This is a genomic window from Haemophilus sp. CCUG 60358, from assembly GCF_001679485.1.
In the GTDB taxonomy this organism is placed as follows: domain Bacteria; phylum Pseudomonadota; class Gammaproteobacteria; order Enterobacterales; family Pasteurellaceae; genus Haemophilus_D.
In genome coordinates, this window is the sequence record NZ_LZOZ01000018.1 from 1 (window position 1) to 56,828 (window position 56,828).

63 protein-coding genes and 2 pseudogenes (1 of these 65 running past the window's edge) are annotated in these 56,828 nt (G+C 40.0%); 29 read left to right on the top strand and 36 right to left on the bottom strand.

Features of this window, described 5'->3' with window-relative positions:
• The 4 genes and pseudogenes from A9500_RS11005 to dapA all read right to left on the bottom strand — a co-directional run.
• Nucleotides 1–204: pseudogene (locus A9500_RS11005) on the bottom strand (IS3 family transposase); the annotation flags it as partial.
• A pseudogene (locus A9500_RS11010) lies at nt 199–327 on the bottom strand (transposase); the annotation flags it as partial. The pseudogenes A9500_RS11010 and A9500_RS11005, both read right to left, overlap by 6 nt.
• Nucleotides 328–420: 93 nt before the next feature.
• A complete protein-coding gene (gene bamC / locus A9500_RS08740; protein WP_065244629.1) occupies nt 421–1,422 on the bottom strand; it encodes an outer membrane protein assembly factor BamC in 1,002 nt (333 codons plus the stop codon).
• A 102-nt stretch (nt 1,423–1,524) separates the two neighbouring features.
• Nucleotides 1,525–2,421: a 4-hydroxy-tetrahydrodipicolinate synthase gene (gene dapA, locus A9500_RS08745; RefSeq protein ID WP_065244630.1), complete on the bottom strand. Its 897-nt coding sequence runs from the start codon at nt 2,419–2,421 to the stop codon at nt 1,525–1,527.
• 115 nt (nt 2,422–2,536) lie between these two features.
• Between dapA and bcp the strand changes: the two genes are divergently transcribed.
• The 4 genes from bcp to A9500_RS08765 all read left to right on the top strand — a co-directional run bounded on the left by bcp (nt 2,537) and on the right by A9500_RS08765 (nt 4,902).
• Nucleotides 2,537–3,004: a thioredoxin-dependent thiol peroxidase gene (gene bcp / locus A9500_RS08750; protein ID WP_065244631.1), complete on the top strand. Its 468-nt coding sequence runs from the start codon at nt 2,537–2,539 to the stop codon at nt 3,002–3,004.
• A 175-nt stretch (nt 3,005–3,179) separates the two neighbouring features.
• Nucleotides 3,180–3,632 (top strand): TonB-system energizer ExbB, encoded by a 453-nt coding sequence (exbB, locus tag A9500_RS08755; RefSeq protein ID WP_065244632.1) that lies wholly within the window; start codon nt 3,180–3,182, stop codon nt 3,630–3,632.
• A gap of 2 nt (nt 3,633–3,634) precedes the next feature.
• Nucleotides 3,635–4,111: a TonB system transport protein ExbD gene (exbD, locus tag A9500_RS08760; RefSeq protein WP_065244633.1), complete on the top strand. Its 477-nt coding sequence runs from the start codon at nt 3,635–3,637 to the stop codon at nt 4,109–4,111.
• Nucleotides 4,108–4,902, top strand: coding sequence for an energy transducer TonB (locus tag A9500_RS08765; protein ID WP_065244634.1), 795 nt, complete (start codon nt 4,108–4,110; stop codon nt 4,900–4,902). Before exbD ends, A9500_RS08765 begins: the two co-directional genes overlap by 4 nt.
• A gap of 46 nt (nt 4,903–4,948) precedes the next feature.
• On the opposite strand, the gene fis is transcribed toward A9500_RS08765, so the two are convergent.
• The 12 genes from fis to menB all read right to left on the bottom strand — a co-directional run bounded on the left by fis (nt 4,949) and on the right by menB (nt 15,250).
• Nucleotides 4,949–5,248 carry a DNA-binding transcriptional regulator Fis gene (fis, locus tag A9500_RS08770; RefSeq protein ID WP_005696908.1) on the bottom strand — a complete coding sequence of 100 codons (300 nt, stop codon included), beginning with the start codon at nt 5,246–5,248 and terminating at the stop codon, nt 4,949–4,951.
• Entirely contained in the window at nt 5,242–6,222 is a 981-nt protein-coding gene (gene dusB / locus A9500_RS08775; RefSeq protein ID WP_065244635.1) for a tRNA dihydrouridine synthase DusB, read from the bottom strand. Before dusB ends, fis begins: the two co-directional genes overlap by 7 nt.
• A 148-nt stretch (nt 6,223–6,370) precedes the next feature.
• Nucleotides 6,371–7,258: a 50S ribosomal protein L11 methyltransferase gene (prmA, locus tag A9500_RS08780; protein ID WP_065244636.1), complete on the bottom strand. Its 888-nt coding sequence runs from the start codon at nt 7,256–7,258 to the stop codon at nt 6,371–6,373.
• Nucleotides 7,259–7,270: 12 nt separating this feature from the next.
• The gene (locus tag A9500_RS08785; RefSeq protein ID WP_065244637.1) at nt 7,271–8,146 is read right to left on the bottom strand and encodes a DMT family transporter; all 876 of its coding nucleotides are present in this window, start codon (nt 8,144–8,146) and stop codon (nt 7,271–7,273) included.
• A gap of 19 nt (nt 8,147–8,165) precedes the next feature.
• Nucleotides 8,166–9,587 carry a sodium/pantothenate symporter gene (panF, locus tag A9500_RS08790; RefSeq protein ID WP_065244638.1) on the bottom strand — a complete coding sequence of 474 codons (1,422 nt, stop codon included), beginning with the start codon at nt 9,585–9,587 and terminating at the stop codon, nt 8,166–8,168.
• Nucleotides 9,587–9,841 carry a YhdT family protein gene (locus A9500_RS08795; protein ID WP_065244639.1) on the bottom strand — a complete coding sequence of 85 codons (255 nt, stop codon included), beginning with the start codon at nt 9,839–9,841 and terminating at the stop codon, nt 9,587–9,589. Before A9500_RS08795 ends, panF begins: the two co-directional genes overlap by 1 nt.
• Nucleotides 9,842–9,934: 93 nt before the next feature.
• Complete coding sequence (gene accC, locus A9500_RS08800) at nt 9,935–11,281, bottom strand: acetyl-CoA carboxylase biotin carboxylase subunit (RefSeq protein WP_065244640.1); 1,347 nt, start codon at nt 11,279–11,281, stop codon at nt 9,935–9,937.
• Between the two features lie 60 nt (nt 11,282–11,341).
• Nucleotides 11,342–11,806, bottom strand: coding sequence for an acetyl-CoA carboxylase biotin carboxyl carrier protein (accB, locus tag A9500_RS08805; RefSeq protein ID WP_065244641.1), 465 nt, complete (start codon nt 11,804–11,806; stop codon nt 11,342–11,344).
• 159 nt (nt 11,807–11,965) lie between these two features.
• Complete coding sequence (aroQ, locus tag A9500_RS08810) at nt 11,966–12,418, bottom strand: type II 3-dehydroquinate dehydratase (protein ID WP_065244642.1); 453 nt, start codon at nt 12,416–12,418, stop codon at nt 11,966–11,968.
• A 60-nt stretch (nt 12,419–12,478) separates the two neighbouring features.
• Nucleotides 12,479–13,468: an o-succinylbenzoate synthase gene (menC, locus tag A9500_RS08815; RefSeq protein WP_065244643.1), complete on the bottom strand. Its 990-nt coding sequence runs from the start codon at nt 13,466–13,468 to the stop codon at nt 12,479–12,481.
• 61 nt (nt 13,469–13,529) lie between these two features.
• Nucleotides 13,530–14,300, bottom strand: coding sequence for a glycosyltransferase family 25 protein (locus A9500_RS08820; protein WP_065244644.1), 771 nt, complete (start codon nt 14,298–14,300; stop codon nt 13,530–13,532).
• A 92-nt stretch (nt 14,301–14,392) separates the two neighbouring features.
• Nucleotides 14,393–15,250, bottom strand: a complete 858-nt coding sequence (gene menB, locus A9500_RS08825) for a 1,4-dihydroxy-2-naphthoyl-CoA synthase (protein ID WP_065244645.1) — start codon at nt 15,248–15,250, stop codon at nt 14,393–14,395.
• Nucleotides 15,251–15,394: 144 nt separating this feature from the next.
• Between menB and A9500_RS08830 the strand changes: the two genes are divergently transcribed.
• The 3 genes from A9500_RS08830 (at nt 15,395) to A9500_RS08840 (ending at nt 19,110) form a co-directional block, all read left to right on the top strand.
• Nucleotides 15,395–15,964, top strand: a complete 570-nt coding sequence (locus A9500_RS08830) for a DUF5358 domain-containing protein (protein WP_083180408.1) — start codon at nt 15,395–15,397, stop codon at nt 15,962–15,964.
• A gap of 160 nt (nt 15,965–16,124) precedes the next feature.
• Nucleotides 16,125–17,267, top strand: coding sequence for an FMN-dependent L-lactate dehydrogenase LldD (gene lldD / locus A9500_RS08835; RefSeq protein WP_065244646.1), 1,143 nt, complete (start codon nt 16,125–16,127; stop codon nt 17,265–17,267).
• A gap of 184 nt (nt 17,268–17,451) precedes the next feature.
• Nucleotides 17,452–19,110, top strand: a complete 1,659-nt coding sequence (locus A9500_RS08840; protein ID WP_065244647.1) for a phospho-sugar mutase — start codon at nt 17,452–17,454, stop codon at nt 19,108–19,110.
• A 60-nt stretch (nt 19,111–19,170) separates the two neighbouring features.
• Here A9500_RS08840 and murQ read toward each other — a convergent pair whose 3' ends face one another.
• The 8 genes from murQ to A9500_RS08880 form a co-directional block, all read right to left on the bottom strand.
• On the bottom strand, nt 19,171–20,079 hold the full coding sequence (gene murQ, locus A9500_RS08845) for an N-acetylmuramic acid 6-phosphate etherase (protein ID WP_065244648.1): 909 nt from the start codon (nt 20,077–20,079) through the stop codon (nt 19,171–19,173).
• A gap of 3 nt (nt 20,080–20,082) precedes the next feature.
• On the bottom strand, nt 20,083–21,201 hold the full coding sequence (locus A9500_RS08850; RefSeq protein ID WP_065244649.1) for an anhydro-N-acetylmuramic acid kinase: 1,119 nt from the start codon (nt 21,199–21,201) through the stop codon (nt 20,083–20,085).
• A 97-nt stretch (nt 21,202–21,298) separates the two neighbouring features.
• A complete protein-coding gene (locus A9500_RS08855; protein ID WP_065244650.1) occupies nt 21,299–21,997 on the bottom strand; it encodes a lactate utilization protein C in 699 nt (232 codons plus the stop codon).
• A gap of 5 nt (nt 21,998–22,002) precedes the next feature.
• Nucleotides 22,003–23,415 (bottom strand): LutB/LldF family L-lactate oxidation iron-sulfur protein, encoded by a 1,413-nt coding sequence (locus A9500_RS08860; RefSeq protein WP_065244651.1) that lies wholly within the window; start codon nt 23,413–23,415, stop codon nt 22,003–22,005.
• Nucleotide 23,416: 1 nt separating this feature from the next.
• Nucleotides 23,417–24,148: a (Fe-S)-binding protein gene (locus A9500_RS08865; protein ID WP_065244652.1), complete on the bottom strand. Its 732-nt coding sequence runs from the start codon at nt 24,146–24,148 to the stop codon at nt 23,417–23,419.
• A 96-nt stretch (nt 24,149–24,244) separates the two neighbouring features.
• Nucleotides 24,245–25,846: a lactate permease LctP family transporter gene (locus A9500_RS08870; RefSeq protein ID WP_065244653.1), complete on the bottom strand. Its 1,602-nt coding sequence runs from the start codon at nt 25,844–25,846 to the stop codon at nt 24,245–24,247.
• Nucleotides 25,847–26,135: 289 nt separating this feature from the next.
• Nucleotides 26,136–26,975: a folate-binding protein YgfZ gene (locus tag A9500_RS08875; RefSeq protein ID WP_049374754.1), complete on the bottom strand. Its 840-nt coding sequence runs from the start codon at nt 26,973–26,975 to the stop codon at nt 26,136–26,138.
• An 8-nt stretch (nt 26,976–26,983) separates the two neighbouring features.
• Nucleotides 26,984–27,847 carry a YicC/YloC family endoribonuclease gene (locus A9500_RS08880; protein WP_049374753.1) on the bottom strand — a complete coding sequence of 288 codons (864 nt, stop codon included), beginning with the start codon at nt 27,845–27,847 and terminating at the stop codon, nt 26,984–26,986.
• Between the two features lie 176 nt (nt 27,848–28,023).
• Between A9500_RS08880 and A9500_RS08885 the strand changes: the two genes are divergently transcribed.
• Nucleotides 28,024–29,238: an aromatic amino acid transporter gene (locus A9500_RS08885; RefSeq protein ID WP_054419035.1), complete on the top strand. Its 1,215-nt coding sequence runs from the start codon at nt 28,024–28,026 to the stop codon at nt 29,236–29,238.
• Between the two features lie 42 nt (nt 29,239–29,280).
• Here the strand turns inward: A9500_RS08885 and A9500_RS08890 are convergent, their stop codons facing one another.
• The gene (locus tag A9500_RS08890) at nt 29,281–29,916 is read right to left on the bottom strand and encodes a DUF421 domain-containing protein (protein ID WP_065244654.1); all 636 of its coding nucleotides are present in this window, start codon (nt 29,914–29,916) and stop codon (nt 29,281–29,283) included.
• A complete protein-coding gene (locus A9500_RS08895; protein WP_065244655.1) occupies nt 29,916–30,371 on the bottom strand; it encodes a DUF3290 family protein in 456 nt (151 codons plus the stop codon). The genes A9500_RS08890 and A9500_RS08895 overlap by 1 nt, the downstream gene beginning before the upstream one ends.
• 148 nt (nt 30,372–30,519) lie before the next feature.
• Here A9500_RS08895 and nudC point away from each other — a divergent pair, with 148 nt between their 5' ends.
• From nudC to glmS, 6 genes are all read left to right on the top strand, one after another.
• Nucleotides 30,520–31,314 carry an NAD(+) diphosphatase gene (gene nudC, locus A9500_RS08900; protein WP_065244656.1) on the top strand — a complete coding sequence of 265 codons (795 nt, stop codon included), beginning with the start codon at nt 30,520–30,522 and terminating at the stop codon, nt 31,312–31,314.
• A gap of 10 nt (nt 31,315–31,324) precedes the next feature.
• Complete coding sequence (gene hemE / locus A9500_RS08905; protein ID WP_065244657.1) at nt 31,325–32,389, top strand: uroporphyrinogen decarboxylase; 1,065 nt, start codon at nt 31,325–31,327, stop codon at nt 32,387–32,389.
• An 11-nt stretch (nt 32,390–32,400) separates the two neighbouring features.
• Complete coding sequence (locus A9500_RS08910; RefSeq protein WP_065244658.1) at nt 32,401–32,991, top strand: YjaG family protein; 591 nt, start codon at nt 32,401–32,403, stop codon at nt 32,989–32,991.
• A 138-nt stretch (nt 32,992–33,129) separates the two neighbouring features.
• Nucleotides 33,130–33,402: an HU family DNA-binding protein gene (locus tag A9500_RS08915; protein WP_049374749.1), complete on the top strand. Its 273-nt coding sequence runs from the start codon at nt 33,130–33,132 to the stop codon at nt 33,400–33,402.
• Nucleotides 33,403–33,528: 126 nt separating this feature from the next.
• Entirely contained in the window at nt 33,529–34,311 is a 783-nt protein-coding gene (locus A9500_RS08920) for a DeoR/GlpR family DNA-binding transcription regulator (protein ID WP_065244659.1), read from the top strand.
• A gap of 50 nt (nt 34,312–34,361) precedes the next feature.
• Complete coding sequence (glmS, locus tag A9500_RS08925) at nt 34,362–36,194, top strand: glutamine--fructose-6-phosphate transaminase (isomerizing) (RefSeq protein WP_065244660.1); 1,833 nt, start codon at nt 34,362–34,364, stop codon at nt 36,192–36,194.
• Between the two features lie 64 nt (nt 36,195–36,258).
• Here the strand turns inward: glmS and lpxH are convergent, their stop codons facing one another.
• A complete protein-coding gene (lpxH, locus tag A9500_RS08930; protein ID WP_065244661.1) occupies nt 36,259–36,963 on the bottom strand; it encodes a UDP-2,3-diacylglucosamine diphosphatase in 705 nt (234 codons plus the stop codon).
• An 87-nt stretch (nt 36,964–37,050) separates the two neighbouring features.
• On the opposite strand from lpxH, the gene A9500_RS08935 reads away from it, so the two are divergent.
• From A9500_RS08935 to A9500_RS08970, 8 genes are all read left to right on the top strand, one after another.
• Nucleotides 37,051–37,773, top strand: coding sequence for a 1-acylglycerol-3-phosphate O-acyltransferase (locus A9500_RS08935; protein ID WP_065244662.1), 723 nt, complete (start codon nt 37,051–37,053; stop codon nt 37,771–37,773).
• A gap of 1 nt (nt 37,774) precedes the next feature.
• A complete protein-coding gene (locus tag A9500_RS08940) occupies nt 37,775–39,184 on the top strand; it encodes a multicopper oxidase domain-containing protein (RefSeq protein ID WP_065244663.1) in 1,410 nt (469 codons plus the stop codon).
• Nucleotides 39,185–39,209: 25 nt separating this feature from the next.
• Nucleotides 39,210–39,695, top strand: a complete 486-nt coding sequence (locus A9500_RS08945) for a hypothetical protein (RefSeq protein ID WP_065244664.1) — start codon at nt 39,210–39,212, stop codon at nt 39,693–39,695.
• A 135-nt stretch (nt 39,696–39,830) separates the two neighbouring features.
• A complete protein-coding gene (locus A9500_RS08950) occupies nt 39,831–40,190 on the top strand; it encodes an MmcQ/YjbR family DNA-binding protein (protein WP_065244665.1) in 360 nt (119 codons plus the stop codon).
• A gap of 155 nt (nt 40,191–40,345) precedes the next feature.
• Complete coding sequence (locus A9500_RS08955; RefSeq protein WP_065244666.1) at nt 40,346–41,323, top strand: ABC transporter substrate-binding protein; 978 nt, start codon at nt 40,346–40,348, stop codon at nt 41,321–41,323.
• 21 nt (nt 41,324–41,344) lie between these two features.
• Nucleotides 41,345–42,142: an ABC transporter permease gene (locus tag A9500_RS08960; RefSeq protein WP_065244667.1), complete on the top strand. Its 798-nt coding sequence runs from the start codon at nt 41,345–41,347 to the stop codon at nt 42,140–42,142.
• Nucleotides 42,142–42,834 (top strand): ATP-binding cassette domain-containing protein, encoded by a 693-nt coding sequence (locus A9500_RS08965; RefSeq protein ID WP_179854570.1) that lies wholly within the window; start codon nt 42,142–42,144, stop codon nt 42,832–42,834. Before A9500_RS08960 ends, A9500_RS08965 begins: the two co-directional genes overlap by 1 nt.
• Entirely contained in the window at nt 42,827–43,924 is a 1,098-nt protein-coding gene (locus A9500_RS08970) for an NnrS family protein (RefSeq protein WP_065244668.1), read from the top strand. The genes A9500_RS08965 and A9500_RS08970 overlap by 8 nt, the downstream gene beginning before the upstream one ends.
• Before the next feature lie 51 nt (nt 43,925–43,975).
• Here A9500_RS08970 and A9500_RS08975 read toward each other — a convergent pair whose 3' ends face one another.
• A complete protein-coding gene (locus tag A9500_RS08975) occupies nt 43,976–44,359 on the bottom strand; it encodes a MerR family transcriptional regulator (protein WP_054419001.1) in 384 nt (127 codons plus the stop codon).
• Nucleotides 44,360–44,443: 84 nt separating this feature from the next.
• Here A9500_RS08975 and A9500_RS08980 point away from each other — a divergent pair, with 84 nt between their 5' ends.
• The gene (locus A9500_RS08980) at nt 44,444–45,055 is read left to right on the top strand and encodes a cation diffusion facilitator family transporter (RefSeq protein WP_065244669.1); all 612 of its coding nucleotides are present in this window, start codon (nt 44,444–44,446) and stop codon (nt 45,053–45,055) included.
• Nucleotides 45,056–45,109: 54 nt separating this feature from the next.
• On the opposite strand, the gene folB is transcribed toward A9500_RS08980, so the two are convergent.
• Nucleotides 45,110–45,466 (bottom strand): dihydroneopterin aldolase, encoded by a 357-nt coding sequence (gene folB, locus A9500_RS08985; RefSeq protein WP_065244670.1) that lies wholly within the window; start codon nt 45,464–45,466, stop codon nt 45,110–45,112.
• A 97-nt stretch (nt 45,467–45,563) separates the two neighbouring features.
• Here folB and plsY point away from each other — a divergent pair, with 97 nt between their 5' ends.
• Complete coding sequence (gene plsY, locus A9500_RS08990; protein WP_014064698.1) at nt 45,564–46,163, top strand: glycerol-3-phosphate 1-O-acyltransferase PlsY; 600 nt, start codon at nt 45,564–45,566, stop codon at nt 46,161–46,163.
• A 48-nt stretch (nt 46,164–46,211) separates the two neighbouring features.
• Here the strand turns inward: plsY and rpoH are convergent, their stop codons facing one another.
• The 7 genes from rpoH to A9500_RS09025 form a co-directional block, all read right to left on the bottom strand.
• On the bottom strand, nt 46,212–47,054 hold the full coding sequence (gene rpoH / locus A9500_RS08995; protein WP_065244671.1) for an RNA polymerase sigma factor RpoH: 843 nt from the start codon (nt 47,052–47,054) through the stop codon (nt 46,212–46,214).
• A 148-nt stretch (nt 47,055–47,202) separates the two neighbouring features.
• Complete coding sequence (locus A9500_RS09000; protein WP_065244672.1) at nt 47,203–47,514, bottom strand: DUF2322 family protein; 312 nt, start codon at nt 47,512–47,514, stop codon at nt 47,203–47,205.
• Between the two features lie 19 nt (nt 47,515–47,533).
• Nucleotides 47,534–48,559 carry a UDP-N-acetylmuramate dehydrogenase gene (gene murB, locus A9500_RS09005; RefSeq protein WP_065244673.1) on the bottom strand — a complete coding sequence of 342 codons (1,026 nt, stop codon included), beginning with the start codon at nt 48,557–48,559 and terminating at the stop codon, nt 47,534–47,536.
• 9 nt (nt 48,560–48,568) lie between these two features.
• Nucleotides 48,569–50,272 carry a nitrate/nitrite two-component system sensor histidine kinase NarQ gene (narQ, locus tag A9500_RS09010; RefSeq protein ID WP_065244674.1) on the bottom strand — a complete coding sequence of 568 codons (1,704 nt, stop codon included), beginning with the start codon at nt 50,270–50,272 and terminating at the stop codon, nt 48,569–48,571.
• Nucleotides 50,273–50,406: 134 nt separating this feature from the next.
• Complete coding sequence (locus tag A9500_RS09015; RefSeq protein ID WP_065244675.1) at nt 50,407–51,621, bottom strand: MFS transporter; 1,215 nt, start codon at nt 51,619–51,621, stop codon at nt 50,407–50,409.
• 142 nt (nt 51,622–51,763) lie between these two features.
• Nucleotides 51,764–51,916: a DUF1232 domain-containing protein gene (locus tag A9500_RS09020; RefSeq protein WP_005696968.1), complete on the bottom strand. Its 153-nt coding sequence runs from the start codon at nt 51,914–51,916 to the stop codon at nt 51,764–51,766.
• A gap of 35 nt (nt 51,917–51,951) precedes the next feature.
• Complete coding sequence (locus A9500_RS09025; protein ID WP_014064693.1) at nt 51,952–52,212, bottom strand: YfhL family 4Fe-4S dicluster ferredoxin; 261 nt, start codon at nt 52,210–52,212, stop codon at nt 51,952–51,954.
• Nucleotides 52,213–52,287: 75 nt separating this feature from the next.
• On the opposite strand from A9500_RS09025, the gene A9500_RS09030 reads away from it, so the two are divergent.
• From A9500_RS09030 to A9500_RS09050, 5 genes are all read left to right on the top strand, one after another.
• The gene (locus tag A9500_RS09030; RefSeq protein ID WP_065244676.1) at nt 52,288–53,001 is read left to right on the top strand and encodes a ribonuclease; all 714 of its coding nucleotides are present in this window, start codon (nt 52,288–52,290) and stop codon (nt 52,999–53,001) included.
• A gap of 98 nt (nt 53,002–53,099) precedes the next feature.
• Complete coding sequence (pgk, locus tag A9500_RS09035; RefSeq protein WP_005696971.1) at nt 53,100–54,260, top strand: phosphoglycerate kinase; 1,161 nt, start codon at nt 53,100–53,102, stop codon at nt 54,258–54,260.
• 92 nt (nt 54,261–54,352) lie between these two features.
• Nucleotides 54,353–55,432 carry a class II fructose-bisphosphate aldolase gene (gene fbaA / locus A9500_RS09040; protein ID WP_065244677.1) on the top strand — a complete coding sequence of 360 codons (1,080 nt, stop codon included), beginning with the start codon at nt 54,353–54,355 and terminating at the stop codon, nt 55,430–55,432.
• 339 nt (nt 55,433–55,771) lie between these two features.
• Complete coding sequence (locus A9500_RS09045) at nt 55,772–56,758, top strand: O-antigen ligase (RefSeq protein ID WP_257005713.1); 987 nt, start codon at nt 55,772–55,774, stop codon at nt 56,756–56,758.
• Nucleotides 56,755–56,828, top strand: partial view of a glycosyltransferase family 9 protein gene (locus A9500_RS09050; RefSeq protein ID WP_065244679.1) — the start only. It continues 958 nt past the right edge of the window; only the first 74 of its 1,032 coding nucleotides appear in the window; it begins with the start codon at nt 56,755–56,757; its stop codon lies off the right edge, out of view. The genes A9500_RS09045 and A9500_RS09050 overlap by 4 nt, the downstream gene beginning before the upstream one ends.

Below are 56,828 nucleotides of genomic sequence, written 5' to 3' on the forward strand. Positions count from 1 at the left end.
GGCTTCCTCCTGAAGTCTGAGCTTTCTCAACTCCTTTAGGTAAGCGACCTCCGCTTCAAGCTGTAAAATTCTCAGACGTAAGCGGTCTTCTTCTGTTTTAGGTGGAGGAGGCATTCTGGCATATTTAGGTTTCATTGGCGGTCGTCCTGATGGTTTATAAGGAATAAGTCCTTTTATGCCACTTTTTTCAAAGCGTTTCAACCAGGTTCCAACTAATGTGTCAGAGGGGATATTGTAAAAACGAGCGGCCTCTCTAATGCTCATTTTCCCTTTTAGGATAGGTTGAAGAACCTGTAATTTAAATTCTGTTGTGTAGTGTTTACCCATAAAAAAATCTGCACCTCAATTGTTGGTTGTTTAGTCCAACTTTTGGGGTGCAGATCAAATTGAACCGCACTTTTTATTTATCGACTTATTATATTATTGCGCAAGTAACACACCTAGCGCGGAATAGAGGGATTGAGCGGCTTCATTTGGTAATGCCTTGCCATCTTCATCAGTGATCACGACCGCACTTTGTTTACCTACTGCGGAGATTTGCATTTGGTAAACACCTTTTTCTAGATTAGGCGGATTCAGACCTAAACGTAGCCACTCTTGTTTATCCAATGGTTTATATTTTAACTCGCGATAACCACGTCCAGCAGATTCCGATGTGGCTTTAAAGCCTAATTTCGGTAAAACCGAACCTAAACGTTGCCATGCTTGACCAAAACTTGAATCCATACCTAATGCCATTCTACCGTTCGTATCAGTAATTAAACCTGATTGGAAAGGTCCTGCCGAGGCATTATTTAAATCTTGTTGTTGCTTGTTATAAGCGTTAGTAAGCGCAGCAACAAAACGATTTAAACGATCTGATGCATAACGCTGTTTATCTGCTTGATTTGGTGTGTAAATCACACCATCACGACGCATTTGTTCGACAGAAACAGCCAACGCACTCGCATCTTGCGCTGTAACTTGTTCAATTTTATAACGGATCTCTGTATTGGCTTTATCATCTGCACGATCTGTTGGCGCCCAGTCACTGATTAATTCTGCACCATTTAAAGTCGAATTTGTGCCTTCTTCTTTCAATAAGCGCTCAATTTGTTTGAGGTTATAAAGTTCTGCTTGTGCATCCGTATAAACAATCAATGCACGTTCGCCATCAAATTGTGTTAAAGAGTTTTTGATAATCGCTAATGGTGTTGAAGGCGGACGAATATCCACGCGTTCTTTTTTCGCATTAAGCTGAGGAAGTTCATAAGTCGGATCAGCTTGCGGCAATGTTACACCACCACTTGCTAAAGGAGAAAAGCTCGGTATTTCACGATCAGAATTTTGATAAGTGTCATTAGCCGTCTGCATTTTTTCCACGCTATTTGAACATGCCGATAACAATGTAGCTGCGACTAAACTCAGTACGATTTTTTTCATTCCTTAAATCCTTTCAATAAAAAATAATTAGAATAATGACCGCTCTTTGACAAATAAAAGAGCTGAAAGTTTAAAGGGCTGTAAAAACAACCCTTTAATTCATTAAATTAATCCTGCAACTTTTAATGCTTCTTCTACTTTGACTTGTGCACTTTCGCTTAACACAGTGAGTGGTAAACGTAAGTGTGGAGTCTTAATTAAACCTAAACGATACGCTGCCCATTTGACCGGGATTGGGTTTGATTCAATAAATAAATCTTGGTGTAAACGCATTAAGCGGGCATTAATTTCTTCCGCTTTTGCGAAATTACTCGCTAAAGCATAACGACACATTGCCGCCATATCTTTTGCTGCAAGGTTATTTGTTACAGAAATAACACCCTCTGCGCCTAATTTCATCGCTTCTAAACCTGTTGCATCATCACCACTTAATATAATGAAATCTTTACCAGCTAATTCTTTAATCGCAGTGATACGAGTTAAATCGCCTGTTGCCTCTTTAATCCCTACAATATTCTCAATTTGAGACAAGCGTGCTACGGTTTCAGGTTTCATATCACTACCGGTACGACCCGGTACGTTATAAAGAAGTTGAGGTAAATCTGTGCATTCTGCAATCGCTTTAAAATGTTGGTACATACCTTCTTGCGTCGGCTTATTGTAATAAGGCACAACAGATAAACAACCCGCCACACCACTATCACGCAATAATTTTGTCATCACGATAGCTTCGCTTGTTGCATTTGCACCAGTGCCTGCGATAATTGGGATGCGACCTTTCGCTAACTCAACTGTCTTTTCTATCACCTTCACATTTTCTTCAATGCTTAATGTCGCAGATTCTCCTGTTGTGCCTACAGATACAATCGAATCAGTACCAGCATCAATATGAAATTCAATGAGTTTTTTTAATGTTTCAAAATCAATGTTTCCGTGGTTATCCATCGGAGTTACTAAAGCAACAATACTGCCTGAAAATAAAGGGGTTTGCGTAGTCATAAGTTCTCCATTTACATCTATTCTGCATTTAACAATAATATTTGAAAATACTTGGTTATAATCGCTAAAATAGTTTGAATTTACAAATCATTTTTCACATTTTTAAGGATTTTTTATGAAAACATTACAAGTGGGTGATTTAGCACCACAATTCACACTTTTAAATCAAGACAATCAACCTGTTTCACTCAGCGATTTCAAAGGTAAAAAAGTACTCGTATATTTTTACCCAAAAGCATTAACGCCGGGCTGTACAACTCAAGCCTGTGGTTTGCGTGATGCTAAAAGTGAGTTAGAAAAATTAGGTGTAGTTATTTTAGGCATCAGTACAGATGCACCCAAAAAACTCACTCAATTTATAGAGAAAAAAGCACTCAACTTCACCTTACTTTCTGATGAAGATCACCAGGTTGCAGAACAATTTGGCGTATGGGGAGAAAAGAAATTCATGGGCCGTGTTTATGATGGTATTCATCGCATTACCTTTCTCATTGATGAACAAGGCAAAATTCAGCACGTTTTTGATAAATTCAAAACGAGCGAACATCATCGAGTTGTCTTAGATTACCTACAATCCCTTTAAAATACCTCTCAACACAACCGCGCTTTCTATGATTTATCTCAAAGTGCGGTCAAAAAATTGTTCATTTCTCTAATTTATATTTACGCTCTATTTTCCATTTGATAGAATTTGCAATCTAATTGAAATTCATTCTCAATTAATTTTACATTTTTATTACACATACAAGGACAATCAAATGCTACAACTTTTCGAGTTTTTACAACAATACAGTGATTACGTGATTATCGGGCTTCTACTTCTTATGAGTGTGATCATGCTCGCAGCCGTGATTGAACGTTTTCTCTTTTTAAAGCATGTGAATGTAGCAAAATATTCCAATATTCACGCACTTGAAATTGATTTAAATCGCAATATGACCGTGATATCCACTGTCGGTGCTAACGCACCTTATGTTGGTCTATTAGGTACGGTAATTGGAATTTTATTAACTTTCTTCCAAATTGGTCATGGTGATGGCGAAGTTGATGCTGGCGCCATTATGATGCATCTTTCCCTTGCATTAAAAGCAACCGCACTAGGTATTTTAGTTGCCATTCCTTCTATGATGTTCTATAACGGTTTAGGTCGTAAAGTGGAAGTTAACCGATTGAAATGGAAAGTATTAAACACTCAAAAAGATAAGGAATAATCGTGAAAAAATTTGATGAAATCAACATTATTCCTTTCATCGACATTATGTTGGTGTTATTAGCGATAGTGTTGGTCACTGCATCCTTTATTTCTCAAGGGAAAATTAAGGTGAATGTTCCCAAAGCGAGTTCAACGGTCGCATTCAAATCAGATGAATTAACAAAATTATTAACAGTTACGGCTGACAAGCAACTTTATTTTAATGATAAGCCCATTTCACAAGAAGCGCTTGAAAAAGAAATTATGGGTTGGAATAAATACCAAAAAGTAACGTTAAAAATTGATGCTGACGCCTCTTTCCAAGATTTCGTGACCATTACCGATATGTTATCGAAAAATGAAATCAAAAATGTCGTCATTGTTTCCATGAAAGATAAAGGCGCCCCAAGCAAAACGACTCAAGGAAATGAATCAAAAAATACGCCTGAAGTGGGTGGAGTTGCAAGCGGAGGCGTTGGAGTAGGACGTAGTCAATGAACAGCCAACAAACCAAACGATCATTATTAGGTTTGCTTATTTCTTTATTGGTTCATGGTAGCATCCTTGGAGCGTTATTTTGGAACTGGCATACGCCACATGAAGCGGCGAGTAATGCTCCAGGTGAAATATCCACGACGATTTCAATGGAAATGATTCAAGGGATGAGAGTGGAAGAACCCGCTCCTGAGCCGGAACCTGAATCTCAACAGGCAGAGCCAGAACCTGAAAAACAGGAAGTCGTCTCGGATCCAACAAAGAAACCAGAACCTGAGAAGAAAAAAGAACCTGAGAAAAAGCCAGAAAAACCAATAGAAAAACCGAAACCGAAAGAGAAGCCAAAGGAAAAACCTAAAAATGAGGTAAAAGCAGAGAAAGCGGTAGAAATACCGAAGAGCCTACCGATTGGCGATAAGAATATAAATTCAACGGCTACGGCAAATTCTAAAGCAACGACCACAGGTCAACCTGGTACAAATGGCGTTCAAGGTGGCTCAGGTACCAATACGGATGAGCTAAATGCTTATCGTGCAGCTATTCGACGTGAAATTGAACGACACAAGCGCTACCCTGCTCGAGCGAAGATGATGCGTAAACAAGGTGTTGTGAGCGTGAGTTTTAGTGTGGGTGCAGATGGCTCCTTATCAGGAGAACGTGTCACAAACTCCTCTGGTGATGAAAGCTTAGACAACGCAGCACTTGAAGCTGTGAGAAGTGCAAGACCTGTTGGTCCAAAACCAGCTGGATTTGCTTCTTCAGTAAGCGTACCAATTAGTTTCACCATTCAATAAATAAAAAGGCGAACATAATGTTCGCCTTTCTTTTTGCTAATTTTAATTAGCCCATACCGTATTTTTTCAATTTCTTACGCAATGTACCACGGTTAATGCCTAGCATATTCGCTGCGCGGGTTTGGTTACCGCGGGTGTATTGCATAATCATATCTAACATCGGGTGTTCAACTTCCGCTAATACTAATTCGTAAAGATCATTCACATCTTGACCATCTAATTGTGATAAGTAATTGCGTAAAGCTTGTTTTACAGAATCACGTAATGGTTTGTTTGTTACTTGTGATTGAGAGTTTAAAACTGAAACGGTTAACGCTTCAGACGGACTACGTTGTTGTTCTAACATTTTTCTTTATCCAAAATTGAATTTAAAAAATCTTCCAGCACAATTAACTGCTCTTTCGGTTCATTAATTGCGTTAAAAGTCTGTCTAAAAACGGAATCGGGTTGAATTCCCTGTAAATACCAAGCTACGTGCTTACGGGCTATTCGATAGCCTTTTTGCTCACCATAGAACTGATGAAGTTCCTGAATATGACGCAAAATATGACCGCACTTTTCACGCAAACTTGGAGTTTGAATTATCGAATCATGTTCCACTAAGGCCTCGACGGCTTGAAAAAGCCATGGGTTGCCTAGTGTGGCACGACCGATCATTATTGCATCGGCACCTGTGTACTCAAGTACCTTTTTCGCTTTCGAGGCAGAATCAATATCACCATTCGCAATGACTGGAATTGAAATTGATTGTTTGACTGCTCGAATATTGTCGTATTCCGCTTCCCCTTCAAATAAGCATTCTTTCGTCCGCCCATGAATGGTTAAAGCTTGAATACCAGATTGTTCTGCAATTTTGCCGATTTGCACACAGTTTCGGTTTGCCTTATCCCAACCTGTGCGAATTTTTAACGTCACAGGTACATCAACGGCATTCACGACTTCTTTTAAAATTTTCTCCACTAAATCGGGAAATTGAAGCAATGCAGAGCCCGCTAGCTTTCGATTTACTTTCTTTGCGGGACAGCCCATATTGATGTCGATAATTTCAGCGCCATAGGCTACATTAATTGCTGCAGCTTGGGCCATTTCTAAAGGATCAGAACCTGCGATTTGCACCGCATTTAATCCTAGCTCTTCACTATGTGCTAAACGAAGTTTCGATTTCTCTGTATGCCAAACTTGAGGATTGGTGGACATCATCTCTGAAAACGTTAATCCCGCACCGTAATAGGCACATAAACGTCGAAAAGGTTGATCCGTGATACCTGCCATGGGTGCCAATAAAATACGATTTTTTAATTCATAAGAACCAATTCGCATTTTATGTTATCCCCAATTACAAGTCCTAATCTCTAGCAAGTCAGGCAACTGCAGTCACCGACAAGGGGTGCTATATTACGCATTTTTCGTTTTTTTGCAAAGGGAAATTTGTTCAAAAAATGCACTTTTTTTAATTGACAAAAAGAAATTAAGCCAATTTTAATTTACCTGTAATACGGCACCATTCCTCTTTCACCGCCATAGGATCTAAATCAAAGGATTGTGTATAAGCATCACATACCGATTCTGCTTGAGTTTCTAAAATACCCGATAATCCAAGATCACCGCTCTCTTTCACTAGTTGAGAAATAATCGGATAAAGTTCTTTCAATGGCCCCGCAAGAATATTCGCCACAACGACATCCGCTTTTAAATCTGCAGGTTTATCATCGGATAAGAAAAGTTGAAGACGATCCGCCACCCCATTTTGTTCTGCATTATTTCGACTGGCGAGAATTGCTTGTGGATCGATATCAATACCGATTGCATTTTTAGCCCCTAATTTAAGAGCAGCAATGGCAAGAATTCCAGAGCCACAGCCAAAATCGATCACTGTTTTGCCTGTTAAATCTAAACCATCTAACCACTCTAAACAAAGTGCAGTTGTTGGGTGTGTACCTGTCCCAAAAGCTAAACCAGGATCAAGCATCACATTAACCGCATTTTGATCCGGCACTTCACGCCAGCTTGGGCAAATCCATAAACGTTGACCAAATTGCATTGGGTGGAAGTTATCCATCCATTCACGTTCCCAATCTTTATCCTCAATTTGCTCAATTTTGTAAGCGGTGTTTTCATCTAAATGATGTGCTTGTTTAAGCAAGCTCACAATTTCATTCATATCGGTTTCTGCATCAAACAATGCAATCACATCCGTATTTCCCCACAAACGTGTTTCGCCTGGAAGTGGTTCAAAAATCGGTGTATCTTGGCTATCCATAAATGTGACCGAAACTGAGCCGATTTCTTCTAAAAAATCGCTAATTTTCTCAGCTTTTTCATTTGTACTATTTAAGCGAATTTGAATCCACGCCATCTTCTTTTCCTTTTAATTAATTTCTTTATGTAACCATCTGGGTAATAAACTTACGCCTAGGGCTGAAACCACAATAATGATAATCCCAAGCGCTGAAACAAGTGAAACCTCTTCGTTGAGTAATAATACTGCCAAAAAGACACCAAAAATCGGCTCAAGTGCGGTCAAAATTCCCGAGATTTTTGCATCCACCGAATTTAAGCCTTTATTCCACAACCAAAAGGCAAACCAACTACATACTACACCGAGATAAATCAAACCGAAGAAACCAAGCCAGTTAAAATGGATATCCCAGTTTTCCGTCAGCAATAAAGTAAATGGCAGCATGGTGATGCTTGCTAACACAATCGAAATGGATGTATAGGCTTGTGCTGAAACCGTTGCCACCACTTTTTTCGTCCAACGCAAGCAACAAGCAAACACAATACTTGCCGCCACTACTAAGGAGCAACCCAATAAGCTAATTTCACTTGCGCCTTCATTGCCCTGCCCGCCTAGAATTAAAATGGCCACGCCTAAAAAGGCAAAAGCCCCACACAACCAATGATACCATTTCGCACGATCTTGAAAGAAAAAATGCCCAATGAAAATCACACATAATGGTTCTAATCCAATCATGGTCGTTGCACTCGCCGCGCTTGTATATTTTAAACCAATGAATCCCAGCAAAAAGGTCGCGGTATAATTGAAAAAACCTAGCCACCAAAGCTGTTTTCGCATCGGTTTAGACACGCCTTTCCAACGACGAAAAAAGAGTGGCATCACAATAATCGCCGCCATTAATAAACGGGCTTGGATCATCAAAATGGTGTCCATCATTGTAAAGGTGTATTTAGCGGCAACAAAGGAACTACTCCAAATAAACAATGCTAGGATCTGGTAAATCATAAAGTGCGGTCCATTTTTACTATTTTTTTGTGCCGAATTGGTTACCCAAGATGAAAGCAATCAAGCCAAATACAAGTGCAGGTACAATGGCATTAAAACCAAATAGTTTGATACCAAATTGAGTCAGTAGCACATAACTACTTAATCCCACCACCATTGAGCTTATTGCACCTGCTGCATTTGCTTTATCCCAATAAATGCCTAATACAATCACCCAAAGGAATGCTGCTTCTAATCCACCGAAAGCAAATAGATTCAACCAAATAATCATATCAGGTGGATTCAGTGCGGCAAGAATTAACAACGCCGATAAAATTAGTGTAATGACTGATGAAATACGGCTAATTCGTTTTTCATTCTTCGCGGCTTCAGGTTTGCTTGCAAGATATAAGTCTTTCACAAAAATTGAGGATGATTGAATGAGCTGCGCATCAACTGTGGACATAATTGCTGACATCGGTGCTGCTAAGAAAATCCCTGCAACAATAGGTGGGAGCACTTCCAACATTAAGGTTGGAATGACTTTATCTGACACCGTTAAATCTGGCACAACGGCACGCCCTAAAGCCCCCGCCAAATGCATCCCTAACATAATAACTGAAAGGACAATCGTACCAATGAGCATGCCTCGATGTAAGGCTTTACTATCTTTGAAAGCCATGCAACGCACGGCTGTATGTGGTAAACCTACCACACCGAAACAGACTAAGATCCAAAATGATGCCATAAATTGAAAATCAAGCATCTCATTTGGGCCGTAAGGGCTTACTAAGCTCGGATCAATTTCAGTTAATTTATTGACCGCACTTTCCACGCCACCGAGATGGTAAATCACGCCCACTAATAGTACGATTGTGCCAAAAATCATTACGGTACCTTGAATCGTATCAGTTAATACGACGGCTCGGAAACCACCAATAAACGTATAAATGCCAACCGTTAAGGCAAAAATAAGTAAGGCGTGAGTATAAGGAATCCCTATCGTAGTTTCGAGCAATCTTGCGCCACCAATAAATTGCACAACCATAGCGGCAAAGAAGGCAAGCAACAATGCTAGACTGGAAATCCAAACGAGATATTTATTTTTATAACGATAGAGAAATAAATCATTGATAGTAAGCGCATTGGTCTCACGAGAAAGTAATGCAAACTTTTTGCCCAATGCACCTAAGGCTAGCCAAACAGCCGGCACTTGGATCATGGCGAGTAATACCCAGCCTAGCCCATATTTATAAGCTGCCCCTGGTCCACCAACAAAAGAACTGGCGCTTGCATAAGTGGAAGCCGTTGTCATCGCAAGGACAAAGCCCGTCATGGAGCGATTTCCTACATAATATTCCGTAAGGAAATCACCTTTACTGCGTTTTACATAAGCAAATAATGCCGCGCCAAAGATGAAGACTAAATAGATAGCTAATGGGAGAATAATACCTAAATTCATTATTTATTCTCCTTTGGCTCAACATCTAGCGGGATATCTAGAAAGACAATTTTGACAATCCAATACCCAATGACTACAAACAAAATGGGTAAATAAATACAGGATAATTCAAACCATAACGGAAAACCTATCGGCCCGGGTGAATCTTTCGGGAGATAAGCGCACACACACCACCCAATCACATAAAAAATAGCCAAACCTAATGCCCAGCGAGCTTCCTTAGCCGCTTGCTTATACCGTTGTGAAAGTTCCATTTTGAGTTCCTATTAAAAAATTTTACCGTCAGATAATTATTCAACGATAAACAAAAAGGCAGAAATACTCTGCCTTTACCTTAAAATTATGAATTAATCATACATCCCTAATTTCTTCTCTAAATAGTGGATATTTGCACCACCTTTTTGGAAGTTTTCATCTTCAAGAATAAGTTCATGAAGAGGGATATTTGTTTTGATACCATCAATGATCGTCTCTGATAATGCATTTTGCATACGACGAATTGCGACATCACGAGTATCACCGTATGTGATTAATTTTGCGATCATAGAATCGTAGTGTGGTGGAACGGTATAACCAGCATATACATGAGAATCCCAACGAACCCCTAAACCACCTGGTGAGTGCAAGTGTGCAACTTTACCTGGAGATGGTAAGAATGTTTTGGGATCCTCTGCATTGATACGGCATTCAATCGCATGACCTTTTACTTTAATATCTTCTTGTTTGTAAGAAAGTGGTAAACCAGCCGCAATACGCAATTGTTCTTTCACTAAATCTACACCAGTGATCATTTCTGTTACTGGGTGTTCTACTTGAATACGAGTATTCATTTCGATGAAATAGAACTCACCATTTTCATATAAAAACTCAAATGTACCTGCACCGCGATAGCCAATTTCAACACAAGCCTTCGCACAGCGAGAACCGATATCACGACGAACTTCTTCGGTAATACCCGGTGCTGGTGCTTCTTCCACGACTTTTTGGTGACGACGCTGCATAGAACAATCACGTTCAGCAAGATAGATTGCATTACCGTGCGTATCCGCTAAAACTTGAATTTCAATATGGCGTGGATTTTCTAAATATTTTTCCATGTAAACCATATCATTGTTAAACGCTGCTTTTGCCTCTGCTTTGGTCATCGCAATGGATTCTTCAAGTGCATCCTCGTTACGTACCACGCGCATACCACGACCGCCGCCACCACCAGATGCCTTGATAATAATTGGATAGCCAATACGTTTTGCAATTTCTTTATTTTTCGCGATATCGCTACCTACTGGGCCATCTGAACCCGGTACACAAGGCACGCCCGCTTTTTTCATTGCTTTAATCGCAGAAACTTTATCTCCCATCAACCGAATAACGTCTGCAGTTGGACCAATAAAGATAAAACCAGAACGCTCAACTTGCTCTGCAAAATCCGCGTTTTCAGAAAGGAAACCATAACCAGGGTGAATCGCATCCGCACCGGTTACTTCTGCTGCAGCAATAATCGCAGGAATATTTAAATAACTTTTTACAGATGGAGCAGGTCCGATACAAACTGTTTCATCTGCAAGTAATACGTGTTTTAAATCACGGTCAGCGGTAGAGTGAACCGCCACAGTTTTAATGCCTAATTCTTTACAGGCACGCAAAATACGCAGTGCAATTTCACCACGGTTAGCAATCACAACTTTTTCTAACATAACAATTTCCACTTGGGTAAAAAAATGGCGAGAAAGCTCGCCATTTCAGATTGATAGGGATTATTCGATAACGATCAATGGTTGATCAAATTCAACCGCTTCGCCATCATTGACTAAGATTGCTTTAACCACACCAGCTTTATCAGCTTCGATACGGTTCATCATTTTCATTGCTTCAACGATACAAAGTGCATCGCCTACTTTGACTGTTTGTCCCACTTCCACGAAAGCTTTCGCTTCAGGACTTGGGCTACGATAGAATGTACCCACCATTGGTGAACGTACTTGGTGTCCTGACACTTCAGCTGCAGGCGCTTCCGCAGGTGCAGCCGCTGCAGGTGCTGGCGCAGCTGCCGGAGCCGCAGCGGGTGCTACAGGCGCCGCTGCATATTGAATCGCAGCTGGTGCAACTGCTGGTGCTGCACGACTAATACGTACTGTACCTTCTTCTTCTTGCACTTCTAATTCAGTGATACCCGATTCTTCTACTAATTCAATCAGTTTTTTGATTTTACGAATGTCCATACGCTCTTCCTAAAAATATTAATGAATTTTCAACCGCACTTTCAAAATTCACTCCAAAGTGCGGTCATTTTGAAACCTGTTTTTTGTGTCGGCAAGATTACCGCAAAATCACGTACTTTGCGATAAATTTCTGCGAAAATCTGTAAATTTTGTGAAATTTTATGCTTTTTTATTTAAAAAATCTAACGCGAATTGGAGAGCAAACTCATAGCCTTTCGCACCTAAGCCACAAATCACCCCTTCAGCCACATCACTAAAGTAAGAATGGTGACGGAATAGCTCGCGCTTATGTACATTAGACAAATGGATTTCAACAAAAGGAATTGACACAGCAAGCAACGCATCACGCAATGCAACACTGGTATGCGTATAAGCTGCTGGGTTAATTAAAATAAAATCCACTTTCTGAAAACTTTGATGAATCTTATCGATTAACTTTTCTTCGCTATTTGCTTGAAAGCACTCCAAATTCACATCATGCTGCGCCGCAAGTTTTGCCACATTTTCTTCAATGGCAGATAACGAAAGCGAACCATAATGTTTCGGCTCCCTTGCACCCAACATATTTAAGTTCGGGCCATTTAACAGCAAAATATTGAATTTTTTTGACATTTTCACATCCTTTAACTTGTGCGAATTATAGCGATTTTTTGTGTAATGGTGGTCTTATCTCTAGACGATTTTGGTAATAAATTCTGAATTTAAATCAATTAGCGGTAAATCTGAGCCTGGCCACGCACGTAATACCTGATGTTGCATCAAATTTAACGTATCTAATCCTGGTGTCACATTGGGTGTATATTGTGCCGCAATACGAGCAAGTTGCGTCAATCCTAGACTACTTTCAATGCTCGAGCTAATTACTGCTTTTATGCCTAAACTATGTGCTTGTGCGATCAGTTTTTGACAATCTTGTAGCGAACCAACCAGTGTTGGTTTAATCACAATAGCACTTAAGTGCGGTTCCTTTTCTACAAGAAAATCTGGCTCACGTACACTTTCATCCCAAGCAATATCAATGCCTGTTTGAGCTGCAAACTGGCGGCTCTCTTCACGGGTTTTACAAGGTTCTTCCAGAAATTGAATGCGAGAACGATGTTGTAGTTTTACTTTCTCCGCAAATTTTAATGCCTTTTCCAACGTCCATTGACGATTCGCATCTAAACGTAATTGCAAATCAGGAATGGCTTCAAGAAACATATCCGTAATCAAACCATCACGATTCGCTTCATACATGCCCACTTTGATTTTAGCGATTTTGTCACCTGGCATTTGATTAAGTTCTGCATATAACTCATCAGGATCGCCATAGCACAAAGGGGCGGTGTGATAGTTACCTTCCTCATTTAAATAACGTTTCATCTCATCCATCGCCGTGCTAATACCGAAAGCAACGGAGGGATAACAACCGTCAAGTGGCACTCTTGGCGCTTCGCAGCTTGCATGACACCAATTCGTCAGCCATTCAATGGCTTGCTCTTGCGCTTGTTCGATGGTTTCCTCGCTAAACCCAGGTAAAGGTGCAATTTCTCCCCATCCATCACGGCTACAAGAAACACGCACGATTAACCCCTCACGACGTTTTAAAAAACGTCCACGTAAAATTAACTGACTATCGACGGGAATAGAATAACGATAAAGATTAAATGATTTGGTTTCCATCTTATTCTCCTTGATGGTAAAAGTGCGGTTAAAAACACACAGATTTTTAACCGCACGTATTCTATTTAAAAGGCACTTGTTTCATAAATAATTTACGTTTTACTCTCATAAATTCGTTTATGATTCTTTCAAAGACTGAAAATTTCGTTTGATTTTCACAAACCGACTCTCGACCTTTTTGCAAACTACTTTCAAAAGGCTTATCCGGATTCACAACAAAATCTTGCACACAAATCCCTGGTGAAAGCTGAACCACTTTATAATCCTTTAAATTCAAAAAATGCTCAAAGATAAGAGAATCAATGGCCACTTCAAGGGGTTTATTTTTCACCTGTTCGAGAAGATATTTAGCGCCTTTCGCTGTCACGGTATAACCCGCCGTTCCTGATTGCTTAAATGTTATGGGATAAATCTTTCTATCATACTTTGCTGGTCTAGGCGCGCGAAATACCATTCTTCCATTAGCTTCAAGCTTCAATACATCAATATCATCAGGCAAATAATCGACTTCTAACAGCTCTTTTGCATTCTCGCCTAAGTAAACATCATCTTCAAAAATATTGATATAATCCAAGCTCTTTTCTAATGCTAAATTCCATAGTGAGATATGACTTAACGCACAACCGATTTCCCCATCCCATAATTTAGCTTCTGAAGAGCGATCTAAAATAATATTAAATTTCTTTGCAACATCCTCAATACGATCTGGTGTCACTGCATCAAAAAATGAAAAAAGGATATTTTGCCGACCAAATTCTTGTTCAATATGTTTGCGACGTTTTGTTTCTCTGGTTAAGCTAATCACATAATTATGTTGTTTCACACAGGACATAAAATAATTCTAAAATATGAATAAGGATTGAGATATATCACGACAAAGCGGTTAAAAACATACAGATTTCTAACCGCACTTTTATGTTCAAATTAAGGATTGCGTCTAAATTTGCTGAAGTCTGGTGCGCGTTTTTCGTTGAACGCGTTACGACCTTCTTGTCCTTCTTCAGTCATATAGAACAACATGGTTGCATTACCCGCGAGCTCTTGTAAACCTGATTGACCATCACAGTCTGCATTTAATGCGGCTTTCAAGCAACGTAATGCAATTGGGCTGTTACGTAACATTTCACGACACCAACGCACAGTTTCTTTTTCTAAATCAGTATAAGGCACGACAGTATTCACTAAGCCCATATCTAATGCTTCTTGCGCATTATATTGACGACATAAGAACCAGATTTCGCGCGCTTTTTTCTGACCAACTAAACGCGCCATATAACTTGCACCCCAGCCACCGTCAAATGAACCTACTTTAGGACCCGTTTGACCAAAAATCGCATTCTCTGCTGCAATGGTTAAATCACATAACATATGAAGTACGTGACCACCACCAATTGCATACCCAGCTACCATTGCCACCACTGGTTTTGGACAAGTACGAATATCACGTTGGAAATCCAATACATTTAAGTGATGTACACCGCTTTCATCTTTGTAACCGCCGTAGTCACCACGAATTTTTTGGTCACCCCCGGAACAGAATGCTTTTTCACCTTCACCAGTTAAAACAATCACGCCAATTTTTTCATCGAAACGAGCGTTAGAAAATGCATGGATCATTTCTTTAACTGTTTGAGGACGAAATGCATTACGCACTTCTGGACGATTAATGGTGATTTTTGCAATACCGTCTGTCGATTTGTGGAAACAAATATCGGTATAGCCTTCGCTATGATCAACCCACTCAACTGGTGCATATAAAACATCATCTTTTGGATTTTGCATTGTTCTTTCCTTTATAAGTGTAAAAAGTGCGGTCATTATAGCGGAAGTTTTTTAGTTCGGGAAAGAAAATCAATTATTGAAGACTTTACAATTATGTCGTTATTGTTAAAATTCCGCCATTCCAACTTTAGTAAGGAAATTTAAGTGAAAAAAATTATTTTTTTAAGCAGCATCATGTTATTGAATGCTTGTAGTTTATTCGGGTCATCACAATCAACTATCCCTGCTGAATTCGCACAAGCGGACTATCTCCTGTCTGATGCCAATGCGAAAACATGGGCTGTAGCAAGTAAACAAGCTGAACAATGTATCTATCCAAATTTAACTCGCATTCAACAACAACATTTTGCCAAAGAAGATAGCTATATTCATTCCCAATATGTCTTTTTCTATCCGTTAGAAAAAATCATCGGTGAAGACTATGTAAAAATGATTCAAAAAGATGAAAAATCGATGAATTATGCGACCTACCAATTTAAAAAATTCCGAGCAGAAATTGGTGATGTCGATGCATTAGAACCCAAAGATTGCCAAATCTTACGTACTCAAGCAAAAGAAGACTTAGATGTGGTGAAAGGCCAGTATGTAAATGGCATGGTAGATGAAACGAAAAATGACGATGGCACACTGAAGAAAAGTGGTGATGGCATTGCCACCAATCAAAACAAATTCTTCTTTGATATTATTAAATGGGGCTCTGCTCTCCTTCTTTAGTAATTCTACTCTTCACGATCAAAATCAATTAAATGCACGATTCGGATGGAAAATCGTGCATTTTTTATTGCCTAATTACAAATCTTCAAAAACTAATACCTTTATTAATGAATTTAACCTATAATAGAAGATAATGATTATCATTAATAATGAGGTAAATATGATTATTTCATCCGCAAACGATTATCGTCAAGTTGCTAAACGTAAGGTTCCCCCATTTATGTTTCATTATGCTGATGGTGGCTCTTACTCTGAACATACACTTACACGTAATGTAAGCGATCTATCTAACATAGCATTACGGCAACGTGTGCTCAATGATATGTCTCAATTAAATACTGAAATTGAATTATTCGGTGAAAAGCTTTCTATGCCGTTAGTATTGGCTCCTGTAGGTGCATGTGGCATGTACGCAAGTCGTGGTGAAGTTCAAGCCGCAAAAGCTGCTGATAACAAAGGTATTCCATTTACGCTTTCAACTGTATCAATTTGTCCAATTGAAGAAGTAGCTCCAACACTCAAACGTTCCATGTGGTTCCAACTTTATGTTCTAAAAGATCGAGGTTTTATGAAAAATGCGCTCGAACGAGCAAAAGCAGCAGGTTGCAAGACATTAGTCTTTACTGTAGATATGCCAACCCCTGGTGCACGTTATCGTGATATGCATTCAGGCATGAGTGGCGAATATAAATGGCTTCGTCGAACATTACAAGGTTTCACTCATCCATTATGGTCTTACGATATGCTCATGAAGGGGCGTCCATTTACATTAGGTAATGTTTCTCAATATATGGGTAAACCGGTAGGGTTAGATGATTACATTGGTTGGTTAACTGACAACTTCGACCCTTCTATTTCGTGGAAAGATTTAGAATGGATACGTGATTTTTGGGATGGCTCGATGGTTATCAAAGGTATTTTAGATGCTGAAGATGCTAAAGATGCTGTTCGCTTTGGTGCTGATGGGATCGTGGTATCCAACCACGGAGGTAGACAACTAGACGGTACACCATCAACAGCTCAAGCTTTACCTTATGTCGCCGATGCCGTCAAAGGTAATATAAAAATTCTTGCAGATAGTGGTATTCGTAATGGATTAGATGTAGTACGTATGATTGCATTAGGTGCCGATGCTACTATGATTGGTCGTTCTTTTGTATATGCTCTTGGAGCAGATGGTCAACGTGGCGTAGAGAATATGCTCGATATATTTCATAAAGAAATACGTGTAGCAATGACACTAACAAGCAATAAGAATATCACAGATATTACTCGTGATGCTTTAGTGGATTTCAGCAAATAAATTTTAAATTTCATAATCTAAAATCATTTAACAGCGTGAATATTTTACGCTGTTTTTATTTTATTAGAAAACGATTGCGATCAAAAAAAGCTTATCTTTTCAGGAAAAAAGAAAAATAGTCGTTTTAATCCGATCCATTTTCCGTTAGTCTATCTAGAATTACTTTTTACAAGGAGAAAACATCATGACAACGCTTTTTGATATCGCACAAAACTGGTTAAACCAAGATCCTGATGCTGAAACTCACGCAGAATTAACCGCACTTTTAACGGCGGCAAAAAATGGTGATGAAAAAGCACACGCTGACTTACAAGCTCGCTTTAGTGACCGTTTACAATTTGGTACTGCTGGGCTTCGTGGACCGCTACAAGCAGGTTCTATGGGTATGAACCGTGTTTTAGTGGCACAGGCAGCAGGCGGTTTAGCGGATTATTTAAAAGATTACGACAAACAGCCTTCTATCGTGATTGGTTACGATGGTCGTAAAAACTCTGATGTTTTCGCACGTGATACTGCTGAAATCATGGCGGGTGCAGGCGTGAAAGCTTACTTACTTCCACGTAAATTACCCACTCCAGTATTAGCTTACGCAATCCAATATTTTAATACCACTGCGGGTGTCATGGTGACTGCAAGTCACAACCCTCCGGAAGATAACGGTTATAAAGTTTACTTAGGTAAAGCGAACGGTGGTGGCCAAATCGTTTCTCCTGCTGACAAAGATATCGCCGCATTAATCGATAAAGTCGCAGCGGGCAATGTAAAAGATTTACCTCGTAGCCAAGATTATGTGGTGTTAGATGATGAAGTAGTTAATGCTTATATCGAAAAAACAGCTTCTCTTGCTAAAGAACCTAAAGCAAACATTAACTACGTTTATACCGCAATGCACGGTGTAGGCTATGAAGTATTAAGCAAAACCTTAACCAAAGCAGGTCTTCCACAACCTCATATTGTGGCAGAACAAGTATGGCCAGATGGCACATTCCCAACAGTAAACTTCCCTAACCCAGAAGAAAAAGGTGCATTAGATTTAGCGATTAAAGTAGCAAAAGAACACAATGCAGAATTCATTATTGCCAATGACCCTGATGCAGACCGCTTAGCGGTTGCTGTTCCAGATGCACAAGGTAACTGGAAACCTTTACACGGCAACGTAGTAGGTTGTTTCTTAGGTTGGTATTTAGCAAAACAATATCATGTAAAAGGTGAGAAAGGCGTATTAGCGTGTTCTTTAGTGTCTTCTCCTGCACTTGCTGAAATTGCGAAAAAATACGGCTTCCAATCAGAAGAAACCTTAACCGGTTTCAAATACATCGGTAAAGTTCAAGGCTTATTATTCGGTTTCGAAGAAGCGCTTGGTTACTTAGTAGACCCAGATAAAGTACGCGATAAAGACGGTATTTCAGCGGCGATCGTATTCTTAGATTTAGTGCGTCATTTAAAAGCACAAGGCAAAACCTTAGCGGATTATGCCAATGACTTCACACAAGAATTCGGTGCTTATGTAAGCGGCCAAATTTCTATCCGTGTAAGCGATTTATCTGAAATTGGTAAATTAATGACTGCACTTCGTAACACGCCTCCAGCTGAAGTAGGTGGTGTTAAAGTGGCACAATTCATCGACCACACTAAAACTGATCGCCAAAGCGACATCCTCGTATTCGTACTAGAAAACGGTAGCCGCTTAATCGTTCGCCCATCTGGTACTGAGCCAAAAATCAAGTTCTATCTTGATGCTCGCGGTAAAGATCCAAAAGACGCGGATCAAGTTTTAGCTCAATTTGATGAAGGCGTTCGCCAAATTCTGCGTCAAGATGCTTACGGCAAACAAGATTGCTAATTGAGCAAACTATTAAATGATAAAAAACGCTAGGTTTGATGCCTAGCGTTTTATTTTTGCTTATTTCAATGCAAGTTGTAACTTGCCCTGATGTTTTTCTAATAAAGCCTCTGCTTGAGCACGATCTAATCCACTCAGAATCATCATAATCGCTAATTTCGCATTTTGATCAGCCTGCTTTAATGTCTCTTCTGCGATTGCCTTATCACAATCCGTGGCTTGCATGACGATGCGAATGGCACGAGCTTTCAGCTTTTCATTACTTGCCTGCACATCCACCATTAAGTTTTGATAGCATTTACCCATTAAGATCATAGAAGCCGTAGTCAGCATATTCAGTACTAATTTTTGTGCTGTGCCTGATTTTAAACGGCTCGAACCAGTCAGCACTTCAGGCCCTACTACCGTATCAATAGCAATATCCACAATATTTGCCATCGCTGAATTCGGGTTACTCGCAATCGAAACCGTCACTGAACCTAAACTTTTCGCATATTCCAATGCACCAACCACATAAGGTGTTCGGCCACTGGCTGCAATACCCACCAACACATCTTTTGAGGAAAATTGAATGGTTTGTAAGTCAATCACGGCTTGTGCTTTACTGTCTTCCGCCCCTTCAATTGGATGACGCAATGCGCGCTCGCCGCCTGCAATAATACCTTTTACCATTTCAGGTGAAACGCCAAATGTTGGCGGGCATTCAGAGGCATCTAATACCCCCAATCGACCACTGGTCCCTGCGCCAATATAGACTAATCGACCACCTTGTTGAAATGCAGCAACAATACATTCGACTGCTTGGGCAATTTGAGGTAAACATTTTTCAATTGCCAAAGGTACTTGTTTATCTTCCTGATTCATTAACTGCACAATTTCCAATGCAGACAAGCTATCCACATGCATGGAATTGAGATTCCGTTGTTCAGTAATTAAAGTTGAAAGGGTCTGTAATAAATTCTCTGCCATGGTTTATTCCTTTGGAAAAATCGCCCCTAAACTGACCGCACTTGTGGCGCCCGTCACACTCGGCAAATTAGCCGGCAAATTATGCATACGACGATAAGCCAACCAAGCAAAAGCCGCAGCCTCCACATAATCGATATCAAGTTTTAATTCAGTCGTCAGTTGAATACGCCAATTTGGCAACGCCTGTTTTAAACCATTCATGACCGCCTGATTTTTAGCACCTCCGCCACAAACAAGTAATCTGCATGGTAATGTCGTCTGAATATTATGAAGGGCTAAAACAATACTTTGCACGGTAAATTCAGCCAAGGTGGCTTGCACATCTTGTGGTAAAAGTGCGGTCGTTTTGCCTGCTATTTTTTGAATTTTATTCTCTAGCCAAGCCAAATTAAATAATTCACGCCCTGTGCTTTTCGGTGGTGGCAGTTGAAAGAAATCTTCATCTAATAATGCCGCTAACAAATCTGAATTCACTTGACCTGAAACCGCCCACTCACCATTTTTGTCGTAAGCTTTACCTTGATGTTTTTCGATCCATTGGTCGAGCAAGGTATTACCCGTTCCTGTATCAAAGCCAATGACAGGCTGTTTAGGTATCAGTAACGATACATTACTAATACCGCCAATATTAAGCACCACCGTTGCCCAATGAGGATCAAAAAAGACCGCTTGATGAAAAGCTGGCACTAGAGGTGCGCCTTGTCCACCAAACGCCATATCTTTGCGTCGTAAATCACCAACGACCGTAATGCCTGTTTTAGCGGCTAATAAATTCATATCACCGATTTGAATGGTAAACGGAAATTGACCTTTTGGGGAATGCCACACTGTTTGTCCATGACAGCCAATGACTTCGATCTGTTCTGGCTTTAACTGGTGTTTACGTAAAAAGGCATTTACGCAATCGGCATAAAGCAAGCCAAATTGATGATCGAGTTCACCCAATGCTTGTAACGACGTTTCGCCCGATTGAATAAGTGCGGTCACTTTTTCGCGTAAATTTGCCGGCATCGGCGTAAAATCTGCTGCAATTAATTTGGTTTGATTCGATTGGATGTCAGTAAGAGCAATATCTACACCATCAAGACTGGTGCCCGACATAATGCCAAGATAATAAGTCATAATATTCAATTCGTGAGTTTTTCAGAATTATAGCGGATTTTAAAAAAATAAAAAAAGAGAGAACATTGTAGTTCTCTCTTTTCATCATGGATGATTCTTATAAGTCGTCAATGACTAAATAGATTTTTGCTACTGGGCCATGCACGCCAATCACTTTAATCAATTCAATATCTGCCGTTGAACTTGGACCTGAGATAATATTGATACAAGATGGCATACGGTCGCCTTGTTGTGCTTTATCGTGTAATACTTTCGCCACTTGTGCAACACGTGGAAGTACTTGGCTTTTACGTACAACAACAATCGATTTTTCAGGTAATAAACTCACTGAACGTCCACGATCTGCGCTAGAGAATAAGACGATCCCGCCAGTTTCCGCCAAACCATATTCTGCATAAACCACACCAAGATTAGCTTTTTCAGAAAAACTAATATTATCTTGTGCCGTTTCTGGTGACCATGTATGGCAAGTATATTTCGCTTCAAGCGCCGCTGGAATACCAAGTGCGGTCAATCTTTCATCAGAATTAAGCACAACATCACCGCCGCCATATTTTTCACAGAGAGCAAGTAAGGTTTGTACTGCATCAGACTCTCTACACACATTTACATCCACCATCATGGTTTTAGCAGAATTGGTAAATTCATTCGCTAAATCAACCGCACTTAAATGGGCTAAATGCTCAGTTGGGTACGTATTGACAGGGGCATCCATCGGTTCAGGTATGATAGCACGGGCTTTACCCATTTTCGCCGCTAATTTATTAAGAAAATTTTCGCGATTTTGTAAATCCATGCTTATTACCCTCTCTCTCTATTATTAAACCATTGACGGAAGCTTTCGCCATCTGCTTGTGGTAAATCTCGTGCTTTTGCCCATTCACCCAATGCACCAAATGTAATTGGTGCTTTCCCATTTTTGATCAGCTTACCCGCTAATTTTGCACCGATATTCACACCTGTTTTCCATAGTGTTGGGTTGGCATTGGCTGTAGTGAAACCCAAAATAGATAAACGTTCCATCGCGGGAGTTTTACCTAACTCTACCATTTTCTCGCGGTGTTTTAAGATTAACTGCGCTAATGGAATACGCACTGGGCAGACCGAATTACACGCATTACATAAAGAACAAGCATACGGCAATTCTTTGAATTCATCATAGCCACCTAGTAACGGAGAAATCACTGCACCAATTGGACCCGGGTAAATAGAACCATATCCATGACCACCGATTTGACGATATGCCGGACAGGTATTCAAACAAGCACCGCAACGGATACAACGTAAAACTTCTTGGAATTCAGACGCTAAAATATCTGAACGGCCATTATCCACAATAACCAAATGGAATTCTTCGGGACCGTCGGTTTCGCTAGCAAGACGAGGACCAGTTAACCAAGTGTTATAACCAGTTAATTTCGCCCCTACCGCACTACGAGCAAGCATCGTAATTAACACATCCACTTCTTGGAAAGTTGGCGCTAAACGCTCCATTCCCATCACTGCAATATGCGTTTTCGGCAATGTCGTCGCTAAACGTAAGTTACCTTCGTTTGTCACCAAACAAACTGAGCCGGTTTCCGCTACGGCAAAGTTACAACCACTGATACCGATATCAGCTTCTAAGAAATCTTGACGAATTTTTTCACGTACGAAACGCGTCATATCTTCAGGCGTTTCTTCGCCTTCGTAGCCGAGTTTTTCAGACAAATCTTTACGGATTTGGTGACGATCTTTGTGAATTGCAGGCACAACGATATGGGATGGTTTATCACCTGAAATTTGTAATAGATATTCACCTAAATCGGTTTCGATCACTTGCATGCCCTCTTTTTCAAGCACTTCGTTTAAACCGATTTCTTCAGTCACCATGGATTTAGATTTTACGATTTTCTTCGCATTTTTCTCTAATGCTACTTTACGAATATAAGCACTCGCTTCTTCGGCAGTTTCAGCAAAATACACTTTACCGCCATTTTCAATCACTTTTTCGCTTAATTGATACAAATAAGCATCTAAATTAGCTAAAACATGGTTACGAATCTGTTTAGATAAATCACGCCATCCTTCCCAATGACCTAATTCATCCACCATTTTTTGACGGTTAGCGCCAATAGTTTCTTGGGCTTTCACTACCGCTTTACGCATGATGGTGTTATGCACTTCATGATCGACACGCGCTTTAAAAGGAAGATTACTGGTTTTCAATGACATCTTATTTCTCCCCTTGCATTAATACTTCCGCAATGTGCATCACTTTGATCTTGCTGCCTTCGCGTTGTAAACGACCACCAATGTTTAATAAACAACTTACATCTGCACCAATTAAATATTGTGGTTCAACCTCTTCAATATGCTCAACTTTTTCTTTTACCATTTCGCCAGAAATCTCTGCCATTTTCACAGAGAAAGTTCCACCGAAGCCACAGCAAGTTTGTTGATTATGAATAGGAAGAAGATCTAACCCTTTTACGCCTTTCAAAAGAGCGATTGGTTCATCAACAATGCCTAATTTACGAGTAAGACTACAAGAAGGATGATAAACTGCTTTACCCGGCAAATAGGCGCCAACATCTGTTACACCTAATTTATTGACGATGAAATCCGTTAAATCACAGAAACGTGCGACGACCTTTTTCGCTCGCTCAGCCCAATCTAACTCACCAACTTTGGTGAAATAGTCAGGATAGTTTTTGATAGCATAAACACAGGAACCTGCAGGGGCAACGATGGGATAATCGTTCACTTCAAAGGTTTCGACTAAGTTTTTCATGCCTGGGATGGCTTGTTTGGTGTAACCGCTATTTAATGCAGGTTGCCCACAACAGCCTTGTTTTTCAAGGAAGATAACATTACAATCGAGTTTTTCCAGCAGTAATACGGTGTTTTTCGCCACACCGCTCTTTACTACGTCAGCAATACAGGTAACGTAGAAATTTACGTTCATAAATAATTACTCCAACAGTGATAGAAAATAAAAAGTAAAATATTCGATAAAAGTTAAGCAACCGCTGACAAAGTGCGGTTGTTTTTTGCCTCTATTTTAGAGCGCATAGAATAGCGGAATTAAGAAACTTGCGCAAAGGGCTGCAATGATACCGTAAACGACCATTGGTACAATCGTAGTCTTAATGATTGTTCCTTCTTTGTTTTGAATATTCAACACGGAAGAAACTGCTACGATATTATTAATACATACCATATTACCCATCGCACCACCGACTGATTGTAACGCCAGAATTAAAGTCACAGATAAACCTGTAGTTTCTGCTGTTGATAATTGTACACTACCGAATGTTAAGTTAGATACCGTATTTGAACCTGAGAAGAATGCGCCTACCGCACCTAAGAAGGATGAGAAGATTGTCCAGTCACTACCGGTAACTTCTGCAAAGGTACGACCTATGATTTTCACCATAGAATGCTCGCCACCCACTAACATCAAGTTTACCATCACTAAGGCACCCATTAAGGCAATAAATGGATTTTTTACTTGGCTTAAGCTTGCACTAAAAATGCCTTTTGTTCTGCTGAAGTTCACGCCAAAAAGTGGTAATGAAATTAATACGGTAATTACAAATGGAATTAACGCAGGCACATAAAGTAGTTTATAGCTTTCACTCACTTCTGAACCGAAGATATTTTTCAAACTAAAAATTAAACCTTTGCTGACTTCAAATGTACCTAATGAACCTAACGCTGTGGAGAACCACACATCTTTATTATTCATTAAGCCTTTTAAGCCTAATTCTGGAATACGTGTAACGATTAAGAATAAAATTAATAAACCAGTAGGGAGTAATGCTTTAGCAACTTGGCTAGCACTTACGGCATTATTATCCAAATTATTTTCTACTTTCGCTAAACCAATACCTTTATTTGCCACAAACACAGAAATAAAGAGACCAATTGCGCCACCAACTAATGATGGGAACTCATAGTTAAATTGTGCAATTAAGAAGTAAGGAATCACGCAAGAGAATACGCTGATATAAATGAAAACAATATTTTGACGGATTTCTTTCCAGGTCACCATGATGCGTAATGCCATCAATGGAATCACTAATGCGGCAATGGAGTGGATAAACGCTGTCATCGAACCAATTTCAAGAATCGATTTTGAATCTAATTTTAACGGACCAAAACCGAACCAAGTTGGTGTACCTACCGCCCCAAAAGAAACCGGAACCGAATTCATCACTAAAGCTAACATTGCGACTTTTAATGGATTAAAACCTAACCCCATTAAAATTGGAGCGGCAATCGCTGCTGGTGTACCAAAGCCACTTGCCCCCTCAATCATAAAAGCAAATGCCCAACCGATAATCATTAATTGTGCAACTGGGTTTGGGTTAATATTTCCTAACCATTTACGCATCGTATCGGTTGCGCCAGATACTTCTGAAAATTTGTTAAAGAGAATTGCGCCAAAAATAACAGTAATTGGCGTTTGAACAGCTACGATAGCTGCGGTCACATTCGCACTAATCGTCACTATGTCGGTATTAAAATGAAGAAGGTGAACTCCCATTACTAAAGTTGCAATCCAAGGTAATGCAACATAAGAAGGTAATGCATTACGCTTTACCATTAAATAAATCAATAAAATGATCGGAAAAACACTAAGAATAAAAGATAGGGTCATACTTGCTCCTCTTGCATAACTAAAATTGCGCGTATTCTATGGGTTTTAAAGAAAAAACCTATACCCTATTAAGTGAAATTTATTGAAAATGTGACAAAGATCTCATAAATTTTTAACATTTTCCTTTTATCCTTGTAACATTTTTTTAACCATTCAAAAAATCTGATAAAAATACAGAAATTGTGCTAGAAAATAAATTTTCATTACAAAAGGCATAATAAAAAAATCCTTGCAAAGATTGACTTCGCCAAGGATTTTTAAGTTTAAAATAGATTAAAAGACAATATCTTTAGTTGTTTATGGAATAAGGAAGAGATTCAATTTTCAGAACAGTTTCATCTTCTGGTAAACGGAAATGAACCTCCTCTTCTAAATCATTATTCATCACCACGTGTAACCATAAAACGCCGTCAAAATTGACCGCACTTACGATCGTACCGGTTTTACGCCAAGCTGTTTCTAACTGCATTTCTATTTCGCTACCGATTTTCGGTGTAACCGTGGTTTCCCCAGAAAGCACATACATTGCACGTTTATTGGCGCCACGATATTTGGCTCGTGCGACAGTTTCTTGTCCGATATAACAGCCTTTAGTAAAAGAAATCGCTTGTTCAATCGCTTGTAGATTTAATGCCTGCGGGATAAATTCATTTTGTGTTTCCGCACTCAAGCTTGGTAAGCCCGCTTGAATATCCGCACAAAGCCATTGTTTTTCATCACCATTAAAAGTGGCATCTAACGGTGTAGGATTGATCAAAATTGCACGGTTTTCATCAATATCTAATTGAATCTGCGCGTGAATTCGACCGCACTTTTCACCAATCAAGCCGACAATTTGCCAATCCAATACTTGAAAGGTCACTTTTGAAAACACCGCATATTTTTTTAAATGATCGAGTGGAGCTAATAAAGCTTTCGGCATTAAAATCAAAAACTGCTCTGCTGAAAGCTTAATTAAGCGGAATAACGAATTCATTTTTCCTTTAGGATCGCAATGCGCTGTAAGCGTTGAAGCGCCAGCTGCTAAATGCACCACATCACAAGTTAATTGGCCTTGCAGATATTTCTCCGCATCCACGCCCGCCACTTCCACCAAATCATAGTGGTTTAATGAAATAAATGTTGCCATGATTTTTCCTATTCAAGGTTTTGAATTTGCTCACGCATTTGTTCGATTAATACTTTTAATTCCACGGCAGAAGCGGTAATATCGGCATTAATGGATTTTGATGCTAAAGTGTTAGATTCACGATTCAGCTCTTGCATCATAAAATCCAGTTTACGTCCCACTGCCCCACCTTTTTTCAAGATATTATTGGTTTCTTTCACGTGCATTTGCAGACGATCTAATTCTTCCGCCACATCCACACGTTGCGCCAATAAAATCATTTCTTGTTCGACACGTTGTGGATCTAGTTGAATCTTCGCTTCTTCAAAACGTTGTAATAAACGCTCACGCTGCCATTGTAAAACCGCCGGCATTTGTGACCGCACTTTTTCAGCTTCTACCGTAATACCATCAAGACGTTGTTGAATAATGGCTTGCAATTTTTCGCCTTCACGTCCACGCATTGCAATAAATTCCACCAACAACTCATCAAAAGCTGTCAACAAATCTTGACTGATGGCATCTAAATCTTGCTCAGTCGCTTCCACCACACCGGGATAACGCAATACATCCGTTAAATTGATTTCGCCCTCGCCAGTTTGCGACTTAATCCATTGTAAAGATTGAATAACTTGATTCGCTAATTCTTTATTTAAATTGAGCTCAGCCGTCGCTTGTTTTTTGCTATCAATACGTAACGAACATTCAATTTTACCGCGAGTGAGATTTTGACGAAGTTTCTCACGCAAAGCATTTTCCAAACCGCGAAATTGCTCTGGCAAGCGGAAAAAGTTTTCCAAATAACGTTGGTTAACCGAACGAATTTCCCAAACTGCATCGCCCCAATCCTTCTTGATTTCAAGGCGTGCAAAGGCTGTCATACTATAAATCATAAGCGCTCTCCTACTATTGTCTCTTGTCTTAATTGATTTGCCGGCTATTTTATCGGGAAAGTGCGGTCATTTCTACCGTACATTTTGTAGAAGAATTTTGTTTCTCCTACTTTACACACTGTAAAGATTAAAATACAATCATCGTAAATTTATTATTACAATCTAAGGAAGATAAAATGAACAAGACAGTGGGAAGTACCTTACTTGTTGCAGGAACCATGATTGGGGCGGGGATGTTGGCAATGCCACTCACCTCTGCAGGAATTGGCTTAACTGCGACTGTTTTCTTATTACTTGGTTTGTGGGCAGTGCTTACTTTCACCGCACTTTTATTCGTGGAACTGTATCAAACTGCCGACAGCGATGCGGGGATCGGCACACTTGCTGCACAATATTTTGGTAAAGCAGGGCGAATTATTTCCACCGCTGTTTTAATTGTCTTTTTATATGCCTTGATTGCTGCTTATGTGAGTGGTGGCGGTTCCTTATTAATGGATTTACTCCCAGCCATGGGCGATAAAGACACCATGAATAAAATCGCGGTGCTTGTATTCACCATTTTCTTCGGTAGTTTTATTGTCATCGGCACCCACAGCGTGGATAAGATTAATCGCGTATTATTCTTTGTGATGATTGCTGCTTTTATCTTAGTGCTCGCATTAATGCTACCGAACATCAAATTTGATAACTTAATGGCGATGCCAATTGATAACGCTTTAATTATTTCTGCAAGCCCTGTATTTTTCACGGCATTTGGTTTCCATGGTTCCATTCCAAGTTTAAATAAATACTTAAACGGTAATGTGAAATCCTTACGCATTGCGATTTTAGTGGGTTCTGGCATCACGTTATTTGCTTACTTTTTATGGCAGCTTTCTACGCACGGCTTACTCAGCCAAAATGAGTTTTTACAAATTTTACGTGAAGACGCCACGTTAAATGGCTTGGTGAAAGCAACCTTAGAAATCACCCAAAGCCCAATTATTGCGAATGCGGTAAAAACCTTCTCCACTTTAGCATTGGTCACTTCATTCTTAGGGGTGGCATTAGGTTTATTAGAATGTATCGAAGACTTACTCAAACAATCTTTTGATATTCATGCAGGGCGTATTTCATTAGGTTTAATGACCTTTATTCCCCCAGTGCTTTTCTCCCTTTTCTATCCGGAAGGTTTTATTCTCGCTCTGGGTTATGCTGGTCAAATGTTCGCGTTCTACGCAGTGGTTTTACCGGTAGCATTAGTTTGGAAAGCACGCTCAATTCATCCAAACTTGCCATATCGGGTATGGGGCGGTAAAGCATTGCTAGTACTTGTATTGGTACTCGGTGTAATTATTACTTCGATTCCTTTTGCTATCCGAGCAGGTTATTTACCTTTTGTTGTCGGTTAAAATGAGCGAAAAAAAGACCGCACTTTTAAGGTGCGGTCTTTTTTATTTGTTTTCATATACATGTGCCACTAACTGACCATTCAAGTATTCGCCAATATACACTTGCTCAATCGTCATGTTCTGTTTTTCTAACTCAGCTTTAACCCATTCTTCATCACGATCAATAATTTCTAAAACATCATTATCTAATTGTCCATCAATAATTAATGGATAACGTAAATCATCATCACCGTATCGAATAATCGAAAGTTGTCCATTTTGTTCAAATACCGCACGTTTAACCGTTTTGATTTCATAAATACCGGCAGCACGTAACTTAAACATGAGGTCATTAGCAGTAATACTGTTTTTCATACATTCAGCAGTTTTTACCTTGCCGTTTGAAATCACCCAAACAGGTTTACCATCAATCAAAGATTTAACTAATTTGTTATGATTTTTGATAAAACGGAGGGTAAAAACCAATAATGTCCAAAGCACGAGCACGAGAGAGAACTGGAATACCCCAATACTATCGCTATAAATCACACCACCAATAATGCCACCTAGCACATAGTTTTGTACCTGATCCATCGCGGAGGTCGGCGCGAGGTTGCCTTTGCCCATTAAGTTAATTTGGAGTACCAGTCCAATAATACCCATGGCCAATTTCAAGCCTAATAATGTGTAGCCATCCATTATTTATCCTCCTTATCAATCACAGTAACATTAGGGTTTACTAAGTTAATTGGGGATAAGGTATACGCTGAGAAATCATTATTAAAATGGACTTCGAAATACTGATCCCGAATATTTAAAATCATGCCGTTCATTAATGTACGGCTATTGGTACTAATATCTTCTTTCTGTAAATTTTGACTATCTTTCACCGAATTTAAAAATGTCACCACGCTAGAGATATCAGCTGCATAGACTTCATTTCGCTCATATTGCTTATATTGCACACCGAGCAAGAAAATAATTAATAAAAGAAAGATAATACTGAGATCGCGATATTTGGTTTGTAACCGATGACGTAAATATAAGCTTGTCACCACAAGCAATGCACCTAACGAGACAAAAATGGTGATATATTTAAAATAACCTTCAAAAGACATCGCATTTTCTAAAAAAGCAAAAGAGAAAAAAGTCATTTGTCATTCCTAATTTTAAAGAGAAAAACAGGTTGCTACTGTAGCACAACGAAAACTGACTAGCTATTTTTATCACAGAAATTAAATTCGTTTTTCCGAAAAATCCCTTTTATAATGACCGCACTTTTGAAATAAAAAAGAGAAAAATATGAAAGCAATTCAGCCCGAAGATCAGGGATATTGGCTGCTCACCAAAGGATCGACGCTTTATTGGCAGGAAAATGATCTGCCTTTTGGAACAGCAAAGGAACTCGGCCTCACAACGCAAAAAGCAATGTTGCTCGGGAAATGGAAATCACAATCTTTATGGCTTGTGGCAGAAAATGATCAAGATGAACGAGAATACCTTTCCTTACGGAGTTTGTTGTCATTACCGACTGAAGATTTTCATTTATTAAGCCGAGGCGTGGAAATCAATCATTTTTTGAAAACCCACCAATTCTGCGGAAAGTGCGGTCAAAAAGCGGAACAAACCCACGATGAGCTTGCGGTTCAATGCACAAGTTGCGGCTATCGTACTTACCCCGTTATTTGCCCTTCGATTATTGTCGCCGTTCGTCGTGGCACAGAGATTTTATTAGCCAACCATAAACGCCATTACACGCCAGGCAAAGCTGGCATTTACACCACGCTAGCCGGTTTTGTAGAAGTGGGTGAAACCTTCGAAAATGCGGTTCGTCGCGAAGTCTTTGAAGAAACGGGTATTCGCATTAAAAATATTCGCTATTTCGGTAGCCAACCTTGGGCATTCCCGAATTCACAAATGGTGGGCTTTTTAGCTGATTACGACAGCGGGGAAATTCAACTGCAAGAAACAGAACTGCATGATGCACAATGGTTTTCTAGCGCTGCCCCCTTGCCAGAATTACCGCCAACAGGTACTATCGCACTCAAATTAATTAATGCTACGCTTGAGCTTTGCAAAGCGGAACAAAATAAATAAAGGAAAGTCCATGTCTGAATTAAAAAATGATCGTTATTTAAAAGCCTTATTACGTGAACCAGTGGATATGACCCCCGTATGGATGATGCGCCAAGCAGGACGCTATTTGCCTGAATATAAAGCAACACGTGCAGAAGCAGGCGATTTTATGTCTCTTTGCCGCAATGCAGATTTAGCTTGTGAAGTTACCTTACAGCCACTTCGTCGCTATGCTTTAGACGCAGCTATTTTGTTCTCAGATATTCTGACTATTCCTGATGCAATGGGCTTAGGCTTAAGTTTTGGTGCAGGTGAAGGCCCGAAATTTGCTAATCCAATTGAAAACAAAAGTGCGGTCGAAAATTTACCGATTCCTGACCCTGAAGGCGAACTTCAATATGTGATGAATGCTGTGCGCACAATTCGTCGCGAACTAAAAGGCAAAGTGCCACTGATTGGTTTCTCTGGTAGCCCGTGGACACTGGCAACGTATATGGTTGAAGGTGGTAGCAGCAAAACCTTCAATAAAATCAAAAAAATGATGTATGCCGAACCGCAAACTTTGCATCTTTTATTAGATAAAGTGGCGGATTCCGTCATTTTATACTTAAATGCTCAAATCAAAGCTGGCGCACAAGCAGTCATGGTGTTTGATACCTGGGGGGGTGTATTAGGTCATCGTGAATATTTAGACTTCTCTCTGCAATATATGCATAAAATCGTTGATGGTTTAATTCGTGAACACGATGGTCGTAAAGTACCGGTAACCTTATTTACTAAAGGCGGCGGGTTATGGTTAGAAGCTATGGCTAATACAGGCTGTGATGCGCTAGGATTAGACTGGACAGTTAATTTGGCTGATGCGAAAGCGCGTGTGGGTCATAAAGTGGCGCTACAAGGCAATATGGATCCAAGTGTGTTATATGCACCTGCAGAGCGTATTGAGCAAGAAGTGCGGTCAATTTTATCCGATTTTGGTCAAGGCAGCGGACATGTATTTAACTTAGGTCATGGAATCCACCAAGATGTGCCAGAAAGTGCACCAAAAATCTTCGTGGATGCCATTCATAAATTCTCAAAAGCCTATCATAAATAAGCGAGAAAAAAATGCGAAATCCAATTCACAAGCGCCTTGAAAATGTTGAAAGCTGGCAACATCTGACCTTTATGGCTTGCTTATGCGAACGCATGGCACCGAACTTTGCCCTGTTTTGTCAAATGACCGAACAGGAGCAAGCAGAAAAGACTTATCACAACATTTTAAATTTAGTGTGGGAATTTCTAACCGTTAAAGGGGCGAAAATCAATTTCGAAAACCAATTAGAGAAGCTCGAAGAGATTATTCCTGATGTGAATGATTATGACTTCTTTGGTGTGGTACCCGCTCTCGATGCTTGTGAAGCGTTAGGTGAATTATCGCATGCCATTATCGCTGGCGAGACGCTCGAAAAAGCGATTCAAATCAGCCAAATTTCGTTAGGTACGGTTTGTTCTTTGTTAGAGACACAAGAAAATCGTGATCTTTCTGAGAGCGAACTAAAAAGCCGTGAAGAAATTGAAGAAGAACTTGACCTTCAATGGCAAATCTATCGCTTACTCAAAGACTGTGAAAAACGTGATGTTGACTTGATTTTATCCCTCCGTAACGAGATCAAACAGGAGGGAATCTCCAATATTGGTATAAAAATTGAGCAATAACGTGAGATTTGTCACAATTTTTACAAATCGAGCTTTTATTTCCCGCTAAGTTAGATTAGACTTTGCCAAGCCGTAGCAGTTAAAAGCTACGCTTATTTGAATAGAGTCAAATTTTAATTTAACAGAAGGTACAAATTTATGAACAAAACAGATTTAATCGATGCAATTGCAAGTGCAGCTGAATTAAACAAAAAACAAGCTAAAGCTGCATTAGAAGCAACTTTAGAAGCTATCACTGGTAGCCTTAAAAAAGGTGAACCTGTACAATTAATCGGTTTCGGTACATTCAAAGTAAACCAACGTGCTGCACGTACTGGCCGTAATCCACAAACTGGTGCAGAAATCAAAATCGCAGCATCTAAAGTTCCAGCATTCGTATCTGGTAAAGCATTAAAAGACGCAATCAAATAATTGATCTTAAAACAGATTTTAATTGAACCCTGCTTTGTCAGGGTTTTTTGTTGCCTAAATTTTAGCTTTACAATCATCATTTTGCCGATATAATTCCGAACCGAAACTTATTATGGGATATAAATAATGAAACGAAACATTCAACACCGAAATACCCAACAGCGCAGACATGCCATCATGCAACTGCTGCAAGAACAAGGTGAAGTCAGTGTAGAACAGCTAGTACAATTATTTGACACTTCTGAAGTGACGATTCGAAAAGATCTCACTGCATTAGAAAGTAATGGTTTCCTTCTTCGTAAATACGGTGGTGCCATTTTAATGCCACAAGAAATCATCGAAGAAGAACAAGAGGATGAACTTTCGCAACGAAAGTTAGTCTTAGCAAAAGCAGCCGCAGAACGTATTCGTGATCACAATCGCATTATTGTAGATAGTGGCAACACGACCGCAGCATTGATTAAGCAGCTTAATCGTAAACAAGGCTTGGTTGTGATGACGAATTCGCTTTCGGTGGCCACCGCATTACGTTCACTCGAAAATGAACCGACACTCTTAATGACGGGAGGCACTTGGGACACGCGTTCTGAATCCTTCCAAGGTAATATTGCCGAGCAAGTGCTACGTTCTTATGACTTTGACCAATTATTTATTGGTGCCGATGGCATTGATTTAGAACGTGGTACAACAACATTTAATGAGTTGGTTCGCTTAAGCCAAGTGATGGCTGAAGTGTCTCGTGAAGTGATTGTGATGGTGGAATCACAAAAAATTGGCAGAAAAATGCCAAATGTGGAATTAACCTGGCAGCAAATTGATGTGTTGATTACAGATAACAAATTATCTCAAGCCGATAAAGAAGCCATAATGGCGCAAGGAGTAGAAGTAATTTGTGTGGATGTGGCATAAAGTGCGGTCAGAAAAACAAGACTTTTAATTTTAGTAAATAAGGAAAAACTATGTGTGGTATTGTTGGTGCGGTAGCACAACGTGATGTAGCAGAAATTTTAATTAATGGTTTACACCGCTTAGAGTATCGTGGTTATGACTCTGCGGGTGTTGCTGTTGTGGATCCAAACCATGAATTACACCGCGTACGCTGCTTGGGTAAAGTAAAAGCCCTTGATGAAGCCGTTGCAGTAAAACCATTAATCGGTGGTACAGGGATTGCTCACACGCGTTGGGCAACTCATGGTGAACCGTCTGAAGCTAATGCTCATCCGCATACTTCAGGTAACTTTGCTGTTGTACATAATGGCATTATCGAAAATCACGAAGAATTACGTGAATTACTTAAATCACGTGGTTATGTGTTTAATTCTCAAACTGATACCGAAGTAATTGCTCACCTTGTTGAATGGGAAATGCGTACAGCCTCTACTCTGCTTGAAGCCGTACAAAGAACTGTAAAACAACTTACTGGTGCATACGGCATGGTGGTATTAGATCGCGAACATCCAGAACATTTAGTTGCAGCGCGTTCAGGCAGCCCATTAGTAATTGGTTTAGGGATTGGTGAAAATTTCCTGGCATCTGACCAACTCGCGTTATTAAGCGTGACTCGTCGTTTCATCTATTTAGAAGAAGGCGACATTGCTGAAATTACACGTCGCACTGTAGATATTTACGATGCAAATGGTCAAAAAGTAGAACGTGAAGTGCACGAATCTAACCTTGAAAATGATGCAGCAGAAAAAGGCAAATTCCGCCATTTCATGCAAAAAGAAATCTATGAGCAACCAAATGCATTAATCAACACCATGGAAGGTCGTATCCTTCACAATAACGTGATTGTGGATGCTATTGGTAATGGTGCAGCTGAAATTTTAGAAAAAGTTGAACACATTCAAATTGTGGCTTGTGGTACCTCTTATAATGCAGGGATGACCGCTCGTTACTGGTTTGAAGCGCTTGCTGGCGTGAGCTGTGATGTCGAAATCGCGTCTGAATTCCGCTATCGCAAATTTGTCACTCGCCCAAATAGCTTGTTAGTAACCATCTCTCAATCAGGTGAAACGGCAGATACTCTTGCCGCACTTCGTTTGGCAAAAGAAAAAGGTTACATGGCTGCCTTAACAATCTGTAACGTATCAAGTTCATCTTTAGTACGTGAATCGGATCTTGCATTCATGACTCGTGCTGGCGTTGAAGTCGGTGTGGCATCAACCAAAGCATTTACCACTCAGTTGGCTGCATTATTAATGTTAGTAACTGCAATTGGCAAAGTAAAAGGCAATATCTCAAACGAACAAGAAGTGGAAATTGTAAAAGCGTTACAATCACTTCCGGCTGAAGTTGAAAAAGCCCTTGCATTTGATAAAGATATCGAAGCATTAGCAGAAGACTTCGCAGAGAAAAACCATGCACTTTTCTTAGGTCGTGGTGAGTTCTACCCTATCGCAATGGAAGCTTCATTGAAATTAAAAGAAATTTCTTATATCCATGCTGAAGCTTATGCGGCAGGTGAATTAAAACACGGTCCATTAGCCTTAATCGATGCAGACATGCCGGTTATCGTGGTCGCACCAAATAATGAATTACTTGAAAAAGTGAAATCAAACATTGAAGAGGTACGTGCTCGTGGTGGTCAGCTTTATGTGTTCGCTGATAAAGAAGCAGGCTTCACACCAAGCGAAGGCATGAAAATTATCACCATGCCAAAAGTGAATGAAATTATTGCACCAATTTTCTACACCGTTCCTATGCAATTATTGTCATACCATGTAGCATTAATTAAAGGAACCGACGTGGATCAACCTCGTAACTTAGCAAAATCGGTAACCGTAGAATAAAGTGCGGTTGAAAATCAGCACGTTTTAATACAAAAAAGCACAGGTTTAATCCTGTGCTTTTTGTTTAAATAAACCGATAACCGTTTTCTGTCACTTCCAAAATTGAGGCATAATCCTTTCGCCAATCGCCTAACACAATTCGCGTGTATGTTTCTTCCTGATGAATGGCTTCTCGATGTGTATGACCGTGAATTAACCGATTAACGCCAAATTCTTTTACGGTTTGTGCCGTAAACGCTAAATTCACATCCATGATATCCAGCGACTTATATTGCTTATCTTGTTTACTCTTCGCGCGAATTTTCTCTGCAATTTTTAACCGCACTTTTAATGGCAAACATAAAAACAGCCTTTGTCGCCAATTTTGATGCACTTTTCGGCGAAATTGCTGATATTTCACATCATCAATACATAAGGTATCGCCATGACAAATTAAGGTTTTCACACCATAAAGATCAACACAATGATAGTCAGGCAATAACGTTAAACCACAGTCTTGTGCAAATTTTTTCCCGACGAGAAAATCTCGATTGCCATGAATGAAATAACAAGCAATGTCCTTTTCTGTCAGGTTTTTAATCAACTGTTTGACTTGTGAGATTAAAGGTGAAGTTTCATCATCACCAATCCAAAAATCAAAAAGATCCCCCAAAATATAAACCGCTTGGGCTTCTTGTGCTTTGTTTTGCATAAAATCGTTAAAAAGTGCGGTTAATTCTGGATGCGTTTCGCTCAAATGAAGATCTGCAATAAAATAAATGGGTTTCATAACTATTCCGTCATTTTTTTCATTAGATTAGCACACATTTTTGTGTAATTTGCTATACTTTCCAAAAATTTTAATTAGGTATTTTCTATGTTAAAAATCGCCAGAATTCTCATCGTTGCACTTTGTTGTATTTTAATTTGTGTGCTCGGTACGATCTATTCCTTTATTCGTTTTAAAAATCCAAGTAATGTGGGCGTTATGGCTCGCTGGTTTGGTCGTTTATACCCTTTATTTGGCTTAGAAGTAGAACACCGCTTTCCACAAAATAAAGAGAATATGCCGCGTTGTATTTATATCGGTAACCACCAAAATAATTTCGATATGGTGACCATCTCTTATATGGTATTACCTCGTACGGTAAGTGTAGGTAAAAAAAGCCTAATTTGGATTCCTTTTTTCGGCATTTTATATTGGGTAACCGGCAATATTTTCCTAGATCGTGAAAATCGTTCTAAAGCACACAGCACCATGACTGAACTTGCTCGTCGTATCAATAAAGACAACCTGTCAATTTGGATGTTCCCTGAAGGTACACGTAGCCGTGGTCGTGGTTTATTGCCATTCAAAACAGGGGCATTCCATGCAGCGATTGCAGCTGGCGTACCAATCGTGCCTGTTGTGTGTTCGACGACGCATAACAAAATTGATTTAAATCGTTGGGATAACGGTAAAGTGATTTGTGAAATGATGGAGCCAATTGATGTGTCATCCTACACAAAAGACAATGTACGCGAACTCGCTTCTTACTGCCACGATTTGATGGAAAAACGCATCGCTGAACTCGATGCTGAAATTGCACAAGGAAAATAATATGTTGCGTCTTTCTCGTCGCCAATTATTAAAAACTACCGCAATTTCAACCGCACTTGCTGCTACACCTCAATCGGTATTAGCAGCATCCCGTGAAAAATTAACTATTCCTCCGTTAATGGAAGCGAAACGTGGTCGTCCCATTATTCTTAATATGGAAGAAACCGGCTACAAATTAGATGGCTCCCATAGTGTCAGTGTGTGGGGTTTTAACGGCAATTATCTTGGATCCACTATTCGCATCAAATCGGGTTCTTTTGCAAAACTCAATTATCACAACAATTTGCCACAAAGCATTGCTCTCTCTATTCAGGGATTACAAGCCAGTGGCGAATTATTTGGTGGCGCGGCAAAAGTCCTCAAAAAAGGAGAATCTTGGGCACCCATTATCCCAATAGACCAACCTGCCGCGACTTGTTGGTACCGTTCTGCCACCCTTGCGAACTCGGCGTATCAAACCTATCGCGGCATTGTGGGAATGTGGTTAATTGAAGATGATCAAAGCCTAAAATCACAACTTCCTCATAAATATGGCGTGGACGATATTCCATTAATCTTACAAGACATGGAATTTAACGGTGACGGATTACAATTATTTAAGCAAAATCAACCGCACTTTGTCGGTAATCGTCTTCTCGTTAATGGACAAGAAGCACCTTATCTTGATGTTCCTCGCGGTTGGGTACGTTTACGTTTACTCAACGCCTCATTAGCAAGAGCCTATGATTTCCGTTTAGATAACGAACAAGACATGTTGCTCATTGCGAGGGATTTAGGTTTTTTACCTCAAGGTAAAGCGATTAATTCTCTCATTCTTGCACCGGGTGAACGTGCCGAAGTGTTAGTCAACTTAAGCGAAGGAGAAGGCGTATCGCTTATCTCTGGGGCCAAACGTGGCTTCTTCGACAAAATCAAAAATGTGTTCAGTTCAGGTAATGATTTTGCAGATAACACCGTTTTAGAACTTCGACCACAAGGTGACATCTCTGCATTCAGCAAAAAAATGAATGAGCAATTTAATACTGATGCCACGGCTATGCTAGAAAGTAAAATCGCCCAAGAACGTACCTTTGAATTGGATGTAACTAACGGCTTAATCAACAAACAACGCTTTGACCCGCGTCGTGTTGATGTTTCGGCTAAAGTAGGTACTGTCGAACGTTGGGTCATCAACAGCTCGCTACCTGTCGGCTTCACCATTCAAGGCGCTAAATTTGTTATTGAAAGCCAAGATGATGTTAACGTCGATGCGTCGGAACTTGCTTGGAAAGACACGGTTTGGGTGAAAAAGAAAGTACAAATTTTAGTAAAATTTGAACAACCTTCGTCAAATACTCATCCATTCTTATTTGGTTCATCCAATTTAATGCTGGCAGATATGGGCTGCCTTGGTATAATGCTTGTTCAATAAAATAATCATATAAAAGGAATCTAACATGAAAAAAATCTTCACTTTATCTTTAATCACTACTATGTTTTCAGCTGGTGCATTGGCTACAGCTCCAGAAGCAAAGGATACATCTAAAGAAAAGGCAAATGAGCCATCGATTTATCTTTCTGTTTTTGATAAAACACAAGACCCATCTCCAGATTTACTAAAAAAAGAAACCTCTCGCTCAAAAAAAACAGAGAATGTATGTTGGGTAGCAACAGGTAATTTTGGTAAAAAAGCGACAGTAAGCGAAACTTTTAAGGCTCAAGCTAAAATCGAATTTACAAGCATAATTGAAAATGCCAAAGTCGTTTCATCACCTAATAAAAAACTCCATACCATCACTTATACCAGACCAACTATTGATAATGGTAAGTATATGATGAACTGCTGGGCATTCGACCGCCGAGATCCAATCGGCAAATATGTGCTGACTGTAAAAATTGGTAAACATGAATTTGAAAAACAAGTTTTCTACGTGACTGAGTAATTAAACGACCGCACTTATATGTGTGCTCTTTTAAGACTAAAGCAAAAGACCGTCTGAGATTCAATTTTCAGACGGTCTTTCTTTTCTCTGTTTTACGGCTGATAATTAACCCATTCATCATTCAAGGAGCAAACCATGCGCCAAGCACAACAAATCTTTGATTATGCAGCTAATCAATATGCGACGCAGCCGGAATATCTTTGGGAAAAAGATCCAGAATATGCCATCTTGCGCCATGGTAATACCAAAGGGAAATGGTATGCACTTATTGGCAAAATCAGCAAAATGAAACTTGGCTTAAAAGAAGAAGGAGAGACTGATTTTATCAATCTCAAATGTCCACCCGATATGGTGAGTATTTTGCGACAATCACCTAATTTCTTACCCGCCTACCACATGAACAAAACTCACTGGCTAACGATTGTGTTAGATCATGGCGTAGAAACCGAAGAAATCTTCAAATTATTGGATTGGAGCTACGACTTAACAAAGTAGGAGAATTTAAAAACACCTAAAAATCTGACCGCACTTTTGTCTTTCTTTACTTTAGTCACAGCTAGTAAGATAATAAATGAAAACCATTATCAAAATACAAGTGTTAGACTTGTTTCATTATAGTGTTAGACTTGTTTCATTATAAGGAGATAACCATGACAATGAATAGACGTGATTTTTTAAGAATGAGCGCTGCACTTACCGCTGCAGGCATGTCGCCTTCTCTCTTTGCAGCAACAAAAGAGCAATTTACCATTTATGGTGCACCCGCGATGCCAAGTGTGACCATTGCGGTGGCTGCGGCACAAGGTAAATTAGCCAAACAAGCGGATGTCGCATTAGAGATTTGGCGTTCGCCTGATCAGTTGCGTGCAGGCGTGGCAAGTTGGCAATTTAAGGTGATGATGAGCCCGAGTAATGTGGGCGTGAATTTACGTAATCAAGGGCAACAAGTTGGCATGGTGAATATTCTCACCAATGGGATTACGCAATTGATGTGCAAAGGTAGTGCCATTACTTCACCGCAAGAATTGGTGGGTAAAAAAATCCTTGTGCCATTTAAAAACGATATGCCTGACATCGTATTGCAGGCCTTATTGAAAAAACTGAATATTGATATTAATAAAGTGGATATCACCTATGCGGCAACGCCAACTGAAGCAATTGGTTTGTTCTTGCTTAAAGATTTCCATGCGGCCATCTTGCCAGAACCGATGGCGAGTGCCGTTGTGCTGAAAGCTAAAATTGTTGGTACGGAGATTGTACGCGGCTTTGATTTAGTGAAAGAATGGGGTCAAGCATTTAATACCAAACCACTTATTCCAATGGCGGGCATTATTGCCAATGAAGAATACTTCCACGCACACAAGGCGGAGTTTGATCTACTTCACCAAGATTTAAGTGATGCGTTAAACTGGGTTATGGCTAACCGTAAAAGTGCGGCTGAAATTGGTGCTAATTATCTGCCAGCACCAGAAGCCGCTATTGAAATGGGCTTAGACGGTGCGCGCTTAACGGTAACCAAAGCCAGTGAACTGAAAAATGAAATCATGCAATTCTATGAAACCTTAATGGAGTTCAATCCAAAACTCTTAGGTGGTAAATTACCAGATGATAAATTCTTCTTGGCTTAATTTGAAACCGAATCACATAACATGATTAAAACTGACAAAATCCGTAAACCACAACCTGTCCTGTTTTACATCATCGACTACCTCTGGAGCGGTTTTACCGGCTTGAGTGTGGCGATGATGGTGGTTGCCTTGTGGGCTTGGGGCAGCTCAGTATTTGGTGAATTTATGCTGCCTGCTCCCGCGGATGTTTTTCAAAAAGCCCTTGAGCTGCTCGAGCATTTCCAACAAAACGAAATCGGTATTTCACTATGGCGTTCTGTGGTGGGTATTGCCATTGCATTAGTCGCAGGCTTAGCGGCAGGGCTGATTGCGGGCAGCTTTAAAACCGCTATGGCATTGCTTAAACCCGTCATTACGATTTTGTTAGCCATGCCGCCAATCATTTGGGTCGTGATGGCCTTATTTTGGTTTGGCTTTGGCAATCCAAGTGTGCTATTTACCATTATCGTATTAGTTGCCCCGCTGACCTTTGCCAGTGCGGCTATGGGCATGGCAAGTGTAAATAAACAACATGAAGAATTGTTTGATGCGTACAAGCTCGGATTGTGGAAAAAAATCCGCTATTTATATGTTCCCCATCTCACAGGCTATGTGATTTCCAGCATTGGCGTCGCGGTTGCGATGGGCGTGAAAGTGGTGATTATGGCAGAGCTTTTGGGTGCCAATGAGGGGGTGGGAGCACAGATTGCCGATGCCAGAGCCATGTTAGATACATCAACGGTCATGGCTTATGTGTTGTTGGTGATTGTGTTTGTTTCCCTCTTTGAATATTTGATTACCAAGCCATTGGAAATCCTGTTTATGCCGTGGAGAAGATAATGCTGAGTTTAAAAAATGTGCGTTTTGAAATTCTCCGCGATCCCATCGTGCGCGATTTCAGTATGGATTTACAACCAGGCGAAGTGAAAACCTTATTTGGCCCAAGCGGCTGTGGCAAAACGACTGTACTGCGTTTGATTTCAGGTTTAGAAACACCAAAATCGGGCGAAATCCATAATACATTCCGTAAAACAGGGTTTCTGTTTCAAGAAAATCGTCTATTAGAAAATCTCACTGCCATGCAGAATATCGCCATTTTTATGGATAATCCTAATGAAAATGAAATCATTGCGCTGGCAGAAAAGATCGGGCTTTCTTCGGGTGATTTGAATAAATACCCGACCGAATTATCGGGCGGTATGGCAAAACGCGTGGCATTTTTGCGTCTATTGCTATGTGGCTGTGATTTAGCCTTATTGGATGAACCTTTTGTCGGTTTAGATCGCGATTTACGGGATATTTTAGCCGCCATGTTAGTGGAAAAAATTGAGCAGCAAGGCATGGCTTGCATTTTAGTGACGCACGATCGTTTTGAAGCTGCTCGATTAAGCCGAGAGATTATGCAGCTTTCTCCAAAAGGGATGGATGTGCAAAATGTGATTACCTTGCCAACGCCATTATCCGAACGTAATTCAGCCTTTGAAGAAACCGTAGTCGCACGCGAATTTCAAGGAATCCATTACTATGAATAATTTCTTTACCCATCCGATGCGACCCTTCTTTGTTGGTGCAGCCATTCTTGCGATTGTTGGTGCATTGAGCTTTTTCATCAGCCCCGATGATCTCATCCTACACCGCAAAATTTTCTTAGAATTTATGCTGCCAGCCGCATACGGCGGCTTTCTGACAGCCTCCATGCTCGAATGGACAAATTACAAAGGTAATTTAAAACCTATTGCGACAATATTAGCAGTGCTCTTGCTTGCAGGATTGATGTTATTGCCATTTTCCCCACAAACCGCCTCGTTTTTAGTGGCTGCTTATTGGCTCGCGTTGTTACTCTTTTGTGCTTGGCTGTTTTGGTTGGATCGCAATACCGACAATTTTACTTTACTGATGTTACTTGCTGCATTTACGGTTTGTCAGACAGCTTACGCCATGACTGATAGTCTGAAATTATTGCGGGCACAGGTGCATTTGAATATGGCGGCAGTGATGTTTGTATCAATTCGAGTCAGCATTCTATTAGGTGCAGAGGCACTGAAAGAAAGTACATTGAAAGATCCCGTATTTATCCCGAATGTCGTGTATAAAAATATCGCAATTACATTTTTATTACTTCATACCGCAGCAGAGCTTTGGTTGCCTGCGCAAACAGCCGCTTTTACAGCCTTTGCCGTTGGCTTTATCTTGCTTGCCAAGTTACGCGAATTACATCATCACGAACTGCTACGTAAACATTACATACGCACTTATTATTTCCTTCAATTGTTCGCCGCGATTGGCTATTTGTGGATTGGCATAAATAAATTAATTGATGATCCTACCGCCGATCCGTTACACATGGTGACACTTGGCGGGATTCTCGGCAGTATGATGATGATTTGGCTCACTGCGGGATTATGGCATAGTGGCTTTACGAAACTGGATTACCCAAAACTCTGTCGCCTTGCCGTGCTTTGTCTTTTCACAGCGGCACTTTCCCGAGCCTGTTTGATGTATGTGGATGAGCTGTTTTTTATCACGATTCCGGCTATTTTAATTGCCATTGTATTTGTGCTGTATCTCGCAACCTTTGTGCCGATATTCCGAAACAACGCGTTTACGGATGATCCGGAATAATGACCAATCCGCACATCAATGTGCGGATTTTTGATATTTTTTAGACCGCTCTTAATAGGCTTTTAATTGTGCCATGGCTTTACAATCTGCGGCTTGATGATCATCTTCGGTAATTAAACTTTGTAGGAAATGTTTAATTTCAGTCAGTTCGGCAATTTTTTCTTCGACTGAAACCAAATGTTTTGCCAACATACTATCCACTTCACAATGTTGAGATTGCTGCGTTTTCAACGCATTAAAATATTTAATTTCGGCCAAGCTAAAATCTAACGCTCGGCATGTTTTAATAAACTTTAATTGTTTCAAACTGGCTTCATCATAATCTCGATAACCATTTGCAAGACGTTTAGGCTCCGGCATTAAACCCATTTTTTCATAATAACGAATGGTTTCTAAATGAATACCGCTTTGTTTGCTGAGTTCGTGAATCTTCATTTTTTTAAATCAAGCCTTGACCTTGTAGTTACTACGGACTTTATACTTTATCTCAAGTTAATTAAAGACACAATGAGGAGCATTATGTCCGAACATCATTCCCATGAACATCATGATCATTCATCTCATGAGCATATTCCACAGGATAAAAAAATCTTAGCGCTCAGTTTTGCCATCATTACTGGCTTTATGATTGTCGAATTTATTGGTGGCTATTGGTTTAACAGCTTGGCACTCATGGCTGATGCGGGACACATGGCAAATGATAGTTTATCGTTATTTTTAGCCTTGCTAGCGTTGTTTCTATCTACTCAAAAACAAAGATACATTGCCCTACTTAATAGCGGCTCATTGATTGTTGTGGCATTGATGATTTTAGTTGAAGCCATTCAACGCTGGCAAAATCCCATCGAGATGATGGCATTACCAATGCTTGGCGTGGCATCGCTAGGATTATTGGTGAATCTTTTCGTTGCAAAGATAATGTTGAACAGCGATCATGATAATCTCAATATTAAAGCAGCGTATCTACATGTACTCACCGATTTATTTGGTTCCATTATTGCTATACTTTCAGGTCTCAGTACCTATTTTCTGGGATGGTTATGGGTTGACCCATTGGCAAGTATGATATTGAGTATTCTTGTGCTAAAAAGCGGAATTGGAGCATTTCGCTTGGCATTAAAAAACACTTAAAAAATTAACCGCACTTTGGTTTGATATTTCCAAAGTGCGGTCAATTTTCAGCGATTATTTCAACTCGCCTCGCTCTACAATAATGCCCACATTACTTGCTTGAGCAACCGCTTTAGGTTTGCTTAATTTAAGACGTAACCATGAAATCCCAAAACGTTGTTGTAATTGCTCTGCTACTTCATAAGCCACACGCTCAATCAATAAAAATGGCTTAGCTTGGGCATAATCTAAAATAAATTGACTCACTTCCGCATAATTGAGGCAGTATTGCACATCATCTGTTTCTGCGGCTTTTTGACAATCCCATGCCATTTCCAAATCAAAAACGAGCTTTTGTTTAATTTGTTGCTCCCAGTCATACACACCGATTTGTGCGAAGACCACTAATTCTTCAATAAAAATACGATCCATCTCTCATTCCTGTAAAAATATAGTGGGCTTATGCTATCAAGTTTGGTTAAAATAACGAACAAGTTTTTCAAATACAATCAAGATTGTGGAGCATGAAATGAGCCTATTTGCCCTTTTTTATATGATTTTTGCTTATTTACTGGGTTCGATTTCCAGTGCAATTTTGATTTGTAAAGTTGCAGGCTTGCCTGACCCACGAAAAAACGGATCTCATAATCCTGGTGCGACCAATGTATTACGTATTGGTGGACGTTGGGCGGCGCTTGCGGTATTAATTTGCGATATTTTAAAAGGGATGTTACCTGTTTGGGCTGGGTATTATTTAGGGCTCACGCAATTTGAATTAGGTATGGTTGCCTTGGGTGCGTGTTTAGGACATATCTTCCCTATTTTCTTTCAGTTTAAAGGCGGGAAAGGTGTAGCGACTGCATTCGGTGCCATTGCACCCATCTCTTGGGGCGTAGCCGGCTCAACGCTAGGTACATGGTTGTTAGTCTTCTTAATTAGTCGTTATTCTTCATTAAGTGCTGTCATTACGGCACTTCTCGTGCCATTTTATGTTTGGTGGCTTAAACCGGAATTTACCTTCCCCGTTGCCTTAGTTTGCTGTTTGCTGATTTATCGCCACCACGACAATATTCAGCGTTTATGGCGAGGCCAAGAAGATAAAATGTGGGGAAAATCCAAAAAGAAATAAATAAAAAACCTGTCGATAATCGACAGGTTTTCTTTTTATCAAAATGACTTAGAAATCAACCGCACTTTTAAGTTTTTTCAGTGCGTTTGCTTCAAGCTGACGAATACGTTCTGCAGACACATTATATTTTGCTGCAAGATCATGAAGGGTGGCTTTATCATCATCTAACCAACGCGCTTTGATAATATCTTGGCTACGTTCGTCAAGATTTGCTAAAGCTGTTCCTAACTTTTCTGTTGCTTGTTCTTCAAAGTTTTCGCTTTCAAGTTCTGCCGCAAAGTTTGAGCTTTTATCTTCTAAATATAAAGAAGGTGAATAAGCTTCGTCATCATCGTCTGTTGGCAAATCAAAGCCTACATCGGCCCCTGTCATACGGGATTCCATTTCGATGACATCTTCTTTTGACACACCAAGCTCATTCGCCACCATATCCACTTCGTTTTCATTGAACCAACCTAAACGTTGTTTAGTTTTACGTAGGTTAAAGAACAATTTACGTTGTGCTTTCGTGGTCGCGACTTTCACAATACGCCAGTTGCGAAGGACATATTCATGGATTTCAGCTTTGATCCAATGCACCGCAAAAGATACAAGGCGAACACCCACTTCCGGATTAAAACGTTTTACCGCTTTCATTAATCCGATATTACCTTCTTGAATTAAATCTGCTTGCGGTAATCCATAACCTGAATAACCACGCGCAACATGAATAACAAAACGTAAGTGTGATAAAACTAACTTTTTCGCTGCTTCAATATCACCTTCATAATACAAACGTTCTGCTAAGCTTTTTTCTTCCTCTGCAGTCAGCATCGGATATTCGTTTGCTGCTCGAATATAACCTTCGATGCTACCTTGAGGTACTAACATCATTTGAGTTTCTTTATTCATTCTTCTCCTCACAGCATGCGGAGCTAAGCTCCAACTTATTAGCCGTCTAGTTATAGCACAATATTTAAAATTATTGTAGCTTTAATTTGTTCTATTTGACAGTTTTTAGCGATTAAAAGTTCAAATTTATTACGATAAATTTATCAAACTATTTTAATGGAATGAGTGAATAATTCAATTCTTCCTCAACGACTTTGAACAATAAGTCGATATTTGGGTGCTTGCCTGGATTTTGTTTGGCATCTTCTACATGTTCTGCAAACCATTCAATGCCTTGCTGTGCGGAAGTGAGGTCTAATTTTCCGTTAAATTTTTCAGCCAACGCATTATAAAGACGAAGCGAGCCAAGCTTGCCTGGTGCAGCAGGAATATGATGAATCACGGTTTCACCGTTTAATACGTCCAAACCTGTTAGATGCTCAATGCTTGGTAAAGTCTCCAAAATGTCTTTAAAGTTCATGATTGCTTTCCTCTATAAATTAACTAATGGCTTGCTCTGAATTCACTTCGCCATTTGCGCCCATAAAACGTACTTCTGGCTGTAAATACACACCAAATTTATCTGCCACGGTTTGACGGATATGATGTGCTAGCTTAACCACATCCTGACCTGTGGCATTGCCTTTATTAATCAGCACTAAAGCCTGCTGTTGATGAACGGCTGCACCACCAATTTGAAAACCTTTTAAATGGCATTGATCAATTAACCAACCCGCTGCCAGTTTCACTGAACCATCCGGTTGTGGAAAGTGCGGTAGATTTTCGACCTGTTTTTGAATTTTCGCAAATTGCTCTGCACTCACCACAGGATTTTTGAAGAAACTGCCCGCATTACCACACTCTTTAGGATCGGGCAATTTACTGCGGCGAATATGGCACACTTCATCAAACACTTGTTTTGCCGTTACAGTTTGAGGATCAAAATTCACTAATGAGCCATATTTTAAAATCAGTTGCCAATTTTTGGCTAATTTCAATCCAACCGCTGTAATGACATAACCTTGTGCATAGCGATGCTTAAAAATACTTTCACGATAACCAAATTCACATTCGTTCGCCTGCAAACGGAATTGTTCGCCCGTGTTGAGATTCAATACATCCACGTAATCGCACACATCTTTAAATTCTACGCCATACGCGCCAATATTTTGAATCGGCGCTGAGCCGGCACAACCTGGAATGAGTGCGAGATTTTCTAAGCCGTCAATCCCTTGAGAGAGCGACCATTCCACTAACTGATGCCAATTTTCGCCACCATTAACATGCAAATAATGGTAATCACTATCTTCTGTATGTTGAATACCCGATAAACGATTAACAATTACAACACCTTGGAAATCGTCTAAAAACAGCATATTGCTGCCTTGTCCTAAAAATAAGACAGGGAGATTTTCAGCTTGTGCTTTTTGCCAAGCTTGTTGGATTTGTTCAATCGATGTGGCTTCAATAATTTCACGTGCATTTGCCGGAATATTGAAGGTGTGAAACGGCTGTAAACTTTGCATGAACTTTCCTTAAAACAACGTGTGAGGAAGCGTGATTTTCACAATAGTACCACCTTGCTCCCCTTTTGAAATACTGAACTGAGCATTTAATTGTCGACTGCGCTCAGTCATAATATTTAAACCATAATGTCCGTCTGGCTCGTCTAGCGTAGGAATCCCCACGCCATTATCTTGTACGAGGATTTCGTATTCGCCCTCAGCATTAATATGGGCTTTTACCTCAATACGTGTACCTTTGGAGTGCTTAATCGCATTTAACGTTGCCTCACGTACAATTTGCAGAACGTGCACTAATTCTTGTGGATTTAAACTTTGCGATGGCAAACTACATTCTACGGTCATTTGCATCTTCGTTTGTGAACGCAAACTTTCAATAACTTGTTCCAATGCAACCTGTAAATTCGCTTCTTGCACCGTTAAACGGAAGGTCGCCAATAATTCTCGTAATTGAGAATAACCATCTGATAAGGCTTGTTCAAATTCACCAATGATGGCAATACTTTTTTCTTTTGATTCTTCATCTTCTTTCTTCAAATTATGCTTTAACAACGTTAATTGAATTTGTAAGAAAGATAGTACTTGTGCCAACGAGTCATGTAATTCCCTGGCAATAATTGACCGCTCTTCCATCAATAAGAGTTGCTCTTGTTGGCGTTGCGTTTTGTGTGAATACAACGCTTTTGCCACCATTTGTCCTAGGTTTTTCATCATTCGCGGATCGGGACAAGGTAAACCGGCTTGCCATGAGAGCACTGCTAAGTTTTCATTTTCAATGGAAAGTTCTTCGACTTGAAGTGATTGTTTAGGATCTTTTTGACCAAAAGAAATTTCCCAATGTTCTGATCCGAAAATTTCTAACTCAATGTAGCGTAAATGTTCGCTGACACGAATATGATTGAGCACTTGACTGAGAATTTTATCATTAATCTTCGTGGGCGTAAGCAACTGCGAGCTTTGATAAAGCGTCGTTAAAGAGCGGTTAGTTTGGCGCAACTTTTGCGTTTGCTCATTTACCGCATCTTCTAAACGCGAATAAAGTCGCCCTAACTCAGAAGACATTTGCGTAAACACTTTCGCTAAAATACCCAGTTCATTATTGCTTTCTGTATCAAGTTGGATATGTTTAAACTGCCCCATTTGCACTTGCATACTGGCTTTGGTCATGAGTTCTAGAGGTTTCACCACTTCGCGCTTCATATACCAAATCACATACGATACCATCGCAAGAATCAATAGCATGGAAACACACAATACCGAAACCGCAATAATCCATTTTAGTTCAGCAAAGCGTTGTAATTCCAACACGAAATCATCGACATCTTGTACATAACTTTTTAGTTCGGCGTGATATTTTTCAATTTGATGGCTACGCGCAAAATCGGACATCACCGCCCAGCGTTTTAGGATTTCTTGATAAGACTCTCTCACCCCTGAAGGTGCAAAAAGCTGATTTTGCACTGTCAGCAAAGCATCGGCATTGAGACTGCGTTGATAACGCACTAAATTTTGTTCCACCGTATTCAGCGAACGTTCCATTTCCGTTAATAGCCGATAACTTTGCATACGCAAAGAACCGGAGATATTAATGGCTTCCGCATCCGACTTATTACTCGCCATCACGATCAAACTCAATGAGCTAATAATGCCCATGAAGATAATGACTACAAATAAATATTTAGCAATACGGGTAGAAACTGAACGTTTAGCGTACACGATAATTCTTCAAAATTGGAAAAAGTGACCATAGTTTAGCACAAAGTGCGGTTGAAATTGGCTGATTTTTCACAAATAAAAAACATCGGCTTTGACACCGATGTTTTCAAAAACTTAAATTTTTTTGACCGCACTTAGCTCAATTCTTTGCCTTTTAATTCTGGCACTAAGAAGACCGTCGCCACCATGTCGATAACATAAATCACCGCCAAGAAAGCAATTGCAATACTGAATGAGTACGCAGAGACAATCGCTCCGACAACAACTGGTCCAAACCCACCAACAGCACGACCTAAGTTAAACAACACATTTTGTGCCGTTGCACGTGCTTCTGTTGGATAGGCTTCTGCCATTAATGCACCGTAACCGCCCATCATGCCGTTGACGAACATCCCCAAGAAGGCACCAGCCACCAACATAGCGGTTGGGTCAGTTAATTGAGAGTAAGTGATGATGCTGATCACAGCACCAAGTTGGAATAATAAGAAACTTGGTTTACGTCCGATTCTATCGGCTAAGCGACCAAAAATCCAAATCCCTGCCATCATGCCGCATACGGTAACAGCCGTCCATAAACCTGATTTCGTTAAACTAAAGCCAAGTTGTTTAGATAAGAAGTTTGGCATCCAAATCATAATGCCGTAGTAACCGAAGTTTTGTACAGACGTTAAAACCACTATACCAAGGCTTACTTTTGTAGTTGCTTTATCTTTTACTAAGAGTTTGAAAGATTCCAGTTTCGATATTTTTTGGGTTGAAAGTTCGGTCTGTTTTTGTGAGAAAATTTCAGGTTCGTGTAAACGGGTACGTAAATACCAGGCCACAAATGCTGGGAAGATACCAACAACGAACATGCCACGCCAGCCGATATGTGGAAGCAATACAGGGGTGAGTAACGCAGCCGCTAACACACCAACTTGCCAACCTAACGCCACATAAGACGCGGCTTTTGCACGGTGTTTTGCTGGCCACGCTTCAATGGCTAATGCCATACCGATACCAAATTCACCGCCCAAACCGATACCCGCGATGGTGCGATAAATTAATAAATCCCAATAGCCTTGTGCGATTGCACATAAACCGGTGAATACAGCGAAGAGGACGATTGTCCAAGTCAGCACGCGTACACGCCCATAACGATCACTTAATGCACCAAATAAAATACCGCCCACCACAGCACCAATAAGTGTCCAGGTAACTAATGAGCCTGATTGTGCAGGAGTTAAATTAAGATCTGCCGAAATGGCACTAAGCATAAATCCAAGAATAAGAAGATCGAATCCATCCATCGCATAGCCGACAGCTGATCCAATCAAGGCTTTCCAGCCATATTGATTGACGTTTGTCATGATTGAGGTCCCTTTTGCTACTCACAGGTAGCGTTTAAAGTGAAATGATGAGGAAAGAAATTTTCCGACGCGTAGTTTAGAGAAATTGACGGAATTTTGCAAGAATAAGAAAAGCAAAGTGCGGTTGATTTTATTCAAGTTTTTATTTTTTCAATAAAATTCGAATTAATAAGGCAATGGCTGCCGCATCATCCACTAAACCTAATGGGCCAAGCACCGCTTCAGGCAAAATATCAATGGGACTGAACAGATAAATCAGAATGATGGCGATTTTAATTAACTTCGTTTTATTCATAGTCATTGGACGAAAAGAAAAAGATCAGGTAAATTCTACAACTTATCCGAATGGTGAATCATCACAAAACGTTCCCAAAGCTGCTCTTCGCTTTCTTGGTGCTCAGGATCTGGCTTTATGCAGTTGGTAATCGGGCAAACTTTTTGGCAGGTTGGCGTGTCATAATGACCAACACATTCCGTACAAAGCACAGGATCGATCACATAGATCTCCTCGCCGATTGAAATTGCTTCATTCGGGCATTCGGGGAGACACATATCGCAGTTTGTGCATTTGTTTGTGATCAGTAACGCCATACCATTCCTTTATATGAGAAAGCGGCGAATTATAGCCGACAAAAGCAAAATTGACAAAATTTAAACAGGATTTTTATGAAAAAACAGGTTTCCACTCTTTCCCTTATTGCCCTTGCTGCATTTAGCATTTGGCAATATTTTACTGAACACAAAAAAGATACAAAACCAGCCCCAACAACCACACAACAACAAAGCCAAAGTGCGGTCAAAAATACCCAAGATTTGGGGAATTATGATGTCATCATGCGCGATGATGCCATTGGACAAAACAAAAATGCGCCTGTTGATTACTATATGTTGGCCTTATCTTGGTCGCCAGCATTCTGTGAAAAACAACGAGCGCAATATGGCAATAATTTACCCGATTCAGCGCAATATCAATGTAGTACAAAAAATCAATTTGGCTGGGTAGTGCATGGATTATGGCCGCAAAATGCGAATGCACGTTCTGTTACGGATCACCCACGTTTTTGTAAAGGTGATTTAGCGCCACTTCCAATTGAAACCCTCGAGCCTTACCTTTCAATCTCGCCAGGCGCAAAATTATTGCAAGGCGAATGGGAAAAACACGGTAGCTGTGCGTTTGATTCAGCAGAAGCTTATTTCAAACAAGAGAAAGCATTATTTGAATCGCTTTCCTTGCCAAACGAACAATTAAGCCGTAAAGAATTATTTCAATGGATGAAGCAACATAACCCGCAATTAAAAGGCGCTTATTTAGGGGCGAGCCATAACGAATTATTTATTTGCTACGATCGCCAATGGCAAGTAATCGATTGCCCTAAATAAGCATAATTCACTTTTTTATTTGATCTACATCGTTACAACCTAGTAAGAACTAGGTATAATGTTCCCGTTTAATTTTAACTAACCCAAGAGGAAAGCTTATGTCAGTAATCAAAATGACCGACTTAGATTTAAAAGGTAAACGTGTATTTATTCGCGCGGACTTAAACGTACCGGTAAAAGATGGCAAAGTGACATCTGATGCACGTATTCGTGCGACTATCCCGACGTTAAAACTAGCTTTAGAGAAAGGCGCAAAAGTGATGGTTACCTCTCACTTAGGTCGTCCAACTGAAGGTGAATTCAAACCTGAAGATTCTTTACAACCAGTTGTTGATTACTTAAAAGACGCAGGTTTCAATGTGCGTTTAGTGCAAGACTACTTAAACGGTGTGGATGTTAAAGAAGGCGAAATCGTTGTTTTAGAAAACGTACGTGTAAACAAAGGTGAGAAGAAAAACGATCCTGAATTAGGTAAAAAATATGCCGCACTTTGCGATGTATTCGTGATGGATGCATTCGGTACGGCTCACCGTGCGCAAGCATCAACTTACGGCGTAGCAGAGTTTGCACCAGTTGCCTGTGCAGGTCCATTACTTGCAGCAGAATTAGATGCGTTAGGCAAAGCATTAAAAGAGCCTGCTCGTCCGATGGTCGCGATTGTAGGCGGTTCTAAAGTTTCCACTAAATTAGAAGTATTAAACTCTCTTTCAAAAATTGCTGACCAAATTATCGTAGGCGGTGGTATTGCAAATACGTTCATTGCAGCAGCGGGCCACAATGTGGGTAAATCGTTATATGAAGCAGACTTAATCCCTGTAGCAAAAGAATTAGCAGCAAGCACGGATATCCCAGTTCCAGTTGATGTACGTGTTGGTACTGAATTCTCTGAAACTGCACCTGCAACAGAAAAATCAGTGACTGAAGTAAAAGATGACGAATCTATCTTCGATATTGGTGACAAATCTGCTGAACAATTAGCTGAAATCATCAAAAATGCAAAAACCGTTTTATGGAATGGTCCAGTTGGCGTATTTGAATTCCCTAACTTCCGTAAAGGGACTGAAATCATTTCTCACGCGATTGCAAACAGCGATGCATTCTCTATCGCAGGGGGTGGTGATACTTTAGCAGCTATCGATTTATTCGGTATTGCAGATAAAATCTCTTACATCTCTACCGGTGGCGGTGCATTCTTAGAATTCGTTGAAGGTAAAGTATTACCTGCAGTAGAAATTCTTGAAAAACGTGCGAACGGTTAATTAAATGGTTTCTATCCCCTCTGCACAGAGGGGATAAATATTGATTCTTCAAACGGAGGAATAAATCCTCCAAAACAAAAGGAAACACAACTATGGCTAAATTATTAGATATCGTAAAACCTGGCGTAGTAACAGGTGAAGATGTTCAAAAAATCTTTGCTTATGCCAAAGCAAACAACTTCGCGATTCCTGCAGTAAACTGCGTAGGTTCTGACTCCGTAAATGCTGTATTGGAAACCGCTGCACGTGTGAAAGCGCCAGTAATTATCCAATTCTCAAACGGTGGTGCAGCTTTCTACGCAGGTAAAGGTATCAAACCAACAAGCGGTGCTCGTCCAGACGTTTTAGGTGCGATCGCAGGTGCGAAACACGTTCATACTTTAGCCAAAGAATACGGTGTGCCAGTTATTCTTCATACCGACCACGCCGCGAAAAAATTACTTCCATGGATCGATGGCTTACTTGAAGCGGGTGAAAAACACTTCGCAGAAACTGGCCGTCCATTATTCTCTTCTCACATGCTTGACTTATCTGAAGAGCCAATGGAAGAAAACATGGCAATCTGCCGTGAATACCTTGCCCGTATGGACAAAATGGGTATGACCCTTGAAATCGAAATCGGTATCACTGGTGGTGAAGAAGATGGCGTGGACAACTCCGGCGTAGATGAATCTCGTTTATATACTCAACCATCTGATGTGCTTTATGTTTACGACCAATTAAACCCTGTAAGCCCTAACTTTACCGTTGCAGCAGCATTCGGTAACGTACACGGTGTTTACAAACCAGGTAACGTAAAATTAAAACCATCTATTTTAGGTGCATCACAAGAGTTCGTTGCAAAAGAACGCAATCTTCCTGCTAAACCAATCAATTTCGTCTTCCACGGTGGTTCAGGTTCTAGCCGCGAAGAAATCCGCGAAGCAATTAGCTATGGTGCAATCAAAATGAATATCGATACGGATACTCAATGGGCTGCATGGAATGGTATCTTGAACTTCTATAAAGCAAATGAAGCTTATCTTCAAGGTCAATTAGGTAACCCTGAGGGCCCTGATGCTCCAAACAAAAAATACTACGACCCACGTGTTTGGTTACGTAAAATGGAAGAATCCATGTCTAAACGTTTAGAGCAATCTTTCGAAGACTTAAACTGCGTTGATGTTTTATAATCCATAAAAATAGACTAAAATAAGACCGCACTTTCTCGTGCGGTTTTTTATTTTATATAACCTAAATACCGACCATAATCTATGCAAATAACAAAACAAAATTGGTTAGCCACCCTAATAAACTTTACGGTAACGCTTTTCTTTCTTTCGATATTTATTGTCAAAGGAGGATATAATGCTGCACCTGCTCTATTGATGTTAATCGGTTTAGGTTATGGCGTTTATGCTTTAATCAAGAAACCACTTTTAAACTTATCGAAAGTTGATAAATGGTTAATTTATAGCTACCTTTTTTATTTTCTTACATTTGTACTGTCCCTCTGCATTAACGGGGGAAAAATGCGTGATCTAGATACGGCAAGTCGTGTTGTTTTCTTAATTCCTGTTTTACTTTTATTATTAAAATATCCCGTCAAAACCTGTGTATTGAGTTACTCTATCCCCCTTGGTGGTATTGTTTCTGTCTGCATTGCGCTTTATGATAAATTTATCTTGAATCTTAATCCACATCAAAACCCTCGAATTATGCATATTCAAGGCGGTGACATTTCTATGTCATTAGGCATTTTGAGCCTGATTATTACCCTATATGCTTATCAGAAAAGAGAGGTAAAACTGACCTTTCTTAGTGTGATTGGTGGCTTATGTGGCATCGTAGGAAGTTTGCTTTCTACCGCTCGTGGAGGATGGGTTGCACTACCGATCTTACTTATTGTTATCCTTTGGATTTATCGCCATTCCCTTTCAAAACGTTTTTTCCTCACTTTCTTTGGGATTATTGTGGTTTCGAGTATTGGTATTAGTCAAATGCCAAATAACCGTATTATGGAACGCATTAACGTTGCTCAAAAAGATATCCAACTTTATCTAGACAAAAATAATGGTAACACCTCTCTAGGCGCTCGTTTTGAAATGTGGAAAAGCGCACTTGAAATGGCGAAAGAAAAACCTTTATTTGGTTGGGGCATTCAAGGTGCGACAGAAAAACGTAAGTTAGATACGAAAGAAAAAATTGTCACGGGTGACATTGGACAATTTACGCATGCCCATAACCAATATTTAGATGACCTCTCAAAACGAGGAATTGTTGGATTACTCGCTTTGCTTGCTGTTTTATTTATACCTCTTAGAGCCTTTATGGAAAAGCTGAACACCACGAATGATGATCTCAAGCTGATTGCAACGTTAGGCGTTGCCCATATTTTATCTGTGATGATTTATGGCTTAAGCCAAGGTTTCTTGGTACATAATTCAGGCACTATTTTTTACTTTTTCTTAACGATTGTGTTTTATACCGCAATACGAACACGGCAAAAGGCAGAATAATGAAAATTTTAGTCATTCGTAACGATAAACTGGGCGATTTTGTTCAGGCATTTCCGGCTTTTGCGATGTT

Excerpts from the sequence above, each read along its gene's own strand:
- bamC (WP_065244629.1), bottom strand. The coding sequence starts at position 1,422 with ATGAAAAAAATCGTACTGAGTTTAGTCGCAGCTACATTGTTATCGGCA.
- dapA (WP_065244630.1), bottom strand. The coding sequence starts at position 2,421 with ATGACTACGCAAACCCCTTTATTTTCAGGCAGTATTGTTGCTTTAGTA.
- bcp (WP_065244631.1), top strand. The coding sequence starts at position 2,537 with ATGAAAACATTACAAGTGGGTGATTTAGCACCACAATTCACACTTTTA.
- exbB (WP_065244632.1), top strand. The coding sequence starts at position 3,180 with ATGCTACAACTTTTCGAGTTTTTACAACAATACAGTGATTACGTGATT.
- A9500_RS08765 (WP_065244634.1), top strand. The coding sequence starts at position 4,108 with ATGAACAGCCAACAAACCAAACGATCATTATTAGGTTTGCTTATTTCT.
- fis (WP_005696908.1), bottom strand. The coding sequence starts at position 5,248 with ATGTTAGAACAACAACGTAGTCCGTCTGAAGCGTTAACCGTTTCAGTT.
- dusB (WP_065244635.1), bottom strand. The coding sequence starts at position 6,222 with ATGCGAATTGGTTCTTATGAATTAAAAAATCGTATTTTATTGGCACCC.
- prmA (WP_065244636.1), bottom strand. The coding sequence starts at position 7,258 with ATGGCGTGGATTCAAATTCGCTTAAATAGTACAAATGAAAAAGCTGAG.
- A9500_RS08785 (WP_065244637.1), bottom strand. The coding sequence starts at position 8,146 with ATGATTTACCAGATCCTAGCATTGTTTATTTGGAGTAGTTCCTTTGTT.
- panF (WP_065244638.1), bottom strand. The coding sequence starts at position 9,587 with ATGAATTTAGGTATTATTCTCCCATTAGCTATCTATTTAGTCTTCATC.
- A9500_RS08795 (WP_065244639.1), bottom strand. The coding sequence starts at position 9,841 with ATGGAACTTTCACAACGGTATAAGCAAGCGGCTAAGGAAGCTCGCTGG.
- accC (WP_065244640.1), bottom strand. The coding sequence starts at position 11,281 with ATGTTAGAAAAAGTTGTGATTGCTAACCGTGGTGAAATTGCACTGCGT.
- accB (WP_065244641.1), bottom strand. The coding sequence starts at position 11,806 with ATGGACATTCGTAAAATCAAAAAACTGATTGAATTAGTAGAAGAATCG.
- aroQ (WP_065244642.1), bottom strand. The coding sequence starts at position 12,418 with ATGTCAAAAAAATTCAATATTTTGCTGTTAAATGGCCCGAACTTAAAT.
- menC (WP_065244643.1), bottom strand. The coding sequence starts at position 13,468 with ATGGAAACCAAATCATTTAATCTTTATCGTTATTCTATTCCCGTCGAT.
- A9500_RS08820 (WP_065244644.1), bottom strand. The coding sequence starts at position 14,300 with ATGTCCTGTGTGAAACAACATAATTATGTGATTAGCTTAACCAGAGAA.
- menB (WP_065244645.1), bottom strand. The coding sequence starts at position 15,250 with ATGCAAAATCCAAAAGATGATGTTTTATATGCACCAGTTGAGTGGGTT.
- lldD (WP_065244646.1), top strand. The coding sequence starts at position 16,125 with ATGATTATTTCATCCGCAAACGATTATCGTCAAGTTGCTAAACGTAAG.
- A9500_RS08840 (WP_065244647.1), top strand. The coding sequence starts at position 17,452 with ATGACAACGCTTTTTGATATCGCACAAAACTGGTTAAACCAAGATCCT.
- murQ (WP_065244648.1), bottom strand. The coding sequence starts at position 20,079 with ATGGCAGAGAATTTATTACAGACCCTTTCAACTTTAATTACTGAACAA.
- A9500_RS08850 (WP_065244649.1), bottom strand. The coding sequence starts at position 21,201 with ATGACTTATTATCTTGGCATTATGTCGGGCACCAGTCTTGATGGTGTA.
- A9500_RS08855 (WP_065244650.1), bottom strand. The coding sequence starts at position 21,997 with ATGGATTTACAAAATCGCGAAAATTTTCTTAATAAATTAGCGGCGAAA.
- A9500_RS08860 (WP_065244651.1), bottom strand. The coding sequence starts at position 23,415 with ATGTCATTGAAAACCAGTAATCTTCCTTTTAAAGCGCGTGTCGATCAT.
- A9500_RS08865 (WP_065244652.1), bottom strand. The coding sequence starts at position 24,148 with ATGAACGTAAATTTCTACGTTACCTGTATTGCTGACGTAGTAAAGAGC.
- A9500_RS08870 (WP_065244653.1), bottom strand. The coding sequence starts at position 25,846 with ATGACCCTATCTTTTATTCTTAGTGTTTTTCCGATCATTTTATTGATT.
- A9500_RS08875 (WP_049374754.1), bottom strand. The coding sequence starts at position 26,975 with ATGGCAACATTTATTTCATTAAACCACTATGATTTGGTGGAAGTGGCG.
- A9500_RS08880 (WP_049374753.1), bottom strand. The coding sequence starts at position 27,847 with ATGATTTATAGTATGACAGCCTTTGCACGCCTTGAAATCAAGAAGGAT.
- A9500_RS08885 (WP_054419035.1), top strand. The coding sequence starts at position 28,024 with ATGAACAAGACAGTGGGAAGTACCTTACTTGTTGCAGGAACCATGATT.
- A9500_RS08890 (WP_065244654.1), bottom strand. The coding sequence starts at position 29,916 with ATGGATGGCTACACATTATTAGGCTTGAAATTGGCCATGGGTATTATT.
- A9500_RS08895 (WP_065244655.1), bottom strand. The coding sequence starts at position 30,371 with ATGACTTTTTTCTCTTTTGCTTTTTTAGAAAATGCGATGTCTTTTGAA.
- nudC (WP_065244656.1), top strand. The coding sequence starts at position 30,520 with ATGAAAGCAATTCAGCCCGAAGATCAGGGATATTGGCTGCTCACCAAA.
- hemE (WP_065244657.1), top strand. The coding sequence starts at position 31,325 with ATGTCTGAATTAAAAAATGATCGTTATTTAAAAGCCTTATTACGTGAA.
- A9500_RS08910 (WP_065244658.1), top strand. The coding sequence starts at position 32,401 with ATGCGAAATCCAATTCACAAGCGCCTTGAAAATGTTGAAAGCTGGCAA.
- A9500_RS08915 (WP_049374749.1), top strand. The coding sequence starts at position 33,130 with ATGAACAAAACAGATTTAATCGATGCAATTGCAAGTGCAGCTGAATTA.
- A9500_RS08920 (WP_065244659.1), top strand. The coding sequence starts at position 33,529 with ATGAAACGAAACATTCAACACCGAAATACCCAACAGCGCAGACATGCC.
- glmS (WP_065244660.1), top strand. The coding sequence starts at position 34,362 with ATGTGTGGTATTGTTGGTGCGGTAGCACAACGTGATGTAGCAGAAATT.
- lpxH (WP_065244661.1), bottom strand. The coding sequence starts at position 36,963 with ATGAAACCCATTTATTTTATTGCAGATCTTCATTTGAGCGAAACGCAT.
- A9500_RS08935 (WP_065244662.1), top strand. The coding sequence starts at position 37,051 with ATGTTAAAAATCGCCAGAATTCTCATCGTTGCACTTTGTTGTATTTTA.
- A9500_RS08940 (WP_065244663.1), top strand. The coding sequence starts at position 37,775 with ATGTTGCGTCTTTCTCGTCGCCAATTATTAAAAACTACCGCAATTTCA.
- A9500_RS08945 (WP_065244664.1), top strand. The coding sequence starts at position 39,210 with ATGAAAAAAATCTTCACTTTATCTTTAATCACTACTATGTTTTCAGCT.
- A9500_RS08950 (WP_065244665.1), top strand. The coding sequence starts at position 39,831 with ATGCGCCAAGCACAACAAATCTTTGATTATGCAGCTAATCAATATGCG.
- A9500_RS08955 (WP_065244666.1), top strand. The coding sequence starts at position 40,346 with ATGACAATGAATAGACGTGATTTTTTAAGAATGAGCGCTGCACTTACC.
- A9500_RS08960 (WP_065244667.1), top strand. The coding sequence starts at position 41,345 with ATGATTAAAACTGACAAAATCCGTAAACCACAACCTGTCCTGTTTTAC.
- A9500_RS08965 (WP_179854570.1), top strand. The coding sequence starts at position 42,142 with ATGCTGAGTTTAAAAAATGTGCGTTTTGAAATTCTCCGCGATCCCATC.
- A9500_RS08970 (WP_065244668.1), top strand. The coding sequence starts at position 42,827 with ATGAATAATTTCTTTACCCATCCGATGCGACCCTTCTTTGTTGGTGCA.
- A9500_RS08975 (WP_054419001.1), bottom strand. The coding sequence starts at position 44,359 with ATGAAGATTCACGAACTCAGCAAACAAAGCGGTATTCATTTAGAAACC.
- A9500_RS08980 (WP_065244669.1), top strand. The coding sequence starts at position 44,444 with ATGTCCGAACATCATTCCCATGAACATCATGATCATTCATCTCATGAG.
- folB (WP_065244670.1), bottom strand. The coding sequence starts at position 45,466 with ATGGATCGTATTTTTATTGAAGAATTAGTGGTCTTCGCACAAATCGGT.
- plsY (WP_014064698.1), top strand. The coding sequence starts at position 45,564 with ATGAGCCTATTTGCCCTTTTTTATATGATTTTTGCTTATTTACTGGGT.
- rpoH (WP_065244671.1), bottom strand. The coding sequence starts at position 47,054 with ATGAATAAAGAAACTCAAATGATGTTAGTACCTCAAGGTAGCATCGAA.
- A9500_RS09000 (WP_065244672.1), bottom strand. The coding sequence starts at position 47,514 with ATGAACTTTAAAGACATTTTGGAGACTTTACCAAGCATTGAGCATCTA.
- murB (WP_065244673.1), bottom strand. The coding sequence starts at position 48,559 with ATGCAAAGTTTACAGCCGTTTCACACCTTCAATATTCCGGCAAATGCA.
- A9500_RS09015 (WP_065244675.1), bottom strand. The coding sequence starts at position 51,621 with ATGACAAACGTCAATCAATATGGCTGGAAAGCCTTGATTGGATCAGCT.
- A9500_RS09020 (WP_005696968.1), bottom strand. The coding sequence starts at position 51,916 with ATGAATAAAACGAAGTTAATTAAAATCGCCATCATTCTGATTTATCTG.
- A9500_RS09025 (WP_014064693.1), bottom strand. The coding sequence starts at position 52,212 with ATGGCGTTACTGATCACAAACAAATGCACAAACTGCGATATGTGTCTC.
- A9500_RS09030 (WP_065244676.1), top strand. The coding sequence starts at position 52,288 with ATGAAAAAACAGGTTTCCACTCTTTCCCTTATTGCCCTTGCTGCATTT.
- pgk (WP_005696971.1), top strand. The coding sequence starts at position 53,100 with ATGTCAGTAATCAAAATGACCGACTTAGATTTAAAAGGTAAACGTGTA.
- fbaA (WP_065244677.1), top strand. The coding sequence starts at position 54,353 with ATGGCTAAATTATTAGATATCGTAAAACCTGGCGTAGTAACAGGTGAA.
- A9500_RS09045 (WP_257005713.1), top strand. The coding sequence starts at position 55,772 with ATGCGTGATCTAGATACGGCAAGTCGTGTTGTTTTCTTAATTCCTGTT.